Consider the following 45,909-nt stretch of genomic DNA (forward strand, 5'->3'; position numbering starts at 1 on the left):
CGTCCGCCGGAGAAAATACTGATTCAACTGGCCGAATCATGGAGCCCGTGGCGAGGTGTCGCGTCGCGGCTTTTTTGGGCCTATTATCGTGAATTGAAGGGCAGGGATGCGGCGCCCCCTGTCGAAATGGCCAAAAAAGCATGAAAATCATGCATTTTTGACCGTTTCGGCGAACGACAATCCGCTTCACATCCCTGTCATGTCGGGCTTACAGTATCCGCGCCGTTCGGTTCTGGAACCAAGGAGGCCAACGACGTGACGGTTGCCGTATCTCCGGATGGGCTTCCCGCGCTGGTGCTGAATGCGGACTACCGTCCGCTCAGCTATTACCCCTTGTCGCTCTGGTCGTGGCAGGACGCCATCAAGGCTGTCTTCCTCGACAGGGTCAACATCGTTGCCGAATACGAGCACGCCGTCTCCTCGCCGACCTTCTCGATGAAGCTGCCGAGCGTGGTGAGCCTGAAGGCCTATGTGAAGCCGTCGCGGCATCCGGCCTTCACCCGCTTCAACGTCTTCCTGCGCGACCGCTTCCAGTGTCAATATTGCGGCACGCCGGACGACCTGACCTTCGACCATGTCATCCCGCGCCATCGCGGCGGCGCGACGACCTGGGAGAATGTCGTCGCCGCCTGCTCGCCCTGCAATCTCAGGAAAGGCGGCATGATGCCGGCTCAGGCCAAGATGTGGCCGCTGCAAAAGCCCTATCAGCCGACGGTGCACGACCTGCACAACAACGGCCGCCTGTTCCCGCCCAACCATCTGCATGAAAGCTGGATGGATTATCTTTACTGGGATGTCGAACTGGAGCCTTGAGATCGTTCGAGAATTCGGGAGGCTGGCCGTCTGAAGCAAGTGTCTCCGCTTCCGGCCTTCGCCGACCGAAGCGCTCATTAGCCGTGGTGCAGTTAAGGCTACGGCCGGCGTAGGCCGGTGCTCACGTACTTTAAGTACGCTCCGCTCCGGTTCTCGACACTCACTTCACACGACTCATCCTGCCGAATTCTTTGAACGATCTCGCGTCGGCGCTTTCGGGCAGTTCAGTCGCGCGACAGCGCGCTGCGGAAGGCGACGGCGGCCAGGATGAGGCTGGCGATGGCGTTCCAGCCGGCGAGCGACAGGCCGAGGATGCGCAGCGCGGCCTTGTCGCAGGAGGGCGGCACGAATTTGTCGAGCGCGTCGAGCACGCCCTTGCCGCCGGTGTCGACCGGGCCGGCGCCGGCGGTGCAGTCGGCGGGACCCGGCCACCAGCCCCATTCGACGCCGGAGTGGTAGACGCCGAGATAGAGGCCGTAGAGCATCAACAGGCCGCCGATCGCCAGCAGGCCGCGCGTCACCCAGGCCGGCGCGCGCAGCATCGAGGCGATCGCCGCCACCACCATCAGCGGCACGCCGACATAGTAGGGCGTGCGCTGCTCCAGGCAGAGATGGCAGGGGATGTAGCCGCCGATATACTGGAAGGCGAGCGCCGAGCCGACGGTCGCGGCCATGGCCACGGCGAGAAACAACGCGGCGCGCGTCCGCTGGCGTCCGGTGTCGGCAATCATGGTCGCTGTCATCGAAGGGTCCGTTCGCTTGGCTTTATCCGTGCGCGTATCTGACCGCGATATAGAGCAAAATAAGGGCAGCGGCACCGGCGCTGACGATCATGCCCAGACGTTTTTCGATGAACTCCTTGATCGATTCGCCATAGCGGCGCAGCAGCCAGGCAAGCAGCAGGAAACGGGCGCCGCGCGCGACGATGGCAAGCCCGATGAACAGCAAAAGATTGACGCCGATGACGCCGGACAGGATCGTCACCACCTTGATCGGCGGCAGGTGGGCGGCACCCGAGGTGATCAGCATGAGGATGATGAAGCCGACGCCGGACGAGGTGCGCAGGTGCTCGAACTCGTCGTACTTGCCGTAGAATTCCAGGATCGGCTTGGCCACCGCCTCATAGGCGTAGTGGCCGATGAACCAGCCGGCGACGCCGCCGAGCACCGAGGCGACCGTGGCGATCAGCGCGTAGCGATAGGCGCGCTCGGGTTTGGACAGCGCCATCGGCAGATAGAGCACATCGGCTGGCACCAGGAACACCGAGCTTTCGACGAAGGCGATGAAGGCCAGCCACCACTCGGCCGATTTCCGTGCCGCCAGCGACAGGGTCCAGTCATAAAGTCCGCGAAGCATCGGCTCTCCTGATGCGGTTGACGCAATTCCGGACGGAAAACCGCTGCGCACTTTTCCTGGAATTGCTCTAATGCATGTCACCCCAAACGGCTCAGCGGTTTTCGGCCACCGGCATGCACGAAACAAGGACCCACAGCGCCGCAGCCAAAGCTTTTGGCCCGGGCGCCCGACCCGCAGCCTGTCTAGAAAGAATTTCCGCGCCGCACAATGGCGGCGCTGCTTACGAAACCGTAAGGCGTTGCGGACGGCATAGGCGATTTGGCAACAGGCCAGTTGACGAAAGGCCCTCCGCCCGTATAGTCCGCGCCCATCCAGGCCGCCCGGCCTGAGCCCCTATGGCGGAATTGGTAGACGCGCTCGACTCAAAATCGAGTTCCGCAAGGAGTGCTGGTTCGATCCCGGCTAGGGGCACCAATTTCAATCTACCGCTCCGAACCTGGACTTCGGCGCTCTCCGGCTTACCGCCGTTTCTCGGCCTTTTCCGCAAGATAGCGAGTGGCTAGCGCAATCGAATTGGGAATTGGGGTGGAACCCCGATAATTCGCAACCTGGCGCCGGGAGATTTCTAATTGCAGAGCCATTCCGTCGAGGGTGTATTCCAAAAAATCCATAATCCGGCGGAACTCGCCATTTTCCATGCCGACAGCAGGTAAGGTTTTGATCCAAACGGCAGAAAGCTCAATTCCGCCGTCCCATTCGACAGCGTTCCCATCCTCATTGACTCGGACGGTTGCAAACAGCTCGTCATTATCGCGTAGCGGAATAAAGTGCCGGTGACTGTTTAGAACTGGAGCAAGATCCACCGTTACGGAGTTTCCGTCACGCCAGGTGATGCGAACACGACGACCATCAATGACAGTAACGGCAGCAATCCGAGGAAGCGGGCCGCCCACGGTGACGATATCGTTATCCATCGATACGGTTCCACTCATTGCGTAGCTCCTGTTCGCGTGCCTGCGCCCACGCGACAACCGCAGCGAGGTCCGCGCGGCGCATTGAGCCCTCTATGACGCGCCACGATCCGATTGCGATCAACACTTCATACTCCGCCTTGACGGCGTGGAAGTGCGGCGGGTTGTGGTCGGCGAAGACCTGAATTTTTATTCCATCACAGGTCGCGACTGTGGGCATCGGCTTGCTTTCCGCCAAATTTAGTGCAGTGCATGCATTAAATCAACAATAAAGTGCACGATATGCACTATTTCGGCAAGCCTACCGCATATTCCCCGTATGCCCCTGCGAATACCGCCCGGGCTGCGGCCATACCGTCAGCCCGTGCGGCTCCACACCGACACGGATCTTGGTCACCGCACCGCTCGTCGTGTCGATCATGTAGACCTCGCTGTCGAAGCGGCCGGAGAGCCATAGCTGCTTGCCGTCGGCGCTGAGATTGCCCATGTCGGGGCTGCCGCCGTCGGGGATCGGCCATTGCGCGACGACCGAGCGGGTGGCGAAGTCGATCACCGTCACGCTGCCCGGTCCGTCGGCGCGGCCTTGCTCCATCTTGTGCGAGCCGCGGTTCGAGACATAGAGCCGCTTGCCGTCGCGGCTGACGACGAAGCCGTGCGCGCCTATTCCCGTCGGGATGAAGCCGATCTCCTTGAAGCTGTCGCCATCGATGAGGAAGACGCCGTCATTCATCATGTCGGCGACATAAAAGACCTTGCCGTCGGGCGACAGGCGGACGTCCTGCGGCATGCCCATCTTCGACAGGTCGAGATGGCCGAGCACTTTCTGGTTCTTGAAGTCGATCTTGGCCAGCCCGCCGTCGCCATATTCGCAGGTGAAGATCGCATAGGAATTGTCAGCCGAGAAATCGGCATGGTTGATGCCGGGGCAATCGGGCGTCGGGATGATCGATTTCAGCGCCATGGTCTGCGGATCGCGCAGGTCGAGCTGCTTTAGGGCCTCGTCGACGATGATGGCGGCGCTGCCGTCCGGCATGAAGTACATGTTGTAGGGGTCGTCGACCGGCGCCTGCTTGCCGGGCTTGGCGGTCGTCGGGTCGATCGGCGTCAGGCTGCCGTTCTTGCCGGTGCCGTTGTTGGCCACCCAGAGCGTCTTCAGGTCCCAGGACGGAACGACGTGCTGCGGCTTGCTGCCGACCCGGAACCTGTCGACTTCCTTGAGCGTCGCCGGGTCGATCACCGAGACGCTGTTCGAGGAGCGGTTGGGGACATAGACGCGCGGCAACGCGCCTGACGTCGCCGGGCTCATATGGCCGGCGGTCGTGTGGCTGTAGATGTTGACTGGCGGCGGCGCAGGCTCGGAGCAATCCTCGGGGCAGGAGCCCGCGAAGGCGCTGGTGGGCGATAGGGCGAGCAGCAGGGCAAGCAATAGGCCTGGCAGCGTGCTTGGCAGGCCGGCATGGCGCGGGAGTGTTCTGATCATCTGGATTGCTTTGTAAGGAAGGCAGGCCGGATCGGCCCGCCGGATGCCATAGCCGGTGCAACGCTCTCCATCTAGCGCCTTTTCAACAGGCTCCGCATGCGGTTGCGCAGGAGGCGCGCCATGTTGCGCGTCTCGCGGTCAAGATGGAGCTGCGAGGCCGCCTGGCGGGCCAGCCGGTCGGCGTCGGGCGTGAGGCCCACGACCAGCGTGCCCGTCGGCTTGCGCTCCATCCACAGCCGGCTCATCACCGGATGGTCGGGCACCGCGCAGGAATCGGTCATGCCGATGTTGGGATCGTCGAGATGCTGTTTCGTCACCTCGATCATCAAAAGCGTGCCCGGCGAATAGGCGGAGAGCGCCTCGTCATAGGCCGTCTTCCATGTGTAGGCGACGCCGGCCTCGACGAAGACCACCAGGCAGGCGATGGTGCGGCCGTCGAGCCTCAGCGAATGGATGCGGCACATATCGTGCTCGGCCAGCCGGTGCACGGCCTCGCGGGCGAAAGCGGCGCGGTAGCGGTCGATGGCCATGGCCGTGCGTTCGCGGCCCTTCCAGCCGGCGGCCTCCAACGTCAGGAAGCTCTCGATGGCGTGGCGGATCTCGTCCTGTCCGCGCGCCACGACATGCTCGAGCTTGCCAAGGTCGGCGAGCCGCCGCTTCAGCCGGCGGAATTCGCGATGGTGATGCGCGCGCAGCGAGGCCTTGAGATAGTCGTCGCCGTCGGTATCGCTTTCCAGCACCGGGCGCTCGACCTTGCCGGTGGTGACCAGGGTCAGGCCGCGGCTGTCGGCAAAGGAGGTGAGCAGGCTCGCCACCGGGCCGTCCAGCCGCATGTCGGGCAGCACGAACACTTTCGGCAATTTGAGATGGGGCCTCGACAGCATCGAGAAGAAATCCTCGATGACGCCGACCGGATCGTCGCGGTCGACCAGCGGCGTGCCGAGCGGGCCGAACGGGCTCGACCATGTGCGCATCACCGGGACGCCGAGCGGGATAGCCGGCCGCTCGACCGAGAACGGCACCAGGAGCCGCAGCCGGTTGCGGTATTCGTCGCCGTCGCGGATCACGGCCAGCCGCACCTCGCGGTCCTCGAGCCGAGGCATCGCGGGCGCCAGGAAGCGCGGGTTGAAGAACACGTTGGGCTCGATCGTGCGAGCGCTCAGATAATCGAGCTCCTCGACGAGATCGAAGCCGGCCGAAGCCGGATAGATCGCGAGCTTGCGCTCCGGCCGGTTGTTGGCGAAGAGCTCGATATGGGCGGGATCGACCTCTCGCGCCAGGCCGGCGAGACCGGACACCATGGCGCCGGCCGTGCCGCCGCTGGTCTCCTCGAGCAACGGAACGGCGGCCATCAGGCAACTTCCTTATTTGCAGGCACGAAAATCGCCATGACGATGCCAAGCTTGCGCCAGACGGTGAAGGACAGCGCAGCGGCTTCGAAGACCATGGCCAGGCTGGTGGCGATCGCCGCGCCCCAGAGGCCGAAGAGCGGGATCAGGACCACGTTGAGGCCGATGTTGAGGGCAAGCGTCATGGCGTAGACGGCGGCGCAGATGTTCTGGTTGCCGCTCATGGTGAGCAGGCTTTCGCAGGGGCCGACGGCGCCGCGCGCGACGACGCCCAGGACCAGCAGGAAGAGCAGCGGATAGCCAGCGGTGAATTCCGGGCCGAACAGCACCAGCATCGGCTCGCCGAGCGCCAGCACCAGCAGCGCCATCAAAAGCGAAGGCCAGAAGGTCCAGGAAACGGTCTCGCGGGCGAAGGCGGCGAGCCTCTCAGGCTCGCCATGCGTGAACTGCGCATAGCGCTGGGCAACGCCCGCCTTGACGGCGAAATAGACGAAATGCACCAGCGCCAGCGTCTTCACCGTGGCGAAATAGACGGCGACGTCATTGGGGTGGAGATAGGCGCCGACCATCAGCACGTCAGCATTGGTGAGCAGGAAGAAGAAGCTCTCGACCAGGAAGATCGGCAACGAGACCAGGATCCACTGGCCGAAATGCACGGTCACCGGTCCGGCAGGGATTTTCTTGTCCATACGCGAGGTGACGCCCACCAACTGGCCGAGCGTCGTGACATAGGTGGCCGCGATCGAGGCGAAGATCGCGGTCTTGGCATCAGGCACGTAGTGCATGGCGAGCATTGCCGCCATGAACACCAGGATCAGCACCGGCCGCACCAGATAGGTCGGCGACAGCGCGAACAGCGCCCATGAATTGGCGCGCGCCAGCCCCTGCAGCAGGTCGCCCATCGCGATCATCGGCAGGCAGATGACGCCGAGGATGAAGGGAACGACATAGTAGTTCTCGATCCAGGGCGAGGCGAGCCAGACGCCGAGCGCGCCCAGCCCGGCGATCAGCGTCGAGGCGATCAGCACGAACAGCCGGCTCGCCAGCACGATGCCGCGCAGCTCGGCGAGCATTCCGCGTTCGCGATATTCGGGGATGAAGCGGATGACCGAGGTGTGGAAACCTAGACAGGCAAGGTTACCGACGATGACCATCGTCACCCAGACCAGCACGAAGATGCCGTATTCGAACGAGCCCATCCAGCGCGCCATCAGCACCTGGCTGATGAAGGCGATGACGGCGCTGACGATGCGGATCGAAAAGGCGATCAGCGACATGCGGCCGGCTTCGCCGCGTTCGTCGGCAGTGAACAGAACGGCATCGATGCGGCCAAGCAACGGCCGCATGCGCAGCGCCCAGCGCTGCGGCAGGAACCGCCCGGCAGTCGTCGCCGCGGAAAAGCGCACCCCGAATACTCTCCGTTTTCCGCCTCTTTTTCAGTGGTCCGGTCTATCCGAAACACCTTAAGAAACGGTTGGGTGGAGAGGGGGTCCGCCAAACAACGAAAGGCGAGCGGGCGCCGGGGTTTGCCATGAGGCCGCCGGCACCGCGCTCGCCCTTCCCCGCCAGGGGAAGGCAGACACCGGACGCGGCGCCGGTGTCCGAGGTTCCACAGGGATGTTCCTACATCCCCTTCATCGCATCGCACGACACGTTCGGGTTCATGTCGGCGAAGGCGCCGGTGGGGTTCTGTTTCCAGGCCCAGACATGCAGCTCGTAGAACGGGCCGAGGCCGTAGCGGTTGGGCGCCGTGTTGAAGTTGAACAGATGGCCTTCGAGCGAGGCCGGGCCCGTCGAGGTGATGTATTCGACGGCGATCAGCTTCAGCGTGCCGTCGGCCATCGGTTCGTACATTACCGCCTCGGGCTTGGCGACGTCGACGGCGTCGTCCTTCAGATAGGCGGCGTTGACGTAGTGGATGCCCATGGCGCCGCCGGTGAGGCCGCTGGCGCAGGGGATCGGCGCATAGCCTTCGGCTTTCGCCACTGTGACGTCCTCGAAGCGGCCGGCAACCGCCCGCACCTTTTCGGCGAGCGGATTGACGGTCTCGGCCCTGACGGCGCCGGCTGCCAGGATGGCCAAGGCCGACGCGGCGACCAGGCACCTGTTGCAATTGTGGATGCTCATTTTCCTCTCCAATTCGGTTGAGGCGCGCAAGGCAGAGCCGGCCGGCCAAAGACCTGGCTCGGCAATGCCTTGACGCCTGTCATTACTGTGGGAACCGCCCAGGTTCCGCCGGTCAAAAATCAGCGGTGGTGCCACCAATATTCCCAGTATTCGCGCGGCATCTCGCGCTCTTCGAGGCCGATGTCGCGTCTCAGATAGTCGTCCTGCGGGAGCAACCGGCGGCGCCGGTTTCGTAGCGGCGAAAGCAGCGCCGACACGGCCCGCCGGATGAAGCCGCGCCGTGGCGTGAGGATATCCGCCGGGGCGGATACACTCTCGCTGTCCGGCACGCCATCAGGTCCGCCTCCGGCGGGGACGATCTGGAGCGCATCGTTCTGCTGTGAATCAGCGATAAAAGTAGGGGTCGAGGACCCGCACCTCCGTGATCTTGTCGACGGGAAGCGCGTTCTTCTGCGCGGTGCTGCGGATCGCTTCGGGCGAGGGGGCGTCATAGATGCAGAAGCTCCTGCTCTTGTCGGGCGAGACGAAGGACTGCACCCAGGTCACGCCCTTCTCGGCGTTGCGGGCGATGACGCCGCCCATGGCGGTCGCGCCGGCATCGTTCATCGGCACGTTGAGGCCGTCGGGAAATGTGCGTTCAACCAAATAGCGAGGCATGATTGGTTTTCCTTTCGTGATTGAATCACGCTCGGTCAGAGCGCGGCTGGACTAAAGCCACGCTCGGAAATGCCGCGCATCGGAACCTTTCCCCATATTGGGCGGGACGATTCCCCATGTTGGAAGCGTTAATTGTGGAGATCCGCACCGAAATGTGTGGAAGGTCACATTTTGGCGTGCTCATCCGGACTATCGGAAGCGGCACCCGCCGCGGTGAAATCCTGACTTTGCGCGAGAGAACGAGAATGCTTCTGGAACGGCAGATGCAGCTGCGGCAACTGGAAGCGCTGCTGGCGGAGGTAATGCAAGGCCGCGGCCGTGTCGCGGCGTTGTCGGGCGAGGCCGGCGCCGGCAAGACGGCGCTGGTCGAGGCTTTGGTGGACCGTGTGGGGCAAGGTGTGATCCTGCTCCGCAGCGCCTGCGAGGATCTGTCGATCCCTGATCCGCTGGGGCCGCTCTATGACCTCGCCCGCGAGGCGCAATGGGGACTGCCGCGCGCGATCGACGACCGGCAGGGGCAGCGGCTGCCGCTGTTTTCCGATGCGCTCGACGTCTTCGAGGCGAAAGGCCCGAGCCTGCTGATCATGGAGGACCTGCATTGGGCGGATGACGCGACGCTCGATTTCGTGCGCTTCCTCGGCCGTCGTATTGCAAACTCGCACATTTTGCTTCTGGTCACGGCGCGCACCGATCGCAGCGAGGGTCAGATGCGCGTACGCCGGGCGCTCGGCGAGATCCCGGCCGGCAATGTCGTGCGTATCGAGGTGCCGCTGCTCAGCGAAGCCGCGGTGCTGTCGCTGGCCGAGATGGCCGGCCGCGACGGCGGCGCCATCTACCGGGCCACCGCGGGAAATGCCTTCTTCGTCACGGAACTGCTCGCCGGTGAAAGCGACAGCGCGCTGCCGGCCAGCGTGCGCGACGCGGTGCTGGCGCGGGCGGAGCGGCTGTCGCCGGGCGCCCGCTCGATGCTCGACGCGGTGTCCGTGTTCCCGCGCCGCGCTGACGGCTGGGCGCTGCAGGGCCTGTGCGGAATCGCCGCCGCCGGCCAGCTCGCCGAATGCGTCGCGCAAGGCCTGCTCGAGGATTTCGGCGACGGCTACGCTTTCAGGCATGAGATCGCCCGCCGGGCCATCGAGACGGCGCTGACGCCAAGCCGACGGCGCGAATACAACCAGCGCGCGCTGGCGGCGCTGCAGGAAAACCCGGATGTCGCCACCGCAAGGCTGGTGCATCATGCGGTGGAGGCGCAGAACCTGGAGGCGGTGCGCCAGCTCGCGCCGCTCGCCGCGCGCGAGGCTTCCCGCGTCGGCGCGCATCGAGATGCCGCCGGCCACTACGAGGTCGCCTTGCGCTATTGCGACGGCCTGTCGATGGAAAGCCAGGCGGCGCTGCATGAGGCCCATGCCTTCGAATGCCATCTCATCGGCCGCATCGACGCGGCCATCGAGGCGCAGGGCGAGGCGCGCCGGCTGCAGCAAGCGCTGGGCGACAGGCTGAAGGAAGGCGACAGCCTGCGATGCCTGTCGCGCTTCGCCTACCTGCTCGGCGACCGCGCGGCGGCGGACCGGTTCGGGGCGCAGGCCGTCGAACTTCTGGAGACGGCGCCCGACAGTCCCGAGCTTGCCATGGCCTACTCGAACCTCTCCCAGCTGGCGATGCTGGCCGAAAGGCTCGACGAGACGCTTTCGCTCGGGGCCAGGGCGGTCGAGCTGGCCGAGCGGCTGAACCGGCCGGACATTCTCTGTCACGCGCTCAACAATGTCGGCGCCGCCGGGCAATGGCTGGATTTCGCCAAAGGGCGACGCGACCTCGCCCGCAGCCTCGGAATCGCGTTATCGGGGAATTTCCAGGAGCATGCGGCGCGCGCTTTCACCAATTGCGCCTGCGTCGAGATGAACAGGCTCAACCTCGGCGAGGCGGAAGCCTTTCTCGACCGCGGCATCGCCTATTGCGTCGAGAACGATCTGGCGACCTGGCGCGATTACATGCGCGGCGTGCAGGCGCAATTGCTGCTGCGGCGCGGCCTGTGGAACGACGCCGCGGCGATAGCGCATGACGTCATCGACGACGAGGCAACCACCGCCCTTGTCCGCTATCCCTCGCTGGTGGCGCTGGCGAAGTTGCGCATCCGGCGGGGCGATCCGTCGGCCGAACCGGTGCTGGACGAGATGAGGCGCTTCCTCGACAAGGGCATGGAGCTGCAGCGGCTGGTGCCTTATGCGGCGGTGGTGGCCGAGCTCGCATGGCTTGGACAGGGCGACAGAGCCGAGGCGCTGCGCCTTATCGATCTGGCCGAAGACCTATCGCCGACGCGGGCGGTGTTTGGCGAGCTGGCGACCTGGCGGCAGCTGCTGTCGCCTGAGAGCGATCCCGGCGACACCCGCGGCATGACCGAGCCGCATCGCCTTCTGCTTGCCGGCGATTGGCGGGGTGCTGCGGCATTCTGGGCCGGGATGGACGCCCCCTTCGAGCGCGCGCTCGCCTTGCTGCAAGGCGACGAGATGGCACTGCGCGAGGCGCTCGACATTTTCGAAGGGCTTGGCGCAAGACCGGTGGCGCAGCATGTGCGCGGCATGATGCGGCAGAGCGGCGTCATTCATATCGCCCGAGGGCCAAGGCAGGCGACGCGCGCCAATGGCGCCGGCCTCACCCAGCGCCAGATGGAAGTGCTGCAGTTGATCGAGCGCGGCTTCTCCAACAAGAAAATCGCCGCGCACCTGACCATCTCGCCGAAGACGGTCGATCACCATGTCTCGGCGGTGCTGGAGAAGCTGGAGGCGGTCTCGCGCGGCGAGGCGACGGCCGCCGCGCGGGCGTCGGGGCTGTTGTGAGGGTTTGCGTATAACGAACGTCGGCGCCGCCCCTCATCCGCCCTTCGGGCACCTTCTCCCCGTGAACGGGGAGAAGGAAGAGGCTATCAGGCGAAGGCGCCGTGGCAGTGCTTGTACTTCTTGCCGGAGCCGCAGGGGCAGGCCTCGTTGCGGCCGACCTTGCCCCAGGTCGCCGGGTTCTTCGGATCGCGATTTTCCGGCGCAACGATGGCGTTCGATTCCTGGCGGACCAGAAGCGCGGTCTCGCCGCCCTGGAAATCGTCCTCGCCGGTGGTGCCGTCGAGATGGCTGCCGAACATGTCGGGCGCTTCAGGCGGCGGCGCTTCCGCCGCCTGGCGGACCAGCTCGACGCGCATCAGCTGCGCGGTGACGGCCTGGCGCAGATTGCCGAGCATGCCCTGGAACAGCTCGAAGGCCTCGCCCTTGTACTCCTGCAGCGGATCGCGCTGGGCGTAGCCGCGGAAGCCGACGACCGAGCGCAAATGGTCGAGGTTGACGATGTGCTCGCGCCACAGATGGTCGAGCGTCTGCAGCACCACCGAACGCTCGACATAGCTCATCACATCGGGGCCGAAGCGCTCGGCCCGTTCCTTGGCTGCCGCCTCGGCCGCGGCCGAAATGCGCTCGCGAATGTCGTCCTCGGCAATGCCCTCTTCCTTGACCCAATCCTCGACCGGCAGGTCGAGATTGAGATATTGTCCCACCTCTTCCTTGAGGCCGGCGACGTTCCACTGCTCGGCATAGGCGTTTTCGGGGATGTTCTTGGCGACGATCTCCTCGATGACGCCCTCGCGCATCTCGGTGACCGTCTCCGACAGGCCTTCGCCGTCCATCAGCTCGATGCGCTGCTCGAACACGACCTTGCGCTGGTCGTTCGAGACGTCGTCATATTTCAAGAGGTTCTTGCGGATGTCGAAGTTGCGCGCCTCGACCTTCTTCTGCGCCTTTTCCAGCGCCTTGTTGATCCAGGGATGGATGATCGCTTCGTCTTCCTTGAGGCCGAGCTTCTGCAGCATCCCGTCCATGCGCTCGGAGCCGAAGATGCGCATCAAATCGTCCTGCAGCGATAGGAAGAACTTAGAGCGGCCGGGGTCGCCCTGGCGGCCGGAACGACCGCGGAGCTGGTTGTCGATGCGGCGCGATTCATGGCGCTCGGTGGCCAAGACGTAGAGGCCGCCGGCGGCCAGCGCCTTTTCCTTCAGTCGCGCGATGTCGTCGCGGATCTGCTTTTCGCGTGCCTCGCGCTCCAGTCCGGGCGGAACCTCCGCAAGCTCCTCGGCGATGCGCATGTCGGCATTGCCGCCGAGCTGGATGTCGGTGCCGCGGCCGGCCATGTTGGTGGCGATGGTGATGGCGCCGGGCTTGCCGGCCTGGGCGACGATGGACGCCTCGCGCTCATGGTGGCGGGCGTTGAGCACCTCGAAGTTCTTGAAGCCATCCTTGCGCAGGCGCTCGGCCAGCTGCTCGGATTTCTCGATCGAGGTGGTGCCGACCAGGATCGGCTGGCCCTTGTCGCGCGCTTCCTTGATTTCCTTGACGATCGCCTTGTATTTTTCATCGACCGTCCGATAGACCTCGTCGTCCTCATCCTTGCGCACGACCGGCAGGTTGGTCGGAATCTCGGTGACTTCGAGATTGTAGATGTTGGCGAATTCCTCGGCCTCGGTCAGCGCCGTGCCGGTCATGCCGGCGAGCTTCTTGTAGAGGCGGAAATAGTTCTGGAAGGTGACGGAGGCGAGCGTCTGATTCTCCGGCTGGATCTGCACGTGCTCCTTGGCCTCGAGCGCCTGGTGCAGGCCCTCGGAATAGCGGCGGCCGGGCATCATGCGGCCGGTGAATTCGTCGATGATGACGATCTCGCCGTTGCGCACGATATAGTCCCTGTCCTTCTGGAACAGCAAATGCGCCTTCAGCGCGTTGTTGACGTGGTGGACGATGGCGACGTTCTCGACGTCGTAGAGCGACTCGCCCTTCAAAAGGCCGGCGTCGCGCAGCATGTTTTCCAATCTCTCGGTGCCGTCCTCGGTGAAGATCGTGGTCTTCTGCTTCTCGTCGACCTCGTAGTCGGCCGGGCCGAGCCTCAGCATGAAGGCGTCGATGGTGTTGTACATTTCCGAGCGGTCCTCGAGCGGACCGGAAATGATCAGCGGCGTGCGCGCTTCGTCGACCAGGATCGAGTCCACTTCGTCGACGATGGCGTAGGCATGGCCGCGCTGCACCATCTGCGAGCGTTCATACTTCATGTTGTCGCGCAGATAGTCGAAGCCGAGCTCGTTGTTGGTGGCATAGGTGACGTCGGAGGCATAGGCCTCGCGGCGCTCGTCGTCGGAGAGGCCGTGCACGATAATGCCGACGGTCAGGCCGAGGAACTTGTAGATGCGGCCCATCCATTCGGCGTCGCGCTTGGCGAGATAGTCGTTGACGGTGACGACATGCACGCCCTTGCCGGCGAGTGCGTTGAGATAGACCGGCAAGGTGGCGACCAGCGTCTTGCCCTCGCCGGTGCGCATTTCGGCGATGCCGCCATTGTGCAGCACCATGCCGCCGATCAATTGCACGTCAAAAGGACGCATGCCCAGAACGCGGCGGGCCGCTTCGCGCACAGTGGCGAAGGCCGGTATCAAAAGATCGTCGAGCGAGGCGCCGTTGGCGAGATCCTGGCGGAATTTTTCGGTGCGGCCGGCCAGCTCGGCATCCGAGAGCGCCCGCATCTCGTTTTCCAACCCATTGATGGCCTCGACACGGGGCCGGGTCGACTTGACGCGGCGATCGTTGGAGGAGCCGAAAACCTTACGGGCGAGACCGCCGAGACTGACCATCCAATGGCCCTTTCGATAGCAATTTTAGCCGTTTGCGACGGGCGCCTGGCGGGCCCATCAAATCCGCGTGAATGCGGACAAACGCAAATAGCGCCCGGAAAACGGTTCTGGACGCCAAGTCGTTGGACAGATAAGAGGGGGCTCAATCGATGTCAACGCCGCGTTGACCCTATGGGCAGCGCCAAATTCCGCCACAATCCGACTGATCTGGAACCTTTCCGCTCACGCGGTCCTTATTGGCAATCCCATTGGAGTTTATCTTGATGTCCCTGTCGTTCCGCCGCGCGTCGCTCGCCAGCCTTGGCCTGGCCTTCGGGCTCTCGGCTCTTTCGCTGTCGCCGCTGATGGCGCAGGAAACCAAGCCTGCCCAGCCCGATGCAGCAGCGCCCGCCGCCGCGCCGGTCGACCCGAACACCGTGGTCGCCATCATCAACGGCGAGAAGCTGACCGAGGCGGACCTTGCGCTCGCCGAAGGCGAGCTGTCGCAGCAGTTCGCGCAGCTGCCGCCGGAACAGCGCCGTGCCGCTGCCCTTTCGGCCGCCATCGAGATCCGCGTCATGGCCAAGAAGGCGGTCGACAGCGGTCTCGACAAGGATGCCGATTTCCAGCGCCGCATGGCGTTCCTGCAGCAGCGCGCCCTGCATGGAGAAGTGGTCGAGAAGGAAGTCGTCGACAAGGTGACGGACGCCGATGTCCGCGCCCGCTACGACCAGGAAATCGCCAACACGCCGCCGGTCAATGAGATCCATGCCCGTCACATCCTCGTGAAGACGAAGGAAGAGGCCGAGGCGATCATCAAGCAGCTCGACGGCGGCGCCGATTTTCAGAAGCTCGCCAACGAACACACCAGCGACCCGAGCGGCAAGTCGAGCGGCGGCGATCTCGGCTGGTTCGGCCCTGGACAGATGGTGCCGGAATTCGACAAGGCGGCGTTCGCGCTTGACGTCGGCAAATACTCCAAGGAGCCGGTGCAGTCGCAATTCGGCTGGCATGTCATCAAGGTCGAGGACAAGCGCGCCAAGCAGCCGCCGGCTTTCGACGACGTCAAGGATCAGGCCAAGCAGGCGGTGATCCGCGACAAGTATTTCGCCATGGTCAAGGAATTGCGCGGCGCCGCCAAGGTCGAAATTCCGGACGCGAAGCTTAAGGCGGCGGTCGATACGCTGGAGAGCGGCAAGTAATCCGCCACTGGCCTGGAACTTTGCAAAGGGCGCCTTCGGGCGCCCTTTCGCGTTCGGGGCGTAATGCGCGTCCCGCTGGGTATTGAAACTCAAGCAGGCAGCAGCACCATGTGAATATTTATTGCCTTCAGGACGTGTGCACGGCCAAGTGAACCCCGGTAGCCTTCTGCAAGTGGCTGATGACGGAGAACAAGTTGCCTGCCGTGGGGTTGCCGGCAGCACTGAACATCCGCATGAGGCTCTTTGGTGGTTTGCCAACATCTTCGGCGAGTTCCTCGAAGCCAATGGTCGCATTGATATAGTCGCGCAGCACGAGCTTGCCCGTGTCGACGTCGCCATTGAGGAGCAGCTCAATGGCTTCGCCAAGAAGGGCAGCGCGAAAAGCCATATCGGCGTCGGCACGCGCCTTTACAGTTTCCTTGAAGTCGCGGGTCAGAGGCATCATTGTCGCCCTTTCTTTCGTTGCCGGTACTCTTGCCATCGATCTTGCGCGGCCGTGATATCCGCTTGTTGCCTGCGCTTTGTGCCGCCGGCGAGAAGGATGACCAACTCTTCGCCATCGCGCCCGAGGTAGATCCGGTAGCCCGGCCCCCAATCGATGCGATGTTCCAGAACGCCGGCTCCGACCGATTTGAGGCTTGCAAGATTGCCCTGCTCGATGCGGGCAAGAGCGACCGTGATTTTCGCCGCCGCTCGTGAATCCAAAGCCCCGAACCACGTTCTGAACGGGCTGTGTCCGTCAACCGCAAGGAATTCCAGAACTCTCATTCGAACGGTAACATATATGTTACTGTTAAGAGAAGCAAGCTGTAGCTTCCGGTCTACCGTTCAAGATCTTCCACGGGGTTCAGCCAAACGCCTTTTCGTCCAATGCCTTAACGATGCCACGCACCACGTAACGAACGGCGGTCCGGATCGTCGCCTCGTCTTCGTCGAGGCGGTTGGTCAAAAGATGCCTCCAGGCATAGGAGGCGATCAGGTCGGCCACAATCTCGGCATCGACGTCGGCCGCCACCTCGCCGCGCGCCTTGGCGCGCTCGATCATCCGGCCGGTATGGGCGCGGCGCCCGCTTGCGTAGTCGGCAAGCGCCGCCGCGGCGGCCTTGTCGGACTGCGCTTCGGCGATCAGCGACCGGAAGACATTGCCGGACGACGTGTCGCGCCAGTGCGCGAACAGGTTCACGAGGAAGCCGGCAAGATCCTCCTCGAGCTTGCCCGTATCGGGCGTCTCGACGCGCTTTTGCCGCTGATAGACCTCGATCAGCAGCGCCGCCTTGCTCGGCCACCAGCGATAGATGGTCGGCTTCCCGGCTCGCGCCCGCCGCGCCACGGCCTCGATCGAGAAGCCGGAATAGCCGGCCTCCGCCAGGACCGCTTCGGCGGCGTCGAGAATGGCATCGGCGCTTTCCGGGTTTCGCTTTGCGCCAATCGATTTGCGCCCCGGGGCGGCGAGTTCGCCCATTTCTCCGTCCTTAGCCGATGAATCTCCTACCGATCATATTGGGTCCGGAGGCGAAACGAAACGGACCGTTTTAGGCTGCAGGGTCACCAACGGAGCCCGCAAAGCGCTGCCAGAACGCCTCTTGCGCCGGCGCGTTCTATCGGGCAAACCGGCCTTCCTTTCGCGTTCTGCCGCTCCGGGGTCCCAATGTCCGCAACGATTTCGCCGCTCGCACCGAAGAAATATCCCAAGATGCCGGTCATCGAGGGCGTGCGCATCGCCACCGCCGAGGCTGGGATCAAATACCGGAATCGCACCGACCTCCTTGCCATGGTCTTCGATCCTGGCACGGCCGTCGCCGGCGTCTTCACTCGCTCGAAATGCCCCTCGGCGCCGGTCGATTACTGCCGCCAGAACCTGCCCGCCGGCAAGGCGCGCGTACTGGTGGTCAATTCCGGCAACGCCAACGCCTTCACCGGCAAGAAAGGCAAGGCTTCGACCGCGCTGACGGGCGAGGCGGCGGCGAAGGCTGCAGGATGCTCCGAGAGCGAGGTGTTCCTGGCCTCGACCGGTGTCATCGGCGAGCCGCTCGACACCAACAAATTCAGCCACCTCCTTGCCGGCCTGGTGAAGGACGGCAAGCCGGACCTGTGGACCGAGGCGGCGAAGGCCATCATGACCACGGACACTTATCCGAAGGTGGCAACGCAGATCGTGAAGCTCGGCGACGTCGACGTCACCATCAACGGTATCGCCAAGGGCGCCGGCATGATCGCGCCGGACATGGCGACGATGCTTTCCTTTATCGCCACCGACGCGCCGGTCGCGGGGCCCGTGCTGCAGGACCTGTTGTCGCGCGGCACGGCCAAGACCTTCAACGCCGTCACCGTCGACAGCGACACCTCGACCAGCGACACGCTGCTTTTTTTTGCAACCGGCAAGGCCGCCGCGCGCGGCGCTCCGGCGATCAGCGATCCGAAGGACGCGCGGCTCGGCGCCTTCCGCCGCGCGCTCGGCAAGGTGCTGAAGTCGCTGGCGCTGCAAGTGGTGCGCGACGGCGAGGGCGCGCGCAAGCAGGTCGAGGTCACCGTCACCGGCGCCAAGTCCGCCCGCTCGGCCAAACGCATCGCGCTTTCGATCGCCAACTCGCCGCTGGTCAAGACGGCGGTCGCCGGCGAGGACGCCAATTGGGGCCGCGTCGTCATGGCTGTCGGCAAGGCCGGCGAGCCGGCCGACCGCGACCGGCTTTCAATCTGGTTCGGCGACAACCGTCTGGCGCATGAGGGCGAGCGCGATCCGGCCTACTCCGAGGAAGCGACCTCGGCCTACATGAAGCGCGACGACATCCGCATCCGCGCCGATATCGGCATCGGGCGCGGCAAGGCGACGGTGTGGACCTGCGACCTCACCAAGGAATATGTCGCCATCAATGGCGACTACCGGAGCTGATGGCGCCGGTGTCGAGACATCCGGCAAGCATGCTCGCGGTCGTGCGCCGCTACGAGGCGGCGGGCTTTCGCGCCTGGCCGGCGGCGGCCGTTCACTATGACGGGACGTGGGTGGTTCGGTTGACGGCCGGCCACCCGGCGAAGCGGCTGAATTCGGTCAATCCGCTCGATCCGGGCGATACTCAGCACATTGCCGAGCGGATTGTGCGCGCCAGCCGCCGCTTCGACGCCTATGGCAGGCCGCTGACTTTTCGCATGTCGCCGCTTTCGGGGCCAGTGCTGTCGAAGCATCTCGACGGGGCGGGCTGGAGCCGGTTCGACGAATCGCTGGTGATGCGGCTGCCGCTCAAGGAAGCGCAGCTCGACGCCGCGATGGACCAAATTCCGCTGAAGGATATCAGCCGCTTCATCGGCGCGGCGATCAAGACAAGCGGCTCGGACATTTCGCTGCGGCCCGGCCTGTCGGAGGTCATTGGCGCCATCCAGCCGGAAGCGGGGCTGTTTGCGCTCGAAGACGGAAACGAAGCGCTAGCGACGCTGATCTGCGTCCATGACGGCGACCTCGCCGGATTGTTCGAGGTTGCCACCGAGAAGTCGGCGCGCAACAAGGGCCATGGCCGCAACCTGATCCTGTCGGCGCTGAAATGGGCGCGGCTGCGCGGCGCGCGCGAAGCCTGGCTGCAGGTCGAAGCCGGCAATGTCGCGGCGCTGTCGCTCTACCGGTCGCTCGGCTTCGAGGAAGTCTACCGCTATCACTATCGCCGGCCGCCGGACGCATGAGCGAGATCAAGCCAGCCGGAAGGCGCCTGCTTCTCGTCGCGGCCTGCGCACTGGTCGACGCCGACCGGCGCGTGCTTCTGGCGCAGCGCCCTGAGGGCAAGCAGCTCGCCGGCCTATGGGAGTTTCCCGGCGGCAAGGTCGAGCCCGGCGAGACGCCGGAGGAATGCCTGGTGCGCGAGCTGCACGAAGAGCTCGGTATCGAGACCGAGATCCCGTGCCTTGCGCCACTCACCTTCGCCAGCCACAGCTATGACGATTTCCACCTTTTGATGCCGCTTTATATCTGCCGGCGGTTCCGCGGCATCGCGCAGCCGAAGGAAGGGCAGGGGCTGAAATGGGTCAGGCCGCGGCAGATGCGCGATTATCCGATGCCGCCGGCGGATGCGCCGCTGATCCAGTTCCTCATCGACCTTTTGTGATCACCAAAGCGCGTCGTGCTGAAACGGATTCAGGCGACGCGCTTTAGGTCTTTGTTTTGATGCATGTCGCCCAAAACCGCTGCACAGTTTTGGGCGACATGCATTGGCCTGCCGCCTGTTTTAGGCAGCGTTAATGGAAGATTTATCTCGACATGGAAGATTGAGACAGAGTCGTCCACGCGGCGGCATGCCGATTTTTATTGGAGCCAATCCATGAGCCTCGAGAGAGACTGGGACTCGATCCGGCCCGACCGCACTTTCCGCGCCAGCGATGCCGGTATGGGCATCTTGCGGATCACCTTGCTCTTTGGATCGGCTGCGGTGGCGCTGGCGTTGATTGCGACGCCTTTCCTCGACAGCCAGACACGCTCGCAGAGCGCGCGTGACGGCTTGGCCGGCGGACTCGACATGACCAGCACCGGCTCGATCGGCCACCGCAGCACCTATACGTTACGGCGAAGCGTACTGCAGCCGCTGCCAAGTTCCATATGCGTGATCCGCAACGATGGCAGCCGTTACGGCGACTGCTAATTGGTTAATGAATTCAGTCACAGACGGCTATTTCACCCCCTATTAAGCTTCCACTGTTAACCTTTCTTAACGGGTAGGCTCTATGGTGCCCGACAAGAGGGATTGATGACCATGAAAAACCTGCTGCAGCAATTCATGAAAGATGAATCCGGCGCCACGGCCATCGAATATGGCCTCATCGTTGCCGTGCTGTCGCTTGCAATCATCGGCGGCGTCGGCAAGGCCGCCGACGCGATCCAGTGGCTGTTCTCCGACAACAACAGCAAACTTGCCAACGCCTTTGCCCAGCACTGACCGCATCGGTCAGACCGCGGCTCGCATCGGTCAGTGCCCCGGCGGCTTTTCCAGGATCGTCTTCAGCGAGACCTTGGCCGAGCCGGGTTTGAGCGGCTTCTGCTGCGAGGCGTCGGGCGCCCAGCCGGACATCCACACGATAGAAAAGCTAGCCCGGATGCGGCCGTCCGGGTCCGAAAACCGTTCGGCATAGATTTCGGCAGCACGGGCGAACAACCGCCTGGTGGCCGGTCTCCGGCTGCGGTCGGAAAGCGGGCTGGTCTCGCCCATGGCGCGCAGATCGGCGGCAAGGCCAAACAGCGAATCGTAGCGCACCGTGACCGTCTCGACGTCGGCGACCGGCAGCGCCAGGCCGGCACGCTGCAGCAATGCGCCGGCGTCGCGCACATCGGTGAAGGGCAGGACGCGGGGGCTGGCGCCGCCATGGAGCTCGGTCTCGGCGGCCAGCAGGCTTTCGCGCAGCTCAGCCAGCGTGCCGGCGCCGGCCAATGCGCCCAGGAAAAGCCCGTCGGGCCTCAGCGCGCGCTGGATCTGCGCGAGCACGCCGGGGATGTCGTTCATCGCCTGCAGCGACAGCAGCGAGACTATAAGATCAAGGCTTTCAGCTTCGAACGGCACGGTTTCCGCGGCGGCGACGATGCCAGCTTCGCCGGCAAGGAAGGCGTCGTCCGTCTCCACGCGAATGATGTCGGCCACCTTGCCGCTGCCGGCGAGCACTCTGGCTGCAGCCGATGTCTGGCAAAAAAGCGCCGCCGCCTTGCCGAACCTGCGCTCGACGGCGCCCAACCGGTCGGCAAGGTCCTCCGCCGCCCGCCGCATCAGGAAATCGGCGCCGTCGACAGGGTGCGCGAGCGCCCGGCGCTTGTGCGCAAGCCAAAGCTCCGTGTCGATCAAAGGCTGCAATGGGGCTATTCCTGTTGTCCGCGCATGCCGGACCGATGCTATGGTGGCGCGGGGTTTCCTTCACGTGGCCGATCCGGTGCACAAGATCAAGACCATTGCGATCAAGGATATGGCGCGGCAGGCCTTGGGCTGGCCGGCGCGTATGCTGTTTCCGCCGGTCTGCGCCGGCTGCCGCCGCCACGTCTCGCAACCCGGCGTGCTGTGCGGCGCCTGCTGGCCGAAGCTTCGGCTGCTGGAGAAGCCCTGGTGTCCGGTGATGGGCACCCCTTTCACCCATGACATGGGCGAGGGTTTTCTCTCCGCCGAGGCGATCGCCGATCCGCCGCCTTTCGAGCGGGCGCGGGCTGCGGTCGTCTATACAGGCGTCGCGCGCCAGATGGTGCAAGGGCTGAAATACCAGGATCGTACGGATCTCGCGCCATGGATGGCGCGCTGGATGATGCGCGCCGGCGCCGAATTGATCGCCGAAGCCGACGTGGTGGTGCCGGTGCCGCTGCATTGGCGGCGGTTCTTGCGGCGGCAATTCAACCAGTCCGCGGAGCTGGCGCGGGCGGTATCGAAGCTCAGCGACCTGCCTTTTTCGCCGACAGCGGTGAGACGCGTGAAGCTCACCCGCCAGCAAGTCGGACTGGAGCGGCACGAGCGCGAGGAGAACGTGCGCGCCGCCTTCCGTGTGCCGCCTGAAGCCGAGATCGAAATCTCCGGCCGCAGGGTGCTCGTCATCGACGATGTCTTCACCACCGGCGCCACCGTGCGCGCGGTGGCCAAGGCGCTGAAGAAGGGCGGCGCCGGAGCGGTCGACGTGCTGACCTTCGCCCGTGTCCTGCCGGGGGACTTTCGGGCCGATGAGTCCGCGACTATATAGGGTTTGATGTTGTTTTTTGGTGCAGGTCGCTTTCGCACAACCATTGGGCGACGTGCACAGGCAGGATTGCTGATCGATGGTCGATGTGACGATCTACACCCGGATGATGTGCGGCTATTGCACGGCCGCCAAGCGGCTGCTCGAGCGCAAGGGTGTGACCTATACCGAGCACGACGCGTCGTTCTCGCCGGAATTGCGCCGGGAAATGATTTCCCGGGCACACGGGCGCACCACCTTTCCCCAGATATTCATCGGCGATACGCATGTCGGCGGCTGTGACGACCTCCATGAACTGGAGTCGCAGGGCCGGCTGGATACACTGCTTGCCAACGGAGCGAGGGCTTGATCATGGGCGTTTTCAAGGCGGCGGCGGTGCAGATGCGTTCAGGCACCAGCCCGGAGCGCAACGCGGCCGACATGGAACGGCTGGTCCGTGAGGCAGCACATCAGGGCGCGACCTATGTGCAGACACCGGAAATGACCGGCGCGCTCGTCCGCGACAAGCAGGCAGGCGCCGCCGCCTTCACCACCGAGGATAAGGACGTCGTTGTCGCCACGGCGCGCAGACTGGCGGAGGAACTCGGCATCGTCCTGCATGTCGGCTCGACGGCCATCCTGCGCGCCGACGGCAAGCTCGCCAATCGCGCGTTCCTGTTTGCGCCCGACGGCGCCACGATCGCCAATTACGACAAGATCCACATGTTCGATGTCGACCTCGACAATGGCGAAAGCTGGCGCGAATCCGCCTCCTATGAGCCGGGAACGGAAGCGGTCGTGACCGATATCAATGGCGCGAGGCTGGGCTTGGCCGTCTGCTACGACCTGCGCTTCCCACAACTGTTCCGCGCCGAAGCGCTGGCGGGGGCAGAGGTGCTTTCGGTGCCTGCCGCTTTCACCCGCCAGACCGGCGAGGCCCACTGGCACGTGCTGCTGCGGGCGCGCGCGATCGAGAACGGCGCCTATGTCATCGCCGCAGCGCAAGGCGGGCTGCATGAGGATGGGCGCGAGACCTATGGCCATTCGCTGATCGCCGACCCATGGGGGCGCATCATTGCCGAGGCCGCGCATGACGAGCCAGGCGTGATCGTCGCCGAGATCGATCCGGCTCAATCGCTCGCGGCGCGCCGCAAGATCCCCAACCTCAAAAACGCGCGGGATTTCGCCGTCAATGCCGGCGGGGGCGAGGCGCCGCGTCTCAGGGGTGCAGCCTCTTGATCCGTTTTTCCCTGATCTGCGAACACGAGCACGAGTTCGAAGCCTGGTTTCGCAGCAATGACGATTTCGACACGCAGAAGAGGCGCGGCTTTGTCGAATGCCCTACCTGCGGCTCGCACAAGGTCGAGAAGGCGCTGATGGCGCCGGCCGTCTCCACCGCGCGCAAGCAGGAGAAGATGGCGCTCGCCATGGGCGAGGCGCAAAAGCAGGCGCTGGCGCAGCTCAAAGCGTTGGCCGAGAAGGTGCGCGAGAACGCCGACTATGTCGGCGACAAGTTCGCCGAGGAAGCGCGCAAGATCCATTTCGGCGAGACCGACCCGCGCGGCATCTATGGCGAGGCGACGCCGGAGGAGGCCGAGAGCCTCGCCGAGGACGGCGTCGAATTCATGCCGATCCCGGGCTTTCCGGAGGACCGGAACTGAATCCCGGCCTTTGTTTTTAAGCAATTCCGGACGAAAAACCGCTGCAAACTTTTCCTGGAATTGCTTTAGCTCAGGCTTCCGATCAACTTTTCCAGCAATTTTGCCAGTGTTTCCCGGTCCTGGCTCGTCAAGCCGCCAAGGATATCATGCTCGTTGGCGACGTGGGCGGTGAGCGCCTCGTCGATGAGTTGGCGGCCTTTTTCCGCTAGTTGCACGACCACGCCACGCCGGTCGCTGGGATGCGGCGCGCGCTGGATCAGGCCGGCCTTCTCCAGCCGGTCGAGCCGGGCGGTCATGGCGCCCGACGTGACCATCGTCGCCTCATAGAGCTCGGTCGGCGTCAGTGCGTAAGGCGCGCCTGAGCGGCGCAGCGTCGCCAGCACGTCGAATTCGCCGTGCTGCAGGCCGAAGCGGGCGAAGACCGGCGCCAGGCGATCGCGTGCGATCAGCGAGGAGGCTTCACTCAACCGCCCGATCACGCCCATCGGCGAGACGTCGAGATCTGGCCGCTCCTTTCGCCACTGTTCGATTGCTCTCGCCGCACGATCCATGTGCTTCACCGCAAAGTATCTTGACATTAAGAATCTTTACACTATCTTATCCTAAGTTCGAATGGCCGCCAAGCGCGACCTCGCAGCGACAGGACCAAGCAGATGAAACTTCTCTGGGAGTCGGCAGCGGGCCTTCTGATCGTCACCGGCGGCTTGCTCGGCATGACGCTCCCCTTCGGCAAGCTTGCGACTGCCGCCGGCGTGCCCGGCATGGTCTGGGCCTTCGTCGTCTCGTTCGGCGCCGGCGGCGTGCTGCTGATCGCGCTGCTGCTGCTTGGCGAGCGCATCCGGCTGACGGCGCGCAAGCTGCGCTATTTCTTCGTCACCGCGGCCGTATCCTACGCTTTTCCCAATCTCTTGATGTTCTCGGCCATTCCGCATCTCGGCGCGGGATACACGGGCATCATGTTCACCCTGTCGCCGGTGATCACGCTGGTGTTCTCGATCCTGCTCGGCGTGCGGCGGCCCAATCTGCTCGGCGTTGCCGGCATTGCCGTCGGCTTTGTCGGCGCCGTGATGGTCGCGCTCACGCGCGGCGAGGCCGGCCAGCCGGCCGATTATTTCTGGGTGGCGATCGGGTTGCTGATCCCGGTCAGCCTCGCCGCCGGCAACATCTACCGCACCGTCGACTGGCCCAAGGATACAGGCCCGATCGAGCTCGCCGTCGGCAGCCATCTGGCGTCGGCGACCTTGCTTCTGCTCGGCATCCTGACGCTGTTCGGCTGGCAAGCGTTTGTTCCGCTCGGCGGCGTGCCGCTGGTGGTCGCCGGCCAAGTCGCGTCGGCATCGGCGATGTTTGCCTTCTTCTTCCGCCTGCAAGCGGTCGGCGGCCCGGTCTATCTCAGCCAGATCGGCTATGTGGCGGCGGCGGTCGGGCTCTTTGCCGGCACGATCTTCCTCGGCGAGCACTATCAGCTGCTGACCTGGCTGGGCGCCGCCATCATCACCGCCGGCGTGTTCATCACGACCAAGGCGCAGAGCCAACCAAGCGCGAGGCTGCAAAGCCAGGCGGCTTAGCGTTCCTAGAGCGGTTCACCGTTTCACGGAAAGGGCGAACCGCTCTATCTCTTTGTTTTTACGCAATTCCGAACGGAAAACTGTTTCACACTTTTCCTGGAATTGCTCTAGTCTCGGCCATCTTTGTCTTCGCCGCCGGGTTCCGGCCGCGGGTGGCGGCGGCGATGGGTGGCGGCGGCGCGCGCGGCCTGTTCATAAATGCCGGTCATCAGCTCCAGCGTGCGCGCGACATCCTCGAGCTTGTCGGCCATCTCAGGAATGCGCTTCACCGCCTCGATGAGCAGGACCGAGCGGATATCGGCATAGCGCTCGGTCACCCGGTGGCCGAGCGGCGTCACTTCATAGGTGACGCCGGATCTGCCGCTGCCGGTACGCGTGATCAGTCCGCCCTTCAAGAGCTTGCGCAGGCTGTACTGGATATTCGGGATGTCGTCGCGGTTGGTCATCTGGGCGAGGTCGCGGACGCTCTTCGGCCGGTCGTTCATTCTGATGATGTGGAGCAGCGCGTTCTCCGGTCCGCTGGCGGAAAACTCGATCACCGTGGCAAGGCATTCGGCCTGCCAGTGACCGAACGCCTCGTAGGAGCGCATCAGCGCGTACTCGACCTCGGTGACGTCGATCTCCAGCGGCGTGCGCGCGAGATGCCAGCCGCGATCGAGCAGTTCTTCCTGCGTTTCCAGTGATTTGCGCCGCTCGTTCATCTGCCCCTCCCTCGCTTGAGCATGCGCCGATCCGGGCGATTGCGTCCACACGAATTTATGATAGACTTTCTATCAAAAATTATAATGAAAAACGGAGGAGAGAACATCACCATGAGCATGCTCGACAAGACCGCGCCCGATGCGCAGCCCTTCTTTCTCGGCACCTTCGCGTCCAACTGTTCCGGCGGCATGACCGTCACCAAGCTTCCCGAGCGTTGGGCCAATTCCTGGGACAACAATCTGCGCCTTGCGCATCTGCTCGATGAAGCCGGCATCGACTTCATGCTGCCGATCGCGCGCTGGATCGGCTATGGCGGCGAGACCAATTTTCACGGCAACGTGCTGGAGACCATCACCTGGGCCGCCGGGCTCTTGGCGCTCACCCGCAACATCACCGTCTTTGCCACCACCCATACGGCGGCAAACCACCCGGTCGTCGTCGCCAAGCAACTGGCCACCATCGACCAGATCAGCGGCGGCCGCATCGGCCTCAACATCGTCGCCGGCTGGAACAAGCCGGAATATGAGGCGCTCGGCCTGACGCTGCCCGACGACCACATCACCCGCTATAGCTATGCGCAGGAGTGGTTCGACATCGTCAAGGCGCTGTGGAGCCGCAGGGAGGCCTTCGACTGGGACGGCACCTGGTTCAAGCTGAAGGATGTCCTGGGCGACCCCCGCCCGTCGGCGCCGCTGCCGATCCTCAACGCGGCCGGTTCGGAGGAGGGGCGCAAATTCGCCGTCCGCAACGCCGATTTCCTGTTCACGCCGGCGATCGACCTTGCGCGCTCCAGGGACGAGATCGCGGCGCTGAAAGAACAGGCCATCGCGGCCGGCAGGAATGTCGATGTGCTGACCTTCGCCCATGTCGTCTGCCGGCCGACGGAAAAGGAAGCAAAGGATTATCTTGAGCATTTCGGTCGCGCCAATGCCGATTGGGCGGCCGTCGACAATCTGGTGCGGCTGCAATTCGCCCATGCGCAGTCGTTTCCGCACGACCTGCTCGCGCTCATTCGCGACCGCATGGCGGCCGGCCATGGCGGCTTTCCGCTCACCGGCACGCCGGAGCAGGTTGCCGATGGCATCACCGCTCTGCACGAGGCCGGCTTCCGAGGCTCGACGCTCTCGTTCGTCGATTATGTCGAGGAGTTCCCCTATTTCCGCGATACCGTGCTGCCTATTCTCGAACAGCGAGGCATCCGCGTCGCGCCAGCCGCGATGCAGTCGGCGGCATAGAGCAATTCCAGGAAAATGCGAACGGTTTTCGTTCGGAATTGCGTAAACACAAAGGGATAGAGTGGTTCCGCGTTCGTTCAAACGATGAGCCGTACCGGCGAAAAGGGAGAAGGCAATGTCCACGACAGAAGGCCCGGTCAGCGTCGCCGACTTCCGCGCCGCCATGCGGCTTATCGTCGGCAATGTCAGCGTGATCACCGCCGGCGTCGGCGACGATCGTTCCGGTCTCGCCGTCATTTCGGTGGTGTCGCTGTCGGCGGAGCCGCCGAAGGTGATCGCCTGCGTCAACCGCTCCTCGTCGACCTGGCCGATCATCGAGCGCTACCGGCATTTCGGCGTCAATTCGCTCGGCCCTCAGCACCAGCGTGTGGCCGAGCGCTTCTCCGGCTTCGGCGGCATCAAGGGCAAGGACCGCTACGACGGCGCCGAATGGACCACGCTCAAAACCGGAGCGGCACTGCTTTCAGACGCCGTGGCCGCCTTCGATTGCAGCCTGGACGAGATGATCGACCGCGGCACGCACTCGATCGTCATCGGGTCGGTCGAAGCGGTGAAGACCCAGGACGCCGGCCAGGCGCTTATCTACTGGCGGGGTGGCTACCGGCCGCTCGACGCCTGAGGGTCTATCGAGATCAGACCGAAGCCTTTTCGGCCAGCACCATGTAGTTGACGTCCATGTCCTTGGACTTCTGCCAGCGGTCGGCCAGCGGATGATAGATGACGCCGGTGCGGTCGATGACGGTGAGGCCCGCCGCGACAAGTGCCTTTGCCAGTTCTTCGGGCCGCACCAGCTTGCCGAACTGATGCGTTCCGCGCGGCAGCCAGCGCAGCACGTACTCGGCGCCGATGATAGCAAGGCCGAGCGCCTTCAGCGTGCGGTTGATGGTGGCGACGAACATGATGCCGCCGGGGCGGACCATCTCACCGCATTTGGCGACGAACAGATCGACATCTGCGACATGCTCGACCACTTCCATGTTGAGGATGACGTCGAATGTCTCGCCGGCATCGGCCAGCGCCTCGGCCGTGGTGGCGCGATAGTCGATGCTGACGCCCGCCTCCGCCGCGTGCAACTTGGCGACCTCGATGTTGGTGGCCGACGCATCGGCGCCGACCACCTCGGCGCCAAGCCGGGCCATCGGCTCGCACAAAAGCCCGCCGCCGCAGCCGATGTCGAGGAAGCGCAGGCCCTCGAAGGGCCTGGCCGCCCGCGGGTCGCGGCCGAAGCGCGCGGCAACCTGGTCGCGGATATAGGCCAGCCGCACCGGGTTGAACTTGTGCAGCGGCCGGAACTTGCCGTTCGGATTCCACCACTCGGCGGCAAGGGCGGAAAAGCGCTCGACTTCTCCGGCATCGATGGTCGATCGGCGGGGCTCTGGCATATAGCGGGTCTCCTCGAACGCTAGGAAGTCGGGCGTGGGGGAGGGAATGTCAAGGCAGGTTTTTTCGGCTGCTGCCACGAGTGGGTTGCGCTTTGAGAGGCAAATCTGGTTAACGCGACAGCGCGACCGCGGCATGGCTCATGGCGACGCTGGCCGGCTCGATCGCTTGCATCGCCTCGCAGTCGCCGATCTCGGCCATGATGCGCTGCGCCGCTGTCTGCGCCTGTTCGAGGCTCTCCCAGCGCACGACATCGATCCAGCTTCCATCCTCTCGCTCGCCGAGATGGCGGCTGAGAAAGCCGGGCTGGCGCGTAAGCCAGTCGGTGACGACGCCGTTGTTGGCGACAAAGCCGGCCGCGGCCTCCGGCTTGAGGCGGAAGCTGACGATTTCCAGCGTCTCGGTCATGAATTCCTCCATGCGGTGCGTTTCCTCGACCTTATCGCATGAGGGCCGCGGGAATCTGTCAAGAGACCTCAAACCAGCAGCGGAATCCCTGTTATCCTGCCATCGCTTGCGAAGCCTTGATGTTTTGGCTAAGGAGGCCGCGCATTTCCGCGGCTCGGCCTTGCCGGGCGCTTCTTTCCGTTCCGGCCTCAAGCCGGCTCAATCAAAGGCATCTCGCTCCCATGGCGCGCATCGTGATGAAATTCGGCGGAACTTCGGTCGCCGACATCGCCCGCATCCGCAATGTGGCGCGCCATGTCAAACGCGAGGTCGATGCCGGCCACGACGTTGCCGTGGTGGTTTCGGCCATGGCCGGCAAGACCAACGAGCTGGTCGCCTGGACGCGCGAGGCCTCGCCGATGCACGATGCGCGCGAATACGACGCCGTCGTCGCCTCCGGCGAGCAGATCACCGCCGGCCTGCTGGCGATCACGCTGCAGAATATGGGCGTGCACGCCCGCTCCTGGCAGGGCTGGCAGATCCCGATCAAGACCGACAACGCCCATGGCGCGGCGCGCATCCTCGATATCGACGGCGCGTTCCTGATCAAGCGCTTCGGCGAGGGCCAGGTGGCGGTCATCGCCGGCTTCCAGGGCATCGGGCCGGACAACCGCATCGCCACGCTCGGCCGCGGCGGCTCCGACACCAGCGCTGTGGCCATCGCGGCGGCGGTCAAGGCCGATCGCTGCGACATCTATACCGATGTCGACGGGGTCTATACAACCGACCCGCGCATCGAGCCGAAAGCCCGCCGGCTGGCCAAGATTTCGTTCGAGGAAATGCTCGAAATGGCCTCGCTCGGCGCCAAGGTGCTGCAGGTGCGGTCGGTCGAGCTTGCCATGGTGCACAGGGTGCGTACCTTTGTGCGGTCGTCCTTCGACGATCCCGACGCGCCCGGAATGGGGGATTTGCTCAATCCGCCCGGAACGCTTATTTGCGACGAGGAAGAGATCGTGGAACAGCAGGTCGTCACCGGAATTGCCTATGCCAAGGACGAAGCGCAGATTTCGCTGCGCCGCGTCGGCGACCGCCCGGGCGTTGCCGCCGGCATCTTCGGCCCGCTGGCCGAGGCCAACATCAATGTCGACATGATCGTCCAGAACATCTCCGAGGACGGTAAGTTCACCGACATGACCTTTACCGTGCCGTCCGGCGATGTCGACAAGGCGCTGGCCGTGCTCGAGCGGCTGAAGGCCGATGTCGGCTACGACGTGGTGCAGTCGGAAGCCGGCATGTCGAAGGTCTCGGTCATCGGCATCGGCATGCGCAGCCATGCCGGCGTCGCCGCCACCGCCTTCAAGGCGCTGGCCGACAAGGCGATCAATATCCGGGCGATCACCACCTCCGAGATCAAAATCTCGATACTGATCGACGGTCCCTATACGGAACTTGCAGTTCGTACTTTGCATTCCGTCTACGGGCTCGATAAGCAATAGCAAGAACTGAGTCAGTTGTTGCGTGAGCGCCGGCCGCGGGAGAAACTGCGGCGGGCACAGTGCCCATTGGAGAAGAAGCCGCGATGCGTGACATGGCCGGTGGCCCGCGCGTTTTGCTGAAACGGCTCCGCGAGCTCATGCAGGAGCCGCTGGAGCCGCAGGAGCGGCTCGACCGCATCGTGCGCGACATCGCCTCCAACATGGTCGCCGAGGTGTGCTCGCTCTATGTGCTGCGCGCCGATTCGGTGCTCGAGCTCTATGCAACCGAGGGTCTGAACCCCAAGGCCGTCCACCTCGCGCAGCTGCGGCTCGGCCAAGGTCTTGTCGGCACCATCGCTGCCAGCGCGCGGCCGCTCAACCTCTCCAACGCGCAAGAGCATCCGGCCTTCGCCTACCTGCCGGAGACGGGCGAGGAGATCTACCATTCCTTCCTCGGCGTTCCGGTTCTGAGGGCGGGGCGCACGCTCGGCGTCCTGGTCGTGCAGAACAAGACGATGCGGCAGTACCGCGAAGACGAGATCGAGGCGCTGGAGACGACGGCGATGGTGATCGCCGAGATGATCGCCACCGGCGATCTCGCCCGCCTCACCCGGCCGGGGCTCGAGCTCGACCTCACCCGTCCGGCAAGCTTCACCGGGCTTTCCTTCAACGAAGGCGTCGGGCTCGGCCATGTCGTGCTGCACGAGCCGCGCATCGTCGTCACCAACCTGTTCAATGAGGACAGCGAGGAGGAGGTCCGCCGCCTCGACCGCTCGCTCGGTTCGCTGAGGCTTTCCATCGACGACATGCTGGAGCGCCGCGACGTCGCTTTCGAGGGCGAGCATCGCGAGGTGCTCGAGGCCTACCGGATGTTCGCCAACGACCGCGGCTGGGTGCGGCGGCTGGAAGAAGCGATCCGCAACGGCCTGACGGCGGAAGCGGCGGTGGAAAAGGTGCAGAGCGACATGCGCGCGCGCATGCTGCACATGACCGACCCTTATCTGCGCGAGCGGATGAGCGATTTCGACGATCTCGCCAACCGGCTCTTGCGCCAGCTGATGGGGCGCGGGCCGGAGGATGTCGCGGCCTCGCTGCCCAAGGACGCCATCATCGTCGCCCGCTCGATGGGTGCCGCCGAACTGCTCGACTATCCGCGCGACAAGCTGCGCGGCCTGGTGCTGGAGGATGGCGCCGCGACCAGCCATGTCGTCATCGTCGCGCGCGCCATGGGCATCCCGGTCGCAGGCCAGGTCAAGGGCGCCGTCTCCATGGCTGAAAACGGCGACGCCATCATCGTCGACGGCGAGGAAGGCACCATCCACCTCAGGCCGCAGTCCGATCTCGAGGCCGCCTATGCCGAAAAGGTCCGCTTCCGGGCGCGGCGGCAGGAGGTCTACCGGGAACTCCGCAAGAAGCCGTCGGTGACCAAGGACGGCGTCCCGGTCGATTTGTTGATGAATGCGGGCTTGGCGGTCGACCTGCCGCAGCTTTCGGAATCGGGGGCAGCCGGCATCGGCCTGTTCCGCACCGAATTGCAGTTCATGGTCGCCTCCACCTTCCCGCGCGCCGAGGCGCAGGAGCGGCTCTATCGTGACGTGCTCGACGCCGCGCGCGGCAAGCCTGTCACCTTCCGCACCATCGATATCGGCGGCGACAAGGTGCTGCCCTATTTCAAGGGCGCGCTGCAGGAAGAGAACCCGGCGCTCGGCTGGCGGGCGATCCGCCTCACGCTCGACCGTCCCGGCCTGCTCAGGACCCAGATCCGCGCGCTGCTCAAGGCCTGCGGCGGGCGTGAGCTGAAGCTGATGCTGCCGATGGTGACCGAGCTATCGGAAATCGCCCAGGCGCGCGAGATCATCGACCGCGAAGTGCGGCATCTGTCGCGCTTCGCGCATCATCTGCCGACCAGCCTCAAGCTCGGGGCGATGCTGGAGGTACCGTCGCTGCTGTTCCAGCTCGACGAGCTGATGAAAGCGGTCGACTTCGTCTCGGTCGGGTCCAACGACCTCTTCCAGTTCGTCATGGCGGTCGACCGGGGCAACACGCAGCTCGCCGACCGTTTCGACACTCTGTCGGCGCCGTTCCTGCGCGTTCTGAAGCAGATCGCCGACGCCGGCGCGCGCAACCACACGCCGGTGACGCTGTGCGGCGAGCTGGCCGGCAAGCCGATCTCGGCCATGGCGCTGATCGGCCTCGGCTTCCGCTCGATCTCGATGTCGCCGGCCTCCATCGGCCCGGTCAAGGCGATGCTGACCGAACTGCCGCTGCGGGAGCTGGAAGCCTTCTTCAAGGACAATCTGATGGCGCCGGCCCAAGGGACGCCGATGCGGGCTCTGCTGCAGGCCTTTGCCGACGACCGCTCCATTCCGCTATAGCATCCGCCATGATCAACCTGCCCCGCGACCGTATGGATCAAGTCGTCAAGCGTTTCGATATGCTCGAAGCGCAGATGTCAGCCGGGCCGTCGGCCGACGCCTATGTCAAGATGGCTTCGGAATATGCCGATATCCAGGAGATGGTGGGCAAGATCCGGGCGCTGCGCGCCGCCGAGCAGGAACAGGCCAATCTCGAAGCAATGCTCGCCGACAAGGCCACCGACGCAGACATGCGGGCGCTGGCCGAGGCCGACCTGCCGGAGGTCGAGGAGCGCATCGAGGCGCTGCAGAAGGACATCCAGATCCTGCTTCTGCCCAAGGATGCCGCCGACGATAGGAACGCCATCCTCGAAATCCGCGCCGGCACCGGCGGCGACGAGGCGGCCTTGTTCGCCGGCGATCTGTTTCGCATGTATGAGCGCTATTCCGCTTCGCGCGGCTGGCGTTTCGAGGTCGTGTCGGCCAGCGAAGGTGAGGTCGGCGGCTACAAGGAAATCATCGCCTCGGTGTCGGGCAAGGGCGTTTTCGCGCATCTGAAGTTCGAATCCGGCGTGCACCGCGTGCAGCGCGTGCCGGAAACGGAGGCCGGCGGGCGCATCCACACCTCGGCGGCCACCGTCGCCGTGCTGCCCGAGGCCGAGGAGGTCGATATCGATATTCGGCCCGAGGATATCCGCATCGATACGATGCGCGCCTCGGGTTCCGGCGGCCAGCACGTCAACACCACCGATTCGGCGGTGCGCATCACCCATCTGCCGACCGGCATCATGGTGGTGCAGGCGGAGAAGTCGCAGCACCAGAACCGGGCGCGCGCCATGCAGATCCTGCGGGCACGGCTTTACGACCTTGAACGCAGCCGCGCGGACGAAGAGCGCTCGGAGTCGCGAAAGTCGCAGGTCGGCTCGGGCGACCGGTCGGAACGCATCCGCACCTATAATTTCCCGCAAGGCCGCGTCACCGATCACCGCATCAACCTCACCCTCTACAAGCTCGAGCGGGTGATGATGGGCGAGCTGGACGAGGTGGTCGACGCGCTGATCGCCGACCATCAGTCGAAGCTGCTTGCCGACATGGGCATTGATGGCTGATGTGCTGCCTGCGACGCTCGGCCCGCTGCTGCGCGCGGCGAGGGCGCGGCTCGCTGCGGCCGGCATTGCCGATCCGGCGATCGATTCCAAGCTGATCGTCGAGCATTTTTCCGAAACCACACGCGCTCAGGCCATCGCGGAGCCGGGCCGAACGGTGGATTCTACGGCGCTTGCGGCCATCGAGGCGGCCCTGAGACGTCGCGTCGCAGGCGAGCCGGTGCACCGCATCCTCGGCTATCGCGAATTCTACGGGCTGCGGCTGTCGCTGTCGCCGGACACGCTGGAGCCGCGTCCGGACACCGAGACGCTGGTCGACGCGGTTCTGCCCTTCGCCAAGGCAACGGCGGAACGCCTTGGCGAATGCCGTATCCTCGATCTCGGCACCGGAACCGGCGCCATCGCGCTGGCGCTGCTCAGCGTCGTTCCCGCCGCGACCGCCACCGGCGTCGATATCTCCCCCGGCGCGCTGGCGACCGCCACGCGAAACGCCGAGGATCTGGGGCTCGGGGGGCGCTTCAACGCCTTGTATTCCAACTGGTTCGAAAAAGTTTCGGGCCGGTACCATGTAATTGCCGCGAACCCACCCTATATACCCAGTCGAGACATTGGAAATCTGCAGGACGAGGTCCGCGATTTCGATCCACGCCGGGCCCTTGATGGCGGTGTGGACGGTCTGATCCCCTACAGGATCATCGCCGGAGAGGCGGAAGGGTTTCTGGAAGCACAGGGCAAGGTAGCGGTCGAGATCGGCTACACGCAAAAAGACGAGGTCACCGCGATCTTCGCGGCAGCCGGCTACAGGCTGGCGGAAGCGCGACGCGATCTCGGCGGAAACGACAGGGTTCTGGTGTTCGAGCGTTGAAGCCCCTGATGCAGTGCGAAAAAACGCTTGGCAACATTAGGGAATGCAGCTAGGTTCCGGCTTGACCGGATGAGACGAAGCAGGCAGTGCTCTTAGCGATTCGGTTTTCCTTGGAAATAGCTGCCTCCTTGCGCAAACGACGCCCATGCTTCGTGCGGGAATCGTCCGGCAAGTGATGTAACCGGAACAGGATGGCACGTGGCGCCAACGCAATCGATGCGGGCGAACGCCGGTGAAAAAACGAAACGGTTGGCTGCATGAGCGCCACCGTTCGCGAACAGTTTTGAAATTTCACATGAAGAGAGTCGAATGAGGCCACAACAGCAGAACAGGCGCATGCGCGGTCGCAACAACAATGGCGGCGGTGGCAACAACAACAACCGCAAGGGGCCAAATCCCCTGACGCGCAACTACGAGAGCAACGGTCCGGACGTGAAGATCCGCGGATCGGCTCAGCAGATCGCCGAAAAATACGCCGCACTCGCCCGTGACGCGCAAAGCTCCGGCGACCGGGTTATGGCGGAGAACTACCTCCAGCACGCCGAACACTACAATCGCATCATTGCCGCCGCCCAGGCGCAGATGCCGATCCAGAACGCCCAGCAGAACCGCGACGATTTCGATGATGACGTCGACGAGGATCGCGACGAGTTCGACACTGCCGGCAATGCCAATGCCGGCGAGGCGCAGGCGGCGAACGGCTCCGGGCCGCAGCCGGTGATCGAAGGCACGCCGGCCGAGCTCGGCTTCAACCAAGAAAGCGGCCGCGACAACAACCGGCGCGACAACAACGGCCGCGACAGGCACCGCGACCGCCGCAACGGCGGCTATGGCCAGTACGGCCAAAATGGCCAGCGTGGCGACAATGGTCAGCGCGATGGGGGCCAGCGCGGCGAGGGCCAGCGTGATGGTGGCCAGCGCGGCGAACATGGCGGCCAGCAGTTCGACCAGAACCGCCGCAGCGAGGCGCAGGCGCAGCCGGAGGCTTCCACCGAAGCTGGCGCCGCGGCTGAGCCGGCTCCGCTGTTCGACAGTTTCTCGCCGGCAGCGCTTGCCGCCCAGGCAGAGCGCAACGAAGCCGCCTCCGACACTGGCGGCGGGCGCCGGCAGAGGCGTCCGCGTCGCGGACGCGGCAGTGCCGAGCAGGGCCATAGCGCCGAGCAGGGCAATGCCGAACAAGGCAATGCCGACCGGACGGACAGCCCTGCCGATGAAGGCAATGCCGTAGACAACAGCAAGGACGCTGTCGTCTCTGCCGCCGAAACGACAAGTGCGGCGTCGGGCGAGAGTGTCGCCAGTGAGCCGACAGGCGGCGCAAACGAACCGGCGGTCGCCGACGCAAATAACTGATCCCGGCAACTGATCCGGGTCTATTTTCAGGCATTCGAACGGCGGAGAGAAATCTCCGCCGTTTTTGTTGTGCGCCCATGGAATAATATGCGGTGGTCGAGTTCCAGACGTCTTGAGGGCCTGTCATTCCCGCACCATATCTCGCCCGAACAGGACTCGGCTCGAATGGGCGGGTCCGTTACCGCAATCTGATCCGGTGCCGCAAAGCGGGCCGGTGATGGAAGGAGACAGATATGAATCTTGAGAAATACTCGGAGCGCGTGCGCGGTTTCATCCAGTCCGCGCAGACTATTGCGCTCTCGCGCAACCACCAGCAATTCACTCCCGAACATATGCTCAAGGTGCTCGTCGATGATGACGAGGGCCTTGCCGCGTCCTTGATCGAGCGCGCCGGCGGCCGTGTTCGCGACGTGAAGCTCGGCGTCGAGGCGGCGCTGGAGGCCATGCCCAAGGTGGAAGGCGGCAACGGCCAGCTCTACCTCGCCCAGCCGCTCGCCAAGGTGTTTTCGACTGCCGAGGAACTGGCCAAGAAGGCCGGCGACAGTTTTGTCACCGTCGAGCGGCTGCTGCAGGCGCTCGCCATGGAGAAGTCGGCCAAGACCGCCGACATCCTGGCCAAGGCCGGCGTGACCGCGCAGGCGCTGAACCAGGTCATCAACGACGTGCGTAAGGGCCGCACCGCCGATTCGGCCAATGCCGAGCAGGGCTACGACGCGCTGAAGAAATACGCCCGCGACCTGACCGCGGACGCCCGCTCGGGCAAGCTCGATCCGGTCATCGGCCGCGACGACGAGATCCGCCGCACCATCCAGGTGCTGTCGCGGCGCACCAAGAACAATCCCGTGCTGATCGGCGAGCCGGGTGTCGGCAAGACGGCGATCGCCGAAGGCCTGGCGCTGCGCATCGTCAATGGCGACGTGCCGGAATCCTTGAAGGACAAGCAGTTGATGGCGCTCGACATGGGCGCGCTGATTGCCGGCGCCAAATATCGCGGCGAGTTCGAGGAGCGGCTGAAAGCCGTGCTCAACGAGGTCACCTCCGCCAACGGCAACATCATCCTGTTCATCGACGAGATGCACACGCTGGTCGGCGCCGGCAAGGCCGACGGCGCGATGGATGCATCGAACCTTTTGAAGCCGGCGCTGGCGCGCGGCGAGCTGCACTGCGTCGGCGCGACCACGCTCGACGAGTACCGTAAGCATGTCGAGAAGGACGCCGCACTTGCCCGCCGCTTCCAGCCCGTCTTCGTCGACGAGCCGACGGTCGAGGATACCGTCTCGATCCTGCGCGGCCTGAAGGAGAAGTACGAGCAGCATCACAAGGTGCGCATCTCCGACTCGGCGCTGGTGTCGGCCGCGACGCTTTCCAACCGCTACATCGCCGACCGCTTCCTGCCGGACAAGGCGATTGACCTGGTCGATGAGGCTGCGTCGCGGCTGAGGATGCAGGTCGATTCCAAGCCCGAGGCGCTGGACGAGATCGACCGCCGCATCATGCAGCTCAAGATCGAGCGCGAGGCGCTGAAGGTCGAGAAGGACGACGCCTCGAAGGATCGGCTGGCGAAGCTGGAGAAGGAACTCACCGACCTCGAGGAGCAGTCGACCGAGCTGACCGCGAAGTGGCAGGCCGAAAAGCAGAAGCTCGGGCTTGCCGCCGACCTGAAGAAGCAGCTCGACGAGATGCGCAACGAACTGGCGATTGCCCAGCGCAAGGGCGAGTTCCAGCGCGCCGGCGAGCTTGCCTATGGCAAGATCCCGGAGTTGGAGAAGAAGCTCAAGGAAGCCGAGGCACAGGACGGCAAGGCCGGCATGGTGGAAGAGGTGGTCACGCCCGATCACGTCGCCCATGTCGTGTCGCGCTGGACCGGCATTCCGGTCGACAAGATGCTTGAGGGACAGCGCGAGAAGCTGCTTCGCATGGAAGACGAGATCGGCAAGCGCGTCGTCGGCCAGGGCGAGGCGGTGCAGGCGGTGTCGAAAGCCGTGCGGCGCGCCCGCGCGGGCCTGCAGGATCCGAACCGGCCGATCGGCTCTTTCATGTTCCTGGGCCCGACCGGCGTCGGCAAGACGGAGCTCACCAAGGCGCTCGCCGCCTTCCTGTTCGACGACGAGAACGCCCTGGTGCGCATCGACATGTCGGAGTTCATGGAGAAGCACTCGGTCGCCCGGCTGATCGGCGCGCCTCCCGGCTATGTCGGCTACGAGGAGGGCGGCGCGCTCACCGAAGCGGTGCGGCGCCGGCCTTATCAGGTCGTGCTGTTCGACGAGATCGAGAAGGCGCATCCGGACGTATTCAACGTGCTGCTGCAGGTGCTCGACGACGGCCGCCTGACCGACGGCCAGGGCCGCACGGTCGACTTCCGCAACACGCTGATCATCATGACCTCAAACCTCGGTGCCGAATATCTGGTCAATCTTCGCGACGATCAGGATGTCGATGCCGTGCGCGACGAGGTGATGAGCGTGGTGAGGGCCTCGTTCCGTCCGGAGTTCCTCAACCGCGTCGACGAGGTGATCCTGTTCCACCGGCTGCGCCGTCAGGACATGGACCGCATCGTCGAGATCCAGCTCAAGCGGCTGGAGAACCTGCTTGTCGACCGCAAGATCGAGCTGTCGCTCGATCACGACGCGATCGAGTGGCTGGCGTCGAAGGGCTACGACCCTGCCTATGGCGCCCGGCCGCTGAAGCGGGTGATGCAGAAGGAACTGCAGGATCCGCTGGCGGAAAAAATCCTGCTCGGCGAAATCCTCGACGGCTCGACCGTCAAGGTCACCGCCGGCTCCGATCGCCTGAACTTCCGCTCGAAGCCAACCGTGGTGGCGGCCGAAGCCGCCGCCTGATCGGCTGGTTAAGGTATGAACGGGAGCGCGTCGCGCCGGATCGGTGCGGCGCGCTCTTGCTTTCCGATAGGGCCATATCGCAAAACCGATACCGATTCTCGGTTATCGGAAAGGGGCGATTCGTGAAGCTCGAGGACTATAACGGCTTCTGCGCCTCGCTGCCCGCCGCGACGCATGTCGTGCAATGGGGCGGCTCCCATGTCTGGAAGGTCGGCGGCAAGGTGTTCGCGATCGGCGGGCATGATCGGGAGAGCCAAGTCTTCGTCACCTTCAAATGCTCCGACATGGCCTTTGACGTGCTGAAGGAACAGCCGGGCTGCCGGCCCGCGCCCTACCTTGCCTCGCGTGGCATGAAATGGATCCAGCGCCAGACAAGCCAGAGCATGGATGATACGGCGCTGAAGGACTATCTGCGCGAAAGCCACCGCCTGGTTATGCTGAAGCTGACGAAACAGGCGCGTAGCGAACTGGGGCTGCGCTGACATTTGGTTTGGGATGATGATGAAACGCCGGAAATCCGCCATCTTCATGCCCGGTTCATATTGGAAATCTTAATTGGATGACTGATTTGCTGGCGAAGGGGTCGCCCGCGAAGGGCCGGAGAGCTTGACCACAATGCTGCGCACCGTCTTTTCCGTTTCGGCACTCGCGGCCGGGCTGGTGTCTTTCGGCGCGCTTGCGGCACCGAGCCCGGATGGCGCGCAGAAGGCGGTTCGGGCCGCCCAATACGGCGCGCTCGTGCTCGCCCAGGACGGCAATATCGACATCTACTACGATGCCAGGGGCAACCGGGTGCTCGTCGATGCCGATACCGGCAAGGTCATCGCCATTCAGCCGCCGCAGACCAGGCTCGACCGCCGGGCGCTTCGCCGCCAGCTGCGGATGCAGGAGCTCGGGCGCGCGCCTGTCGAGGATGACGACCGCTACTATCTCGACAATCCCGACGACATGGCCCGCTTCCGCCGCAAGCAGCTGGAAGAAAACGGCAGGGTCATTCCGCCGCCGGTCGACGAGAACGACCCCTATAACGACAATTCCGTCGATGCCTATCCGCCGGCGCCGAATGACGAGGGTTATGCCACCACCTATCCGGAGGCGCCAAAATCGAACACCATCAAGCGCCAGCCGCTGGACGAGGCATCGATCGATCCGGAGCAGCCTGGCCAGGGCGAAGTGCTGCAAACCAATCCGGACACGCAGGCCGCGCTGCCGCCGGACACCGGCGGCAAGGCCACCGTCGATCCGTCGCTGTCGCTCGGTGTGCGCCAGGACGTGGCCGAGCTTCAGGTGCTGCTCGACCGCGGCGGCGCTTCGCCGGGCGTCATCGACGGCCGCTTCGGCTCGAATGTCGACAAGGCCTTGGCCGCTTACAACCAGATCACCGGCAGCAATTTGAAATCGACCGACGCGGTCGGCATCAAGGCGGCGCTTGCCCAGTCGGGTGGCGACGCCTTCGCGTCCTATACGATCACGCCCGAGGATGCGGCCGGTCCCTATGTCGCTTCGATCCCGGAAGACTACAGCCAGAAGGCCAAGCTCGACCGCATGGGCTACACCTCGGTCACCGAGGCGCTCGCCGAGCGCTTCCATATGGACGAGAATTATCTGAAGTCGATCAACAAGGGGCTCGACTTCAATCGACCCGGCACGATTATCAAGGTCGCCAATTTCGGCAGGCTGGTGTCGACGCCGGTTGCCCGCATCGTCGCCGACAAGGACAAGAAAGAGGTGTTCGCCTATGACGCGGGCGGCAAGCTGGTCGCGGCCTACCCGGCCACCATCGGCTCGGCCGACACGCCGTCGCCCACCGGCATCCATACCGTGTCGCGCATCGCGCTAGACCCCAATTACACCTACAATCCCAACATCAATTTCAAGCAAGGCCAGAACGACAAGATCCTGACCATCCCGCCCGGGCCGAACGGTCCGGTGGGCTCGGTCTGGATCGCGCTGGACAAGCCGACTTACGGCATCCACGGCACCCCCGATCCTTCCAAGATCGGCAAGACCGAAAGCCATGGCTGCGTGCGTCTGACCAACTGGGACGCGCGCGAACTCGCCAAGATCGTGTCGCCAGGCGTCACCGTGGAGTTTGTCGGCGGATCTTCAGCCGATGACTTTGCGCAGCAATGAGCCGCGCGGCGCGGCGGCATAGATCAACTGCACCAGCAGTATGAAGGCGATGCTCGCCAGCGGGGTGATGAGGCAGAGCGCTGCGCCGATCGCCCACAGGATCTGCGCCTTGACGATGCGCTGATAGACGACACGCTTCGTTTTCGCATCGACGTCCGTTGCCAGCATTCCGTTCCTGTCGGCGTACCACCAGCTGGCGAACAGCGTGGCGCCAAGCATCAGAAGGTTCAGCCAGTAGACGAGCACCGCGATCCGGAATTCGAGGAAATCGGCCAGCAGGTCGGTGGAGAACGGCAACAGCGCGATGAAGGCGAGAAAGCATAGATTGAGCGTAGCAAGCCGCCGGTCCGATTTCGCGATCAGGCCATGCTGCGCCTGCTGGCCGAACCAGAAGATGGTCAGCGTCAGGAAGCTCAGCGCATAGGTCAGGAAACGCGGCGCGAGCGCCAGAATAGCTGCAAGCAGCTCGCTCTCCGAATGCACCGCTTCATGCGCCGGCACCCTGATCTCCAGCACGATCAAGGTCAGCGCGATGGCGAAGACGCCGTCGGTTATGCCGACGATACGTCCGCGTCCTTCGGCTGACGGTTCGAGCGGCCGCTTCATGGCTTCCCCCTGGCGCAAGTCCTATCGATCCGGAACCTAGCATGCGACGCTTCGTTTGCATCATGATTGCCATCCCCCTGGCCATGCGGCCAGTGCAACCTGGTTTCAAGAACAGCAATCCTCTGGCTCGTTGTTGCGCACGTGCTGGAGAGCTAAGCAGATATTCATGACGTCCTCGAACGAAGCCACCGCCGATTCGATTTCGACCGCGCAACGCGCGAACGGTACGTTCTGCCCACAGAGGCGGCGCAAGTTCGTGCTGGTAGCAGCAATCCTGGCCTCGGCGCTCGGCTTCATCGACGGTTCGGTTCTGGCGATCGCCATGCCGGCGCTGCGCGTCGATCTCGGCGCCAGCCTGGCGGCAGCGCAGTGGATTTCCAACGCCTATGCGCTGACGCTTTCGGCGCTGATACTGGCAGGGGGCGCTGCCGGCGACCGATTCGGGCTGCGGCGCGCCTTCGTGGCCGGCATCGCGCTTTTCATCGCGGCGTCGCTCGCCTGCGCGCTGGCGCCCAATCCGGCAGTGCTGATCGCATTCCGCGCCATCCAGGGCATCGGCGCCGCCATCATGGTGCCGGGCAGCCTCGCCATCATCGCCAAGGCCTATCCCAAGAAGGAACGCGGCCGGGCGATCGGCATCTGGGCGGCCGCTTCGGCGCTGACGACAGCGCTCGGCCCGGTTCTGGGCGGCTTCGTTCTGTCGACCTTCGGCAACGGCATTTGGCGCGCGATCTTCGCCGTCAACCTGCCGCTCGGCCTGGTTTCGATCTATCTGCTGCTCGCCAAGATTCCGGCCGACCAGCCGACCGAAAAGCGCAGCCTCGATCTCAGAGGCGCCGGGCTCGCCACGATCGCCTTCGGATCGCTGGCCTACGGGCTGACGGCGATGAACGCCGAGGGCGGCGGCATGATGGCCGGGCCGGCGATCGTCGCCGGCGTGGTGCTGCTTTTCGTCTTCATCCTTTACGAGCGCTGGCAGCGCGAGCCGATGATCGATCTCGGCCTGTTTCGCATCGGCGCTTTCGCCGGCGCGAATCTCGCGACCTTCTTCCTCTATTTCGCACTGTCGGCGAACCTCTTCTACCTGCCGATGGTTCTGATCGCCGGCTGGGGACTGAGCTCGGCCGAGGTCGGCTTCATCTTCCTGCCGCTGTCGGCATTGATCGCGCTGCTGTCGGGGCCGGTCGGCCAGTGGTCTGACAAGATCGGCCCGCGCCTGCCGATCGCCGCCGGCAGTTTTGTGGTCGCCATCGCCTTTGCCGGCATGGCCCTGCTCGCCCATGCCGGCATCCATAATTTCTGGACCGGGACCTTCCCGCTGATGGCCTTGATGGGGCTCGGCATGGCGCTCGTGGTGTCGCCCTTGTCGACCGCGATCATGACTTCCGTCGAGGACAAGGACACGGGCGCGGCGTCGGGCATCAACAACGCCGTCTCGCGTATCGGCGGGCTGATCGCGGTGGCGGCGATGGGCTCGCTCGCCGCTTTCGTATATGCGCGATTGACCGGCAGTCCTGCCGGCATGCCCGGTTTCGGCGAGCCGCCCACGGCAGGGCTCGCGGCCAATCTCGATCAATTGAGGGTCGCGGCAAGCGATTCGGCTTTCGCCGCGGTTGCCGCCGTCACGACGCTGCTTTGCCTGCTGTCGTCGATCGTCGCCTGGTTCACCGTGCCTGGCCAAGCGCTGCCCTAGCCGCAGCAAAAGGCGGTTCACAAAATTAATTGGGAAGCTGCGAATCGGTCTTGGCGCTGGCGACCTTCAGCGAATTTCCGTCTTCCTGCTTGAGCAGGTCATCGATACGCTCGCGCTCTTTCTTGAAGGCGACGAGGTCGTCGCCCTTCAGCACCTTGCCGACCGGCAGGCGCACGCGCATCGAATCGACCTTGGTGCCGTTGACGATCAGCTCGTAATGAAGATGCGGGCCGGTTGAGAGGCCGGTCTGGCCGAGATAGCCGATCACCTGGCCCTGCCGGACATGGACGCCGGGCTCGATGCCTTTGGCGAAAGCGCTCTGGTGATTGTAGGAGGTCTCGTAGCCATTGGCGTGGCGGATAATGATCTGCTTGCCGTAGCCGCCGGCCCAGCCGGCCTTCTCGACGACGCCGTTGCCGGCGGCGATGATCGGCGACCCGATCGGTGCGGCCCAGTCGGTGCCGGTATGCATGCGGACATAGCCGAGAATCGGGTGCCGCCGCGCGCCGAAGCCGGAGGTGAAGCGGCCGTTGGGCAGCGGGTTGCGCAGCAGGAACTGCTTGGCGCTCGAGCCGTTCTCGTCGAAATAGTCGGTACTGCCGTCCTGCAACTGGAAGCGATAGAAGTTGCGCGTCTGGCCGCCGAAGGTGGCCGAGACGTAGAGGAGATCGGAATTGTCTGAGGTCTGGTCGTCGCCGTCGGGCTGCGAGAAGAGGACCTCGAGGCGGTCGGACGGCGAAAGCCGCGATTGGAAATCGACGTCGGAAGCAAGAAGCTTGATCAGCTTCTGGGTCATCGCTTTCGACATGCCGTAGGAATAGGCGGTACGGTAGATGCCGTCATAGACGTTGGGCAGGTTGCCGCGCACCACCACCGGCTGCGAATCGTCGAATGCCGTCAGCAATTCGGGATTGGGCTCCGGCTCCTGCGCCGGCACGAACTGTCCGCGATCGTCGAGCGCGATGGTGACGATATGGGTGGTGCGGTCGTAAACGCTGGTGCGGACCACCTTGGCGATATCGCCGCGCACCTCGAGGCCGACCCGCAGCACCGTCCCGGCCTTCAGCGCCGTCGCGTTGAGCAATTTGCCGATCGCTTCCGACATGCCAGTGGCGTCATCGCCGGTATAGCCCGAATCGGCGAAAGCCTCGGCTATGTCCGTATCGCTGGTGAAAGGGATGATTTCCTCGGCAAAGGCCGGCACCTGGTCGTCCGGCGTGGCGCGTGGCGCCACCGAGACGTTCTCCGGCGTGATCTTGACGTCGTAGGAGCCGGCCATGCTCTCGGCGAAGGCGTCGCCGAATCGCTGCGGATCGACATAATGAAGCGCCGCCACCTGGACGGCGCCGTCACTCAAGCCGTTGCCGGCCTCGCGCACCACCTTTTCCACCTCATCGGCGGAGAGGTCGCTCTTTTCGTCGAAGGACGCCGTCTCGATCGGGAAGTCGACGGTCTTCAGGCTCATCTCGCTTTCGACCTTGGCACCGTAGATCTGGCCGGCGACCGCGGCGGCGGAAGCCGGCTGGGCATTGTCGTCGCCGTCGTCGCCAAACACCTGCATCGGGTCGAATGGCGGGTAGGGGCGGCTGGTGGTGTGGCCGGCCGCGAGCGCCATCTTGATCTGCACGAACGGCATGGTGTGGATAACGTCGCGGTCGCCGACCTTGGTGACCATCGACACTTCCATGCGCCGGCGGTCCTTGGCCCTGGCGATCTGGCGCGGCGCGACCAGCCTGGTGGTCTTGGCCTGCTCGCCGGAATCGTCGCCGCCGCTGGCGAGGTTGATGAGTTCGGCGATTTCCGGCGGCGTCGCCAGCTGCTGGCGTCCGTCAAGTGCCGCGAACAAGGCCACGCCCATCAGCACGCTCGAGGTCACGCCGGTCAGGAAGGTGCCCGAAAGCCAACGCGCCGAGACTTCGCGGCGGTCAGGCGGACCGCTGCGGCCGTCTGCGATCAGCGGCGGCTCGTTGCCGAGTTCGGCTATGACATCTTCCGCGTCTGGCATCCAGAAAGGCTGCTTCTTCCCCGGGCGAAACGGCTTGTCGTTGTTCGTTGTGGCCATGACATTTGCCTGTCGCGGCCGTTGAAGTCAAACGAAGCGGCAAGCCGGGGCCGATATCCCCACTCACACGTCTCTTACGAACGGTGCTCTGGTCGTCTGTAGTCGAGGCTTTCACGCGTATGCGCGCGCTTCCTTCTATCTATGTCCCGGTGTTCTATCTATGTCCCGGTGTTGAACCTCAATGCGGCGGCAATAGGGCTCGCTGTGGACGGCCTTGGGGCGGCTGCCGCGAGGGCAGTCGGCTGCGAAAAAAATAGCCGCCGAAAAATTTGTCGCAAAAAATTCAAAAAAGTTCGAAATCGGTGTTGACG

The 45,909-nt window shown here is 64.4% G+C and carries 46 protein-coding genes and 1 tRNA gene (1 of these 47 running past the window's edge); 26 read left to right on the top strand and 21 right to left on the bottom strand.

Annotation, left to right across the window (positions count from 1 at the left end):
• Nucleotides 1-144 carry the 3' portion of a DNA-3-methyladenine glycosylase family protein gene (locus tag AC4FWB_RS09000; RefSeq protein WP_491025640.1) on the top strand. Its footprint begins 516 nt before the window's first position, so 144 of the gene's 660 nt are visible here — the last part of the coding sequence; its start codon lies off the left edge, out of view; it ends in the stop codon at nt 142-144.
• A 111-nt stretch (nt 145-255) separates the two neighbouring features.
• Nucleotides 256-813, top strand: a complete 558-nt coding sequence (locus AC4FWB_RS09005; RefSeq protein WP_013892845.1) for an HNH endonuclease — start codon at nt 256-258, stop codon at nt 811-813.
• 224 nt (nt 814-1,037) lie between these two features.
• Here the strand turns inward: AC4FWB_RS09005 and AC4FWB_RS09010 are convergent, their stop codons facing one another.
• Nucleotides 1,038-1,556 (bottom strand): disulfide bond formation protein B, encoded by a 519-nt coding sequence (locus AC4FWB_RS09010; RefSeq protein ID WP_491025642.1) that lies wholly within the window; start codon nt 1,554-1,556, stop codon nt 1,038-1,040.
• Nucleotides 1,557-1,578: 22 nt separating this feature from the next.
• A complete protein-coding gene (locus AC4FWB_RS09015; protein ID WP_491025644.1) occupies nt 1,579-2,169 on the bottom strand; it encodes a YqaA family protein in 591 nt (196 codons plus the stop codon).
• Between the two features lie 329 nt (nt 2,170-2,498).
• On the opposite strand from AC4FWB_RS09015, the gene AC4FWB_RS09020 reads away from it, so the two are divergent.
• Nucleotides 2,499-2,583: transfer RNA gene (locus AC4FWB_RS09020), tRNA-Leu, on the top strand.
• Nucleotides 2,584-2,627: 44 nt separating this feature from the next.
• On the opposite strand, the gene AC4FWB_RS09025 is transcribed toward AC4FWB_RS09020, so the two are convergent.
• The 8 genes from AC4FWB_RS09025 to AC4FWB_RS09060 form a co-directional block, all read right to left on the bottom strand.
• Nucleotides 2,628-3,083, bottom strand: a complete 456-nt coding sequence (locus AC4FWB_RS09025) for a DUF2442 domain-containing protein (RefSeq protein ID WP_491025645.1) — start codon at nt 3,081-3,083, stop codon at nt 2,628-2,630.
• Complete coding sequence (locus tag AC4FWB_RS09030; protein ID WP_491025646.1) at nt 3,076-3,300, bottom strand: DUF4160 domain-containing protein; 225 nt, start codon at nt 3,298-3,300, stop codon at nt 3,076-3,078. The genes AC4FWB_RS09025 and AC4FWB_RS09030 overlap by 8 nt, the downstream gene beginning before the upstream one ends.
• An 81-nt stretch (nt 3,301-3,381) precedes the next feature.
• Nucleotides 3,382-4,560 (bottom strand): YncE family protein, encoded by a 1,179-nt coding sequence (locus tag AC4FWB_RS09035; RefSeq protein WP_491025647.1) that lies wholly within the window; start codon nt 4,558-4,560, stop codon nt 3,382-3,384.
• Nucleotides 4,561-4,631: 71 nt separating this feature from the next.
• Entirely contained in the window at nt 4,632-5,912 is a 1,281-nt protein-coding gene (locus tag AC4FWB_RS09040) for a GNAT family N-acetyltransferase (RefSeq protein WP_491025648.1), read from the bottom strand.
• A complete protein-coding gene (locus AC4FWB_RS09045; protein ID WP_491025649.1) occupies nt 5,912-7,315 on the bottom strand; it encodes a lipopolysaccharide biosynthesis protein in 1,404 nt (467 codons plus the stop codon). The genes AC4FWB_RS09040 and AC4FWB_RS09045 overlap by 1 nt, the downstream gene beginning before the upstream one ends.
• 217 nt (nt 7,316-7,532) lie before the next feature.
• On the bottom strand, nt 7,533-8,036 hold the full coding sequence (locus AC4FWB_RS09050) for a hypothetical protein (protein ID WP_491025651.1): 504 nt from the start codon (nt 8,034-8,036) through the stop codon (nt 7,533-7,535).
• 119 nt (nt 8,037-8,155) lie between these two features.
• Nucleotides 8,156-8,365, bottom strand: a complete 210-nt coding sequence (locus tag AC4FWB_RS09055) for a hypothetical protein (protein ID WP_491025653.1) — start codon at nt 8,363-8,365, stop codon at nt 8,156-8,158.
• Nucleotides 8,366-8,420: 55 nt separating this feature from the next.
• Complete coding sequence (locus tag AC4FWB_RS09060; protein ID WP_491025655.1) at nt 8,421-8,693, bottom strand: DUF4242 domain-containing protein; 273 nt, start codon at nt 8,691-8,693, stop codon at nt 8,421-8,423.
• A 263-nt stretch (nt 8,694-8,956) separates the two neighbouring features.
• On the opposite strand from AC4FWB_RS09060, the gene AC4FWB_RS09065 reads away from it, so the two are divergent.
• Nucleotides 8,957-11,524, top strand: coding sequence for a helix-turn-helix transcriptional regulator (locus tag AC4FWB_RS09065; protein WP_491025656.1), 2,568 nt, complete (start codon nt 8,957-8,959; stop codon nt 11,522-11,524).
• 86 nt (nt 11,525-11,610) lie between these two features.
• On the opposite strand, the gene secA is transcribed toward AC4FWB_RS09065, so the two are convergent.
• Nucleotides 11,611-14,343 (bottom strand): preprotein translocase subunit SecA, encoded by a 2,733-nt coding sequence (gene secA / locus AC4FWB_RS09070; RefSeq protein ID WP_491025658.1) that lies wholly within the window; start codon nt 14,341-14,343, stop codon nt 11,611-11,613.
• A 263-nt stretch (nt 14,344-14,606) separates the two neighbouring features.
• Between secA and AC4FWB_RS09075 the strand changes: the two genes are divergently transcribed.
• On the top strand, nt 14,607-15,524 hold the full coding sequence (locus AC4FWB_RS09075) for a peptidylprolyl isomerase (protein ID WP_491025659.1): 918 nt from the start codon (nt 14,607-14,609) through the stop codon (nt 15,522-15,524).
• A gap of 127 nt (nt 15,525-15,651) precedes the next feature.
• Here the strand turns inward: AC4FWB_RS09075 and AC4FWB_RS09080 are convergent, their stop codons facing one another.
• From AC4FWB_RS09080 to AC4FWB_RS09090, 3 genes are all read right to left on the bottom strand, one after another.
• The gene (locus AC4FWB_RS09080) at nt 15,652-15,966 is read right to left on the bottom strand and encodes a helix-turn-helix domain-containing transcriptional regulator (RefSeq protein ID WP_491025887.1); all 315 of its coding nucleotides are present in this window, start codon (nt 15,964-15,966) and stop codon (nt 15,652-15,654) included.
• On the bottom strand, nt 15,966-16,292 hold the full coding sequence (locus AC4FWB_RS09085) for a type II toxin-antitoxin system RelE/ParE family toxin (RefSeq protein WP_491025661.1): 327 nt from the start codon (nt 16,290-16,292) through the stop codon (nt 15,966-15,968). Before AC4FWB_RS09085 ends, AC4FWB_RS09080 begins: the two co-directional genes overlap by 1 nt.
• 79 nt (nt 16,293-16,371) lie before the next feature.
• Nucleotides 16,372-16,986, bottom strand: a complete 615-nt coding sequence (locus AC4FWB_RS09090) for a TetR/AcrR family transcriptional regulator (protein ID WP_491025663.1) — start codon at nt 16,984-16,986, stop codon at nt 16,372-16,374.
• 186 nt (nt 16,987-17,172) lie between these two features.
• Between AC4FWB_RS09090 and argJ the strand changes: the two genes are divergently transcribed.
• From argJ to AC4FWB_RS09115, 5 genes are all read left to right on the top strand, one after another.
• Nucleotides 17,173-18,414, top strand: a complete 1,242-nt coding sequence (gene argJ / locus AC4FWB_RS09095) for a bifunctional glutamate N-acetyltransferase/amino-acid acetyltransferase ArgJ (protein WP_491025664.1) — start codon at nt 17,173-17,175, stop codon at nt 18,412-18,414.
• 29 nt (nt 18,415-18,443) lie between these two features.
• The gene (locus AC4FWB_RS09100) at nt 18,444-19,193 is read left to right on the top strand and encodes a GNAT family N-acetyltransferase (protein WP_491025888.1); all 750 of its coding nucleotides are present in this window, start codon (nt 18,444-18,446) and stop codon (nt 19,191-19,193) included.
• Nucleotides 19,190-19,612: a (deoxy)nucleoside triphosphate pyrophosphohydrolase gene (locus AC4FWB_RS09105; RefSeq protein WP_491025665.1), complete on the top strand. Its 423-nt coding sequence runs from the start codon at nt 19,190-19,192 to the stop codon at nt 19,610-19,612. The genes AC4FWB_RS09100 and AC4FWB_RS09105 overlap by 4 nt, the downstream gene beginning before the upstream one ends.
• Before the next feature lie 213 nt (nt 19,613-19,825).
• Entirely contained in the window at nt 19,826-20,143 is a 318-nt protein-coding gene (locus tag AC4FWB_RS09110) for a hypothetical protein (RefSeq protein ID WP_491025667.1), read from the top strand.
• 105 nt (nt 20,144-20,248) lie between these two features.
• Nucleotides 20,249-20,437 (top strand): Flp family type IVb pilin, encoded by a 189-nt coding sequence (locus AC4FWB_RS09115; RefSeq protein ID WP_491025668.1) that lies wholly within the window; start codon nt 20,249-20,251, stop codon nt 20,435-20,437.
• A gap of 30 nt (nt 20,438-20,467) precedes the next feature.
• On the opposite strand, the gene AC4FWB_RS09120 is transcribed toward AC4FWB_RS09115, so the two are convergent.
• Nucleotides 20,468-21,340 carry a methyltransferase domain-containing protein gene (locus tag AC4FWB_RS09120; protein WP_491025670.1) on the bottom strand — a complete coding sequence of 291 codons (873 nt, stop codon included), beginning with the start codon at nt 21,338-21,340 and terminating at the stop codon, nt 20,468-20,470.
• A gap of 64 nt (nt 21,341-21,404) precedes the next feature.
• Here AC4FWB_RS09120 and AC4FWB_RS09125 point away from each other — a divergent pair, with 64 nt between their 5' ends.
• The 4 genes from AC4FWB_RS09125 to AC4FWB_RS09140 all read left to right on the top strand — a co-directional run bounded on the left by AC4FWB_RS09125 (nt 21,405) and on the right by AC4FWB_RS09140 (nt 23,842).
• Nucleotides 21,405-22,205 (top strand): ComF family protein, encoded by an 801-nt coding sequence (locus AC4FWB_RS09125; RefSeq protein ID WP_491025889.1) that lies wholly within the window; start codon nt 21,405-21,407, stop codon nt 22,203-22,205.
• Between the two features lie 76 nt (nt 22,206-22,281).
• Nucleotides 22,282-22,551 (top strand): glutaredoxin 3, encoded by a 270-nt coding sequence (gene grxC, locus AC4FWB_RS09130; protein WP_491025671.1) that lies wholly within the window; start codon nt 22,282-22,284, stop codon nt 22,549-22,551.
• 2 nt (nt 22,552-22,553) lie between these two features.
• Nucleotides 22,554-23,420, top strand: a complete 867-nt coding sequence (locus tag AC4FWB_RS09135; protein WP_491025890.1) for a carbon-nitrogen hydrolase family protein — start codon at nt 22,554-22,556, stop codon at nt 23,418-23,420.
• Nucleotides 23,417-23,842, top strand: coding sequence for a DUF1178 family protein (locus AC4FWB_RS09140; RefSeq protein WP_491025673.1), 426 nt, complete (start codon nt 23,417-23,419; stop codon nt 23,840-23,842). Before AC4FWB_RS09135 ends, AC4FWB_RS09140 begins: the two co-directional genes overlap by 4 nt.
• Before the next feature lie 65 nt (nt 23,843-23,907).
• Here the strand turns inward: AC4FWB_RS09140 and AC4FWB_RS09145 are convergent, their stop codons facing one another.
• Nucleotides 23,908-24,393 (bottom strand): MarR family winged helix-turn-helix transcriptional regulator, encoded by a 486-nt coding sequence (locus tag AC4FWB_RS09145; protein WP_491025891.1) that lies wholly within the window; start codon nt 24,391-24,393, stop codon nt 23,908-23,910.
• A gap of 102 nt (nt 24,394-24,495) precedes the next feature.
• Between AC4FWB_RS09145 and AC4FWB_RS09150 the strand changes: the two genes are divergently transcribed.
• Nucleotides 24,496-25,410, top strand: a complete 915-nt coding sequence (locus tag AC4FWB_RS09150) for a DMT family transporter (protein ID WP_491025675.1) — start codon at nt 24,496-24,498, stop codon at nt 25,408-25,410.
• A 107-nt stretch (nt 25,411-25,517) separates the two neighbouring features.
• Here the strand turns inward: AC4FWB_RS09150 and AC4FWB_RS09155 are convergent, their stop codons facing one another.
• On the bottom strand, nt 25,518-26,111 hold the full coding sequence (locus AC4FWB_RS09155) for a winged helix DNA-binding protein (protein WP_491025676.1): 594 nt from the start codon (nt 26,109-26,111) through the stop codon (nt 25,518-25,520).
• Nucleotides 26,112-26,222: 111 nt separating this feature from the next.
• On the opposite strand from AC4FWB_RS09155, the gene AC4FWB_RS09160 reads away from it, so the two are divergent.
• Nucleotides 26,223-27,347 (top strand): LLM class flavin-dependent oxidoreductase, encoded by a 1,125-nt coding sequence (locus AC4FWB_RS09160; RefSeq protein ID WP_491025678.1) that lies wholly within the window; start codon nt 26,223-26,225, stop codon nt 27,345-27,347.
• 115 nt (nt 27,348-27,462) lie between these two features.
• The gene (locus tag AC4FWB_RS09165; RefSeq protein ID WP_491025679.1) at nt 27,463-27,966 is read left to right on the top strand and encodes a flavin reductase family protein; all 504 of its coding nucleotides are present in this window, start codon (nt 27,463-27,465) and stop codon (nt 27,964-27,966) included.
• 13 nt (nt 27,967-27,979) lie between these two features.
• On the opposite strand, the gene ubiG is transcribed toward AC4FWB_RS09165, so the two are convergent.
• Nucleotides 27,980-28,729, bottom strand: coding sequence for a bifunctional 2-polyprenyl-6-hydroxyphenol methylase/3-demethylubiquinol 3-O-methyltransferase UbiG (ubiG, locus tag AC4FWB_RS09170; protein WP_059187918.1), 750 nt, complete (start codon nt 28,727-28,729; stop codon nt 27,980-27,982).
• A gap of 109 nt (nt 28,730-28,838) precedes the next feature.
• A complete protein-coding gene (locus AC4FWB_RS09175) occupies nt 28,839-29,135 on the bottom strand; it encodes an antibiotic biosynthesis monooxygenase family protein (RefSeq protein WP_491025682.1) in 297 nt (98 codons plus the stop codon).
• Between the two features lie 221 nt (nt 29,136-29,356).
• On the opposite strand from AC4FWB_RS09175, the gene AC4FWB_RS09180 reads away from it, so the two are divergent.
• From AC4FWB_RS09180 to AC4FWB_RS09215, 8 genes are all read left to right on the top strand, one after another.
• Complete coding sequence (locus AC4FWB_RS09180) at nt 29,357-30,610, top strand: aspartate kinase (protein WP_491025684.1); 1,254 nt, start codon at nt 29,357-29,359, stop codon at nt 30,608-30,610.
• 83 nt (nt 30,611-30,693) lie between these two features.
• A complete protein-coding gene (gene ptsP / locus AC4FWB_RS09185) occupies nt 30,694-32,964 on the top strand; it encodes a phosphoenolpyruvate--protein phosphotransferase (RefSeq protein ID WP_491025685.1) in 2,271 nt (756 codons plus the stop codon).
• An 8-nt stretch (nt 32,965-32,972) separates the two neighbouring features.
• Entirely contained in the window at nt 32,973-34,052 is a 1,080-nt protein-coding gene (gene prfA / locus AC4FWB_RS09190) for a peptide chain release factor 1 (RefSeq protein WP_491025686.1), read from the top strand.
• Nucleotides 34,045-34,914: a peptide chain release factor N(5)-glutamine methyltransferase gene (gene prmC, locus AC4FWB_RS09195; protein WP_491025687.1), complete on the top strand. Its 870-nt coding sequence runs from the start codon at nt 34,045-34,047 to the stop codon at nt 34,912-34,914. The genes prfA and prmC overlap by 8 nt, the downstream gene beginning before the upstream one ends.
• A gap of 309 nt (nt 34,915-35,223) precedes the next feature.
• Nucleotides 35,224-36,264: a DUF4167 domain-containing protein gene (locus AC4FWB_RS09200; protein WP_491025688.1), complete on the top strand. Its 1,041-nt coding sequence runs from the start codon at nt 35,224-35,226 to the stop codon at nt 36,262-36,264.
• 233 nt (nt 36,265-36,497) lie between these two features.
• Nucleotides 36,498-39,104 (top strand): ATP-dependent chaperone ClpB, encoded by a 2,607-nt coding sequence (clpB, locus tag AC4FWB_RS09205; RefSeq protein ID WP_491025689.1) that lies wholly within the window; start codon nt 36,498-36,500, stop codon nt 39,102-39,104.
• A 122-nt stretch (nt 39,105-39,226) separates the two neighbouring features.
• Nucleotides 39,227-39,586, top strand: a complete 360-nt coding sequence (locus AC4FWB_RS09210) for an MmcQ/YjbR family DNA-binding protein (RefSeq protein ID WP_491025691.1) — start codon at nt 39,227-39,229, stop codon at nt 39,584-39,586.
• Nucleotides 39,587-39,719: 133 nt separating this feature from the next.
• Nucleotides 39,720-41,237, top strand: a complete 1,518-nt coding sequence (locus AC4FWB_RS09215) for a L,D-transpeptidase family protein (RefSeq protein ID WP_491025692.1) — start codon at nt 39,720-39,722, stop codon at nt 41,235-41,237.
• Here the strand turns inward: AC4FWB_RS09215 and AC4FWB_RS09220 are convergent.
• Nucleotides 41,211-41,843 carry a TMEM175 family protein gene (locus AC4FWB_RS09220; protein WP_491025694.1) on the bottom strand — a complete coding sequence of 211 codons (633 nt, stop codon included), beginning with the start codon at nt 41,841-41,843 and terminating at the stop codon, nt 41,211-41,213. The genes AC4FWB_RS09215 and AC4FWB_RS09220 overlap by 27 nt on opposite strands.
• Before the next feature lie 166 nt (nt 41,844-42,009).
• Here AC4FWB_RS09220 and AC4FWB_RS09225 point away from each other — a divergent pair, with 166 nt between their 5' ends.
• Complete coding sequence (locus AC4FWB_RS09225) at nt 42,010-43,536, top strand: MFS transporter (protein ID WP_491025695.1); 1,527 nt, start codon at nt 42,010-42,012, stop codon at nt 43,534-43,536.
• Nucleotides 43,537-43,561: 25 nt separating this feature from the next.
• Here AC4FWB_RS09225 and AC4FWB_RS09230 read toward each other — a convergent pair whose 3' ends face one another.
• Nucleotides 43,562-45,541, bottom strand: a complete 1,980-nt coding sequence (locus AC4FWB_RS09230) for a M23 family metallopeptidase (RefSeq protein ID WP_491025892.1) — start codon at nt 45,539-45,541, stop codon at nt 43,562-43,564.
• Nucleotides 45,542-45,909 lie beyond the last annotated feature (368 nt).

It is taken from the genome of Mesorhizobium sp. LEGMi-168a (genome assembly GCF_058312955.1).

Bases quoted from the DNA above. Each gene is read 5' to 3' on its own strand.
- AC4FWB_RS09110 (WP_491025667.1), top strand. From the start codon at position 19,826: ATGAGCCTCGAGAGAGACTGGGACTCGATCCGGCCCGACCGCACTTTC.
- grxC (WP_491025671.1), top strand. From the start codon at position 22,282: ATGGTCGATGTGACGATCTACACCCGGATGATGTGCGGCTATTGCACG.
- prfA (WP_491025686.1), top strand. From the start codon at position 32,973: ATGATCAACCTGCCCCGCGACCGTATGGATCAAGTCGTCAAGCGTTTC.
- AC4FWB_RS09155 (WP_491025676.1), bottom strand. From the start codon at position 26,111: ATGAACGAGCGGCGCAAATCACTGGAAACGCAGGAAGAACTGCTCGAT.
- AC4FWB_RS09080 (WP_491025887.1), bottom strand. From the start codon at position 15,966: ATGCCTCTGACCCGCGACTTCAAGGAAACTGTAAAGGCGCGTGCCGAC.
- AC4FWB_RS09100 (WP_491025888.1), top strand. From the start codon at position 18,444: ATGCTCGCGGTCGTGCGCCGCTACGAGGCGGCGGGCTTTCGCGCCTGG.
- prmC (WP_491025687.1), top strand. From the start codon at position 34,045: ATGGCTGATGTGCTGCCTGCGACGCTCGGCCCGCTGCTGCGCGCGGCG.
- AC4FWB_RS09230 (WP_491025892.1), bottom strand. From the start codon at position 45,541: ATGCCAGACGCGGAAGATGTCATAGCCGAACTCGGCAACGAGCCGCCG.
- argJ (WP_491025664.1), top strand. From the start codon at position 17,173: ATGTCCGCAACGATTTCGCCGCTCGCACCGAAGAAATATCCCAAGATG.
- AC4FWB_RS09075 (WP_491025659.1), top strand. From the start codon at position 14,607: ATGTCCCTGTCGTTCCGCCGCGCGTCGCTCGCCAGCCTTGGCCTGGCC.
- AC4FWB_RS09065 (WP_491025656.1), top strand. From the start codon at position 8,957: ATGCAGCTGCGGCAACTGGAAGCGCTGCTGGCGGAGGTAATGCAAGGC.
- secA (WP_491025658.1), bottom strand. From the start codon at position 14,343: ATGGTCAGTCTCGGCGGTCTCGCCCGTAAGGTTTTCGGCTCCTCCAAC.
- AC4FWB_RS09025 (WP_491025645.1), bottom strand. From the start codon at position 3,083: ATGGATAACGATATCGTCACCGTGGGCGGCCCGCTTCCTCGGATTGCT.
- AC4FWB_RS09010 (WP_491025642.1), bottom strand. From the start codon at position 1,556: ATGACAGCGACCATGATTGCCGACACCGGACGCCAGCGGACGCGCGCC.
- AC4FWB_RS09160 (WP_491025678.1), top strand. From the start codon at position 26,223: ATGAGCATGCTCGACAAGACCGCGCCCGATGCGCAGCCCTTCTTTCTC.
- AC4FWB_RS09090 (WP_491025663.1), bottom strand. From the start codon at position 16,986: ATGGGCGAACTCGCCGCCCCGGGGCGCAAATCGATTGGCGCAAAGCGA.
- AC4FWB_RS09085 (WP_491025661.1), bottom strand. From the start codon at position 16,292: ATGAGAGTTCTGGAATTCCTTGCGGTTGACGGACACAGCCCGTTCAGA.
- ubiG (WP_059187918.1), bottom strand. From the start codon at position 28,729: ATGCCAGAGCCCCGCCGATCGACCATCGATGCCGGAGAAGTCGAGCGC.
- AC4FWB_RS09015 (WP_491025644.1), bottom strand. From the start codon at position 2,169: ATGCTTCGCGGACTTTATGACTGGACCCTGTCGCTGGCGGCACGGAAA.
- AC4FWB_RS09145 (WP_491025891.1), bottom strand. From the start codon at position 24,393: ATGGATCGTGCGGCGAGAGCAATCGAACAGTGGCGAAAGGAGCGGCCA.
- AC4FWB_RS09220 (WP_491025694.1), bottom strand. From the start codon at position 41,843: ATGAAGCGGCCGCTCGAACCGTCAGCCGAAGGACGCGGACGTATCGTC.
- clpB (WP_491025689.1), top strand. From the start codon at position 36,498: ATGAATCTTGAGAAATACTCGGAGCGCGTGCGCGGTTTCATCCAGTCC.
- AC4FWB_RS09035 (WP_491025647.1), bottom strand. From the start codon at position 4,560: ATGATCAGAACACTCCCGCGCCATGCCGGCCTGCCAAGCACGCTGCCA.
- ptsP (WP_491025685.1), top strand. From the start codon at position 30,694: ATGCGTGACATGGCCGGTGGCCCGCGCGTTTTGCTGAAACGGCTCCGC.
- AC4FWB_RS09115 (WP_491025668.1), top strand. From the start codon at position 20,249: ATGACCATGAAAAACCTGCTGCAGCAATTCATGAAAGATGAATCCGGC.
- AC4FWB_RS09050 (WP_491025651.1), bottom strand. From the start codon at position 8,036: ATGAGCATCCACAATTGCAACAGGTGCCTGGTCGCCGCGTCGGCCTTG.
- AC4FWB_RS09105 (WP_491025665.1), top strand. From the start codon at position 19,190: ATGAGCGAGATCAAGCCAGCCGGAAGGCGCCTGCTTCTCGTCGCGGCC.
- AC4FWB_RS09215 (WP_491025692.1), top strand. From the start codon at position 39,720: ATGCTGCGCACCGTCTTTTCCGTTTCGGCACTCGCGGCCGGGCTGGTG.
- AC4FWB_RS09060 (WP_491025655.1), bottom strand. From the start codon at position 8,693: ATGCCTCGCTATTTGGTTGAACGCACATTTCCCGACGGCCTCAACGTG.
- AC4FWB_RS09200 (WP_491025688.1), top strand. From the start codon at position 35,224: ATGAGGCCACAACAGCAGAACAGGCGCATGCGCGGTCGCAACAACAAT.
- AC4FWB_RS09180 (WP_491025684.1), top strand. From the start codon at position 29,357: ATGGCGCGCATCGTGATGAAATTCGGCGGAACTTCGGTCGCCGACATC.
- AC4FWB_RS09225 (WP_491025695.1), top strand. From the start codon at position 42,010: ATGACGTCCTCGAACGAAGCCACCGCCGATTCGATTTCGACCGCGCAA.
- AC4FWB_RS09175 (WP_491025682.1), bottom strand. From the start codon at position 29,135: ATGACCGAGACGCTGGAAATCGTCAGCTTCCGCCTCAAGCCGGAGGCC.
- AC4FWB_RS09030 (WP_491025646.1), bottom strand. From the start codon at position 3,300: ATGCCCACAGTCGCGACCTGTGATGGAATAAAAATTCAGGTCTTCGCC.
- AC4FWB_RS09165 (WP_491025679.1), top strand. From the start codon at position 27,463: ATGTCCACGACAGAAGGCCCGGTCAGCGTCGCCGACTTCCGCGCCGCC.
- AC4FWB_RS09040 (WP_491025648.1), bottom strand. From the start codon at position 5,912: ATGGCCGCCGTTCCGTTGCTCGAGGAGACCAGCGGCGGCACGGCCGGC.
- AC4FWB_RS09135 (WP_491025890.1), top strand. From the start codon at position 22,554: ATGGGCGTTTTCAAGGCGGCGGCGGTGCAGATGCGTTCAGGCACCAGC.
- AC4FWB_RS09150 (WP_491025675.1), top strand. From the start codon at position 24,496: ATGAAACTTCTCTGGGAGTCGGCAGCGGGCCTTCTGATCGTCACCGGC.